Here is a 57,671-nt window from a genome sequence, read left to right as displayed (position 1 = left end):
TGCCCGGAATGGTCTCCAGCCGCGCGCCGCGCTTGGCGCCGTGCACCGTAGAGGCCAGGAGGCCGCGTGGATAGGGATGCACCGCACTGCGCACGATCTGGCTCAGCGTGCCCTGCTCCACGATCTGCCCGGCATACATCACGGCGACGCGGTCGCAGATCTCGATGGCGACGCCGATGTCGTGCGTCACGAAGATGATCGACATGCCGAATTCGCGCTGCAACTCGCGCAGCAGCAGCAGGATCTGGATCTGCACGGTGGCGTCCAGCGCGGTGGTCGGCTCGTCGGCAAGCAGGATCTTCGGCTTGCAGGCCAGCGCCAGCGCGATCATCGCGCGCTGCCGCATGCCGCCCGACATTTCGTGCGGATAGGCATCCAGCCTTCGCTTCGCCGAAGGGATGCGGACCACTTCCAGCATTTCCAGCGCGCGTTTGGTGGCCTCCGCATGGCTCTTGCCCTCGTGGCGCATCACGCTTTCGGCGATCTGCTGGCCGATCGTATAGACCGGGTCCAGCGCCAGCGCCGGCTCCTGAAAAATCATCGACACCGTCTGGCCGCGAAACGCCGACAATTCCTCGTCGTCGAGCGCCAGCACGTCCTTGCCCATCACGTTGACGGTGCCGGTGATCTGCGTTCGCTTCTTCGGCAAGAGGCGCATCAGAGCGCGCAGCGTCACGCTCTTGCCGGAGCCGGATTCGCCGAGCAGGCCAAGCACCTCGCCCTCGCCGAGCGAGAAGCTGAGATCATTCACCGCGTAGACGGTCCGCTCGCCGGAGAATTTGACGTTGAGATTGCGGACCTCGACCAAGTTGCTCATGTCAGCTCCGGGCATTTCGTGTGGAAATCAGTCGCGCGCTGGAAAGCGGCACCGATCGTCAGCAGGATGGATTCATCGAAGGGGCGGCCGATCAACTGCATGCCGATCGGCAATTTCGCGGCGCTGAAGCCGGCGGGTATCGAGAGCGACGGCAGGCCGAGATAGTTGATTGGCCGCGTGAAGCGCGTGATGCGCTGGATCATCGCTTCGGCGCCCGGTGCGGCACCAACATCGGATTCCAGAATGGTCGGCGCCGCCGACGGCGACACCGGCGCCAGCACCGCGTCGATGCCGGTGACGGCGGCGAGATAGGCCGCCAGCGCCGGACCGCGCCAGCGCAACGTTTCCAGATAGGACACGCCGGACACCGCAAAGCCATTCTGGAAACGCGCCAGAATCTGCGGGCCGTAGTCCTGCGGCCGTTCGATCATCCAACGCTTGTGAATCGCGGCAGCCTCGGCGGCGATCATCAACTGGCACGCCGCGGAGAGCTGGCGCTGGTCCGGCAGATCGACCTCGACGATATTGATGCCCTCGCGCTTCAGCGTCGCGATGGTGTCCTGCAGGATTTTCGCGGTGCCTTCGTCAAGATCGTCGACGTAGAACGATTTCGGGATGCCGACGGTCATGCCCTTCGCAGGGGCCTTGGTCGCGGCCATGTAGTCCGGCACCGCACGGGTGCTCGTGGTGGCATCGAGCGGATCTCCGCCGGCCATCAGGCCGGTGAGCAGTGCGCAATCTTCGACGGTGCGCGCCAAGGGACCGACGGTGTCGAGCGATTGCGACAGCGGCATCGCGCCGGCGCGGCTGATCAGGCCGACCGTGGTCTTCAAACCCGAGACGCCGCAGAAATGCGCCGGCAGCCGGATCGAACCGCCGGTGTCGGATCCGAGCGCAGCAAAGGTCAGGCGCGCGGCGACGGCAGAGCCCGAACCCGACGACGATCCGCCGGTAACGTGATCGACATGCCAGGGATTATGCACCGCGCCGTAATGCGCGTTGTGGCCGGTCGGGCCATAGGCGAATTCGACCATCTGCAACGAGCCGAGCCGCACCGTGCCGGCATCTTTCAGCCGCTGCAGCGCCGTGGAGGTGGTGGTCGCCACCCAGTCCTTGCGGATCAGCGAGCCGCAGGTGACGACGTGGCCTTCGTCGTAATACATGTCCTTGTGCGCCAGCGGAACGCCATGCAGCACGCCGTGGCTGTCGCCCTTCGACAGCGCCGCGTCGGCTGCGTCCGCCGCAGCGAGCGCCGCATCGGCCTCGATCGACATGAACGCATTGAGTGCCGGCTGCCACTTCGCGGTACGGTCGAGGCAGGACTGCGTGGCTTCGCGCGAAGAGACTTTTTTGCTTGCGATGGCGTCGGCGATTTCTGTCAGCGATAGCAATGCGGGTTCGGTGACGCTCATTTCGCGACCTTCGTATTCTGCACGACGAGGAAGGTCGCGGGCTCGATATCCATCGGCAACGTGCCGGCAACGGAAGCAAACCCTTCGTAGGCAGGTCCGATGGCGTTGGCGATGCGCGTGGCGACGTCGTCGGAGACGGACAGGCCGCCAACGTCGGTGATCGCCTTGATCTGCTTGGGGGTGGGCGCGGTCATGACAGGGACGTTTCTGCAGGCGGTGCCTTGCTGTGCGCGGCGCCGGGGATGAACATATAGCAGGCGACCTGATGGCCGGCGGCATCGATCTGGGTAAGCTTCGGGCTTTCGCCGGAGCACACGGCCTCCGCAAACGGGCAGCGCGTATGGAAGCGGCAGCCGGACGGCGGGTCGATCGGGTTCGGCGGATCGCCGGTGATCGGCGGCGTCTGGGTGCGGTTGTCGGGGTCGGACGACGGCATCGCGGCCAGCAGCGCGCGGGTGTAGGGATGCGCCGGCTTGTCCCACACGTCATCGACCGGGCCGAGTTCGACGACCTCGCCGAGATACATCACCAGCACGCGATCGGAGATGTAGCGGACGACGTTGAGGTCATGGCTGATGAACAGATAGGTCAGACCGAATTCGCGCTTCAAATCGACCAGGAGGTTGAGCACCTGCGCCTCGACCGACTTGTCGAGCGCCGACACCGCCTCGTCGAGAATGACGAGACGCGGCGACAGCGCCAGCGCCCGCGCGATGTTGACCCGCTGGCGCTGGCCGCCGGAGATCTCGTGCGGATAGCGGTTGGCAAAGTTTTCGGGCCGCAACCCGACCTTGCCGAGTAGTTCGCGGGCCAGCGCGCGCGAGGCGTTCTCCGCCATGCCGTGCACCTTGGGACCGAACGCGATCGACTCCTCGATGGTCAGGCGCGGATTAAGCGAGGCGTAGCTGTCCTGGAACACCATCTGCATGCCGCGGCGCAGTACGCGCAGCGACAATTCGCGGCCGACGGTGCGGCCGTCATAGATGATGTCGCCGGAATCGCGTTCCATCAGATGCATCAGCAGACGCGCGGTGGTCGACTTGCCGCAGCCGGATTCGCCGACGATGCCGACGGTCTCGCCCTTGGCGATATCGAACGACACGTTATCCACGGCACGCACGGTCTTGCTCTTGGCAAACAGCCCGCCGCGCACCGGGAAATGCTTGGTCAGCCCGTCGACACGCAGCAGCGGCTGCGCGGCGCCGCCGATATCCGGCAAAGGTTCGAGCATGTCGAGGGTTTCGATGATTTCTGTCATGACATCAGTTCCGGATGTCCATGGCGCTGCGCATGCCATCGCTGAGAAGGTTGAAGCAGATCGACACCGCGAAGATCATCGCGCCGGGCAATGCCGCCACCCAGGGATTGACGTAGATCGCGGTGCGCAGCGTGTTGAGCATCAGACCCCATTCCGGCTCCGGCGGCTTGGTGCCGAGGCCGAGGAACGACAGGCCGGCGGCGAGGATCATCGACACCGAGATCAGACCAGTGGCGTAGACGAAGATGGTGCCGAGCACGTTGCCCAGCATGTGCACGCGCATGATGGTGAAGGCATCGGCGCCGGAGGCCCGCGCCGCCTCGACGAAGTCAGCGTTGCGCACGCCGGTCGTCACGCTCTCGGCGACGCGGGTAATCTGCGGCACGAACACGATGGTCAGCGACACGATCGAATTGACGATGCCCGCACCCAGGGCGCCGGAAATCGCGATCGCCAGCAGCACCGAGGGGAAGGCATAGAACACGTCGACGGTTCGCATGATCGCGGTGTTGACCTTGCCGCCGACATAGCCGGCGACGAGGCCGAGCGAGGTACCGATCACGAACGCCAGGATCACCGGCAGGATGCCGATCAAGAGCGACAGCCGGCCGCCATAGATCAGGCGCGCAAGCATGTCACGACCGAGCTCGTCGGTGCCTAGCGGATAGTTCGGCGTGCCGATGTGGCGCAGGCGGCGGATCATCGAGCCCTGATAGGGATCGGCGAGGCCGAGCCACGGCGCGAACAGCGCGCCGAACAGGATCAGCAGCAGAATGGCCGCGCAGATCATGCTGACCTTGTCGCGGATGATGCGTCGGCCCACCGTGGCCCAGTAGCCGCGCGCGGCGTTCGCGGGTGCGGCTTGCAGAGCCGTGTCGGTCATTGCGGTCATGAAATGAAGTCCTGCACGGTCAGCTCCGCTTGATGCGCGGATCGATCGCGGCCTGCGCGATATCGACCAGAAGATTGAGGAAGACGAAGAACAGCGCCAGCACCAGGATGGTACCCTGCAGCAGCGGCAGGTCGCGCTGGAAAATCGCCGAGTTCAACAGCAGGCCGGAGCCCGGCCAGGAAAACACCGTCTCGATCAGGATCGAGCCGCCGAGCATGTAGCCGAGCTGCAGGCCCATCACCGCCAAAGCGGTCGGCGCGGCGTTCTTGATGACATGGCGGAACACGTTGGTCTCGCGCAGGCCCTTGGCACGCAGCGCCTCGACGAAATCCTGCGAGAGGATGTCGCCGGTCAGCGCACGCACGGTGCGGGTGATGATGCCCATCGGGATCACCGCGGTGGTAATCGCCGGCAGCACCAGATATTTCATGTGCTCCCAGTCCCAGCCCCAGGCGCCGGACCCGCCGGGACCGGCACCGACCGCGGGCAGCCAGTTGAGCTGCACCGAGAAGATGATGACCAGTACCATGCCGAGCCAGTAATGCGGCACCGAGACGCCGGCGATGGCGATCGAGGTGGCAACCTTGTCGACCCAGGTGTCGCGGAAATAACCGGCGATCAGCCCGAAGAACAGTCCGAGCGTGAAGCCGATCGCGGCGGCGGCGATCGCCAGCGTGACCGTATTGCTGACGGCGCGCAGCACTTCGGCGAGCACTGGGCGGCCGGTGGCGATCGAACTGCCGAGATCACCGTGCAGCGCGCGCCACAGCCACAGCCCGAACTGCACCGGCAGCGGCCGGTCGAAGCCGTAGGCGATGCGGAGCTGCGCCGCGAGTTCCTGCGAGGCGTCGGCCGGCAGGATCGCGACCAGGGGATCACCGGGCGTGATATGAACCAGCAGGAAGCACACCAGCGCCACGCTGAGCACGACCGGGATCACGTAAACGATACGTCGTGCGATATAGACGAACAAAGGTCACCTTCGATTTCTTGCTTCCCCTCCCCCCTTGCGAGGGAGGGTGGATCGAACGCGCAGAGCGCGTTCGAGACGGGAGAGGGGGCTTCGGAGTTTGCGGCCTTCCCTCTCCCGCCTTCGCTGCGCTCAGGCACCCTCTCCCACTGGACGCCGCTGCGCGGCGCTGGGGGAGAGGGGAAGTAAGTGCGCTTCGCTTTTACGGCGTCATCGACACCGGCGAGAAGTCGACGAACCAGCTCTTCGGCTGCACGAAGCCCTTGATCTTCGGGCTCAGTGCGCGCGGACCGACGTCGTGAGCGACGTACAGGAACGCCGCGTCGTCGACGGACGCCGCATGCAATTCCGCCAGCGCCTCGTCACGCGCCGCGGGATCGAAGGTGGTGCGGGCCTTGATCACCAGTTCGTCGAACTTCGGGTTGTTGATGAACCCCCAATTGTTGGACACCGGCGGCGCCATCGACGACTGCAGGAAGCGCACCAGAGCGAAGAACGGGTCCATCGCCGCATAGGTCACATTGGTCGCATTGGCGCCGTTGGCGGACGCATCCTTGGTGCCGCGGCGCCAGTTGGTGAACAGCGTGTTCCACTCGATGACGTCGAGCTTGACGTCGAAGTAGCACTCGGCAAGCGCCTGCTGCAGATACTCGTTCATCGGCAGCGGCAGCATCTGGCCGGAGCCCGACGCGGACGTCTGCGTCTTCACCGAGAGCTTCTTGCTGGGGCCGAAGCCGGCTTCCTTCATCAGCGCCTGCGCGGCCTTCAAATCATACTTGATCTGGAAGGTCGGCTTGCCACGCCAGGGATGGCCCGGCTCGAACGTGCCGGACGCAGGCACCATCAGTCCGGCAAGCAGGCCATCGCGCAGGCCTTCGCGGTCGATGCAGAGATTCGCGGCCTTGCGGACGCGGATGTCATTCCACGGCGAGCCTTCGACGCGGCTGAACTGCCACGGCCAGACATGCGGCTGTTCGTTCTTCTCGATCTTGAAGCCGCGCGCGGTGATTTCCTTGACGGCATCGGGTGCCGGCGCCTCGATCCAGTCGACCTGGCCGGACAACAGCGCCGCGGTGCGGGCGTTGGCTTCCGGCATCGGCAGCAACAGCAGCTTGTCGACCTTGGGGACGCGGTCCTTGTTCCAGTAGGAATCGTTCTTCGCCAGTTCGAGCCGCTCGCGCGGCGTGAACTTCGACATCTTCCACGGTCCGGTGCCGGCCGGCTCGCGCGCGAACACGGCCCAGGCGGCCTGCGACTTCGCCTTGGCATCGGCGCCTTCGGCCTTGTCGAAGAAGCCCTGCCACTTCGACGGACTGACCATGAAGAGGTTGGTGAGGTTGATCGGCAGGAACGAGTCCGGCTCTTTGGTGGTGAGCTCGACGGTCATGTCGTCGATCTTCTTCGCGGACACCAACGTCGGCATGCGCGAGGCGGTGACGCCGACCTGGCTGGCGTCGAACTGCGGCGCGTCCTGCTTCAGCACCTTCTCGACGTTCCACACCACGGCATCGGCGTTGAACGGCGCGCCGTCATGGAAGACGACGCCGGGGCGCAGCTTGAAGGTCCACTTTGTCTTGTCGGCATCGTTCACCTTCCATTCGGTGGACAGGCCGGGGATCACCACGCTCGCCTTGGTTGCGGACGACAGGTCCCACATCGTGAGCCCGTCATACATCGTGTTGCCGGTGAAGCGATTGCCTTCAAAACCCTGGTCGGGCTGGCCCAGCGTGCGCGGAATATCAGCAGCGGTCATGCCGATGCGCAGCACGGTTTCGGCGCGCGCGGCCTGCGGCAAGGTCAACGCGGTCGCAACGCTCAGTATGGCAATCGCCACGGCGAGGCGGCTCTTGGTCGGCTTTTCGATAGGCATCAATGTCATTCCCCCTGAATTGAAAGGCTCAGCATTGCCTAGCCTATCACTGGCTAATTCTTATGCAACGGCCGTGCCAGCGGCGCCGTGTCGCTGCTTTGGGTGACTCGCTGTGCGGCACAGCGCCTCATTGGCACACAGAGCATCACGCTCTGCCTAATGTGGCATCAAGTTTGCAAGAATTCCTCGACTCTCTCTCATCCCATGGAGCTTGGTTAGATGCGCGTTCGGAATTCAATACTGGTTGCGGCCGTTGCCGCCGTGCTGGGTGCCATCGCACCGGCCACCGCCCAGTCGGTGGTGCGCTACGGCATCTCGATGGCCGATATTCCGCTGACCACCGGTCAGCCCGACCGCGGTGCGGGTGCCTATCAATTCACCGGCTACACCATCTACGATCCGCTCGTCGCATGGGAGATGGACGTCTCCGATCGCCCGGGCAAGCTGATCCCCGGCCTCGCCACCGAGTGGAAGGTCGATCCCGCCGACAAGACCAAGTGGCGCTTCACCTTGCGTCAGGGCGTCAAGTTCCACGACGGCAGCGATTTCAATGCCGATGCCGTGGTGTGGAATCTCGACAAGGTGCTCAATGAAAAGGCACCGCAGTTCGACAAGCGGCAGAGCGCACAGGTGAAGACCCGCCTGCCCTCGGTCGCCAGCTACGCCAAGATCGACGACAGCACCGTCGAGATCACCACCAAGGCGGTCGACTCCTTCTTCCCCTATCAGATGCTCTGGTTCCTGGTTTCCAGCCCGGCGCAGTATGAGAAGGTCGGCAAGGACTGGGACAAGTTCGCCGCCACACCGTCGGGCACCGGCCCGTTCAAGCTGACCAAGCTGGTGCCGCGCGAACTCGCCGAACTCACGAAGAACCCGGATTACTGGGACAAGAAGCGCCTCGCCAAGGTCGACAAGCTCGTTCTGGTGCCGATGCCGGAAGCGCTCACCCGCACCAACGCGCTGCTCGCGGGCCAGGTCGATCTGATCGAGACGCCGGCGCCGGACGCCGTGCCGCAGTTGAAATCGGCCGGCATGAAGCTCGTCGACAACGTCACGCCGCACGTCTGGAATTATCATCTCAGCGTGCTGCCGGGCTCGCCCTGGACCGACGTCCGTCTGCGCAAGGCCCTCAACCTCGCCATCGACCGCGACGCCGTCGTCGGCCTGATGAACGGCCTCGCCAAGCCGGCGATCGGCCAGGTCGATCCGTCGTCCCCATGGTTCGGCAAACCGAGCTTCAAGATCAAGTATGATCTGGCCGAAGCCAAGAAACTGGTGAAGGAAGCCGGATACGGTCCCGACAAGCCGCTGAAGGCGACGTTCATCATCGCCAATGGCGGCACCGGCCAGATGCTGTCGCTGCCGATGAACGAGTTCCTGCAGCAGAGCTTCAAGGAAATCGGTGTCGACGTCGAATTCAAGGTCGTCGAGCTCGAAGTGCTGTACACCGCGTGGCGCAAGGGCGCAGCTGACGACAGCATGAAGGGCATCACCGCGAACAACATCGCCTACGTGACCTCGGACCCGCTCTACGCCATCGTGCGCTTCTTCGACTCGCGCCAGATCGCGCCGGTCGGCGTCAATTGGGGTGGCTACAAGAACCCGAGGGTCGATGCGCTGATCGACGAAGCCAAGAACAACTTCGATTCCGCGAAGCAGGACGAGTTGCTGGCGCAGGCCCATTCGCTGATCGTCGACGACGCGGTGCTGGTCTGGGTCGTCCACGACACCAACCCGCACGCGCTGTCGCCGAAGGTGAAGAAGTTCGTGCAGGCGCAGCACTGGTTCCAGGACCTGACCACCATCGGTATAGATTGAGTTACCTGCTGCTATCGAAGTGGATGCCATGAGGCGTCGCCGAGCAATCGGCGGCGCCTTTCTCTTTCCCCTCTCCCACAAGCAAAGCGAAGCTTTGCGCAGGCGGGAGAGGGTGGATCGAACCGCGGAGCGGTTCGAGACGGGAGAGGGTTCTTGAAGCAGGCTCCTGCGCTTGCGGCCAAGCGCCCTCTGCCGCCTTCGCTGCGCCAAAGCCGATGCTTTGCATCGGCCTCAATTTTTAGAACGGCGGCCGAAGGCCGCCTAGGCACCCTCTCCCACGGAGCGCAGCTACGCTACGCTGCGCTGGGGGAGAGGGGAACAAGGATCGGAACCCCGCCCCGCCTTGAGACTTGATCCGCACCGTCCTCGCAGCCCGGTGCCCCGCATGATCGACGATCTCTGGTACAAGAACGCCGTCTTCTATTGCCTTTCCGTGGGCAGCTTCATGGATGCCGATGGCGACGGCATCGGAGACTTCAAGGGCCTAACGCGGCGGCTGGATTATCTTGACGGGCTCGGCGTCACCGCGATCTGGCTGATGCCGTTCCAGGCTTCTCCCGGAAAAGACGACGGCTACGACATCTCCGACTATTACAGCGTCGATCCGAAATACGGCACGCTCGGCGACTTCGTCGAATTTGCCCATGGCTGCCATCAGCGCGGCATCCGCGTCATCATCGACCTCGTGGTCAATCACACCTCCGACCAGAACGCCTGGTTCAAGGATGCCAGGAGCGATCCGGACTCGAAATACCGCGACTGGTACGTTTGGTCCGACAAGAAGCCCACCAATGCCCATAAGGGCATGGTGTTTCCAGGCGTGCAAAAATCCACCTGGACGCACGACAAGGACGCGAAGGCCTGGTTCTTCCACCGCTTCTATGATTTCCAGCCAGACCTCAACACGTCCAATCCGCACGTGCAGGCGGAGATCCTCAAGATCATGGGATTCTGGCTGCAGCTCGGCGTGTCCGGCTTCCGCATGGACGCCGTGCCGTTCGTGATCGCCACCAAGGGGCCGAAGGTCAACAAGCCCGTCGAACAATATGACATGCTGCGCGCCTTCCGTGAATTCCTGCAATGGCGGAAGGGCGACGCCATCATCCTGGCCGAAGCCAATGTCGAGCCGGAGACCGACATGGAATATTTCGGCGACGACGGCGACCGCATGCAGATGATGTTCAACTTCCACGCCAACCAGAACCTGTTCTATGCGCTGGCCTCCGGCGATGCGCGACCGCTGGCGGCGGCGTTGAAAGTGACGAAGCAGCGGCCCGCCACGGCGCAATGGGGCCTGTTCCTGCGCAATCACGACGAACTCGATCTCGGCCGCCTGACCGAAGAACAGCGCCAGATCGTGTTTGAGAAATTCGGCCCGGACAAGAAAATGCAGCTATACGACCGCGGTATCCGCCGCCGTCTCGCGCCGATGCTCGGCGGCGACCGCCGAAGGCTCGAGCTCGCTTACAGCCTGATGTACACGCTGCCCGGCACCCCGGTGCTGCGCTATGGCGACGAGATCGCGATGGGCGACGATCTCTCGCTGCCGGAGCGCAACTGCGCGCGGACGCCTATGCAGTGGTCGACCGAACCGAACGCTGGCTTCACCAAGCATGCAAGACCGAAGAACCCCGTGATCGACAAGGGGCCGTTCGGCTATCAGCATGTCAACGTCGCGATGCAGCGCCGCGATTCCAACTCGATGCTGAACTGGACCGAACGCATGATCCGGATGCGCAAGGAAGTGCCGGAGATCGGCTGGGGTGATTTTACGATCATCGCGGCGCGTAACCCAGCGGTGCTGGTGATGCGCTATGACTGGCGCAACAACTCGGTGCTGTTCGTGCATAACCTTGACGAAACGCCGTGCGAGGTGTCCTTCGCGGTCGGGCTCAAGACCGCGCAGGACCAGCACCTGATCAACCTCTTGACCGAAGACCACAGCCATGCCGACGACAAGGGCAAGCACCATTTGATGCTGGAGGCCTACGCGCACCGCTGGTACCGCGTCGGCGGGCTGGATTATCTGTTGCGACGAAGCGATATCGATGACGACGCCGAGGCGCATCCGGAATAGCCGTAGCCCGGATAACAATCCGGGCCCGGCGCATCCACCTACGCGCTAAACCCGGATTGCATCGGCACGCCGCCATGCGGCGTGTCGATTTCATCCGGGCTACGAACGCAACCTCACGATGACGCCCTCATCTGCACGCAGCTCCAGCGGGCCTGAAACATTCTCGCCTTTGCGGTCGAGATGCGTCGATAGCAGGATCTCGCCGCCTTCGACATGCATCGACGCCGGTGCGGCGCCGAGGTTGAGCGCGACCAGCAGCGTCTGGCCGTCGTAGCTGCGCCGGTAGGCCAGCAGATCGCCCGCCGTCGGCTCCGGCGCATAGTCACCAAACACGAGTTCCGGCTGGTGCTTGCGCAGATCGATCAGCTTGACATAGAGGCTGAGGATCGAGTGCGGATCGCTGGCCAGCACGGCGGCATTGTTGCTGGCGAAATCCTCTGCCAGCGGCAGCCAGGGCTCACCCGTCGTGAAGCCGGCGTTCTCGGTTATTCCCCACTGCATCGGCGTGCGGCAACCATCGCGGCCGACGCCGATCCCCGGCACGTTCTTCTCGAACGGGTCCTGAACCTTGTCGGGCGGGATCGGCAACTGCTTCATGCCGACCTCGTCGCCATAATATAATGTCGGCGTGCCCCTGAGCGTCAGCAGCAGCATCGCAGCGACGCGCGCTTGCGCGGCGCCGACCCGGCTGGCGATGCGCGGACGGTCGTGGTTGCCCAGCACCCAGTTCGGCCACGCCCCGAACGGCAGCGCCGCTTCATAACGCGCGATCAGATCGCCGATCTCATGCGCGTTCCAGGGCGCCGACAGCAGCGCGAAATTGAACGGCAGATGCGCGCCGCCGAGGTCGCGGCCGTAATAGGCGACCAGCCGCTCGACCGGCAGATAGACTTCGCCGATCAGCACGCGGTCGTCGAACTCGTCCACCACGCGGCGCATCTCGGAGACGACATCGAGCGTCTCCGGCCGGTCGGTGGAATACAGCGGCAGTACGGATTCATGCGGTGGCCGGCCGGCGCTGTAATTCGGATTGAGAGGATTGTCGCGAAATTCGTCGTCCTTGATCAGGTGCCAGATCACGTCGACGCGAAACCCGTCGATGCCGCGACGCAGCCAGAACCGCATCACTTCGTAGATCGCTTGGCGAACCTCGGGATTGCGCCAGTTGAGGTCCGGCTGCCTGTCGAGGAAGGCGTGATAGTAATATTGCTGCGTCGCCTCGTCCCAGGCCCAGGCGCTGCCGCCGAATTCCGACATCCAGTTGGTGGGCGCCGAACCGTCCGGCTTCGCATCGCGCCAGATGTACCAGTCGCGTTTCGGATTATCGCGCGAGCTGCGGCTTTCGAGAAACCAGGCATGCTGGTCCGAGGTGTGGTTCGGCACCAGATCGAGAATGATTTTCAGGCCCGCGCCATGCGCGGCCGCCACCAGCGCGTCAAAGTCTTCCGACGTACCGAAGATCGGGTGAATCCCGATATAGTCCGAAATGTCATAGCCGAAATCGGCCATCGGCGACGGGAAGATCGGCGACAGCCAGATCGCATCGATGCCGAGCTGCCGCAGATAGGGCAGCCGGCCGATGATGCCGGCGAGATCGCCGATCCCGTCGCCGTTGGAATCCTGAAACGAGCGCGGATAGATCTGATAGATGGTGCCGGATTGCCACCAGACGTTTGCTGCAGATGTCATAAGATACTTTAAACCGGCAATTGAGAACACAAAAGGGCACGAAAAAGCGGCCCTCCCGCAGGAAGGCCGCTTTGTCTCGTTACAGTCTTAGTCGCGTTCGATATAGACGCGGCGTTCTCCCCGGTCGTAATCACGATCGCGATCCCGGTTGCGCTTGATGATGACCGTTTCGTCGCGGTCGCGCCGATCGCGGTAATAGTCACGGTCCCGATCGCGATACCGGTCGCCGCGAACCGCGCCGACGGTAACCCCGTCCGGCCCGACACCCACGCCAAAATTCTGCGCGCTGGCCGGAATGGTAGTGCCAATTGCCGCTGCAGCAACGGCCATGATCGCAAGACGCTTCATCATTTTCGTGCTCCCTGAAACATGAACGATGCATGGCAACCCCGGGTGGCGATCAAGGTTCCATCAGCCTGGCGGGACGATCGCGTTGCTCGGCATCGGCCGGTCGATGATCTGCTGGCCGAACAGGCTGCCGACCAGTTCGACCATGACGCGGGCGGTACGGCCGCGGTCATCGAGGAAAGGGTTGAGCTCGACCACGTCGAGCGACACCACAAGCCCTGAATCGTGCAGCAACTCCATGATTAGATGCGCCTCGCGATAGGTCGCCCCGCCCGGCACCATTGTGCCGACACCGGGCGCAGTGGCGGGATCAAGGAAGTCGACGTCGAATGAGACGTGCAGCACGCCGTGGCGCGCCTTGACACGTTCGATCACGCGGCGGATCGGCACGCCGACACCGAATTCGTCTATCTCGCGCATGTCCGCGACAGCGATCCGGCGGCGAGCGACCAGCTCCTTTTCAAGTTTGTCGATCGAGCGGATGCCAAATAGATCGAGATTTCCAGGCTTGATCGACGCGCGCGGCTCGTGGCCGAGCAGGCCGTCGAGGCCCGGCTCGCCGCACAGGAAGGCCGCCGACATGCCGTGCATGTTGCCGGTGATCGTCGTGGCCGGCGTATTGTAATCGGCGTGGGCATCCAGCCACAGCACGAACAGCTCGCGGCCCTGCGCGTGCCAATGCCGTGCGACGCCGTTGACCGACCCCATCGACAGGCTGTGGTCGCCGCCCATGAAGATCGGCAGTGCGCCGGATTGCGCCAGCGTGCAGGCGCGCGCGCTCAGCGCTTGGATCCATTGCTGGATGTCGCGATAATGCCTGGCATTGTCGGGCGGGTCGCCGGACGGATCCCCGTGCCGCGGCGCCACATCGCCATGGTCCTCGACCGCAAAGCCAAGGCCGGCGAGCAATGTGCCAAGGCCGGCGGTACGCAGCGCAGCGGGCCCCATCAGCGTGCCGGGCTGTGAGGCCCCGACCTCAACCGGCGCGCCGAGCAGTGCAATCCGCCGGTGGTGCGCGATATGCGTCATGGGCCTGTCCCTTAGCGTATCTGTTGCCGAACTGCGTGACACGGCAACGTACAGGCAGCCCCAATCCGGCTGTCACGCCGATAATATAAGATAAAGCCCGAAAGCGCGGATTGCGGTGCAACGTAATGGCCGCCACGCCGTTGTATTGCGCATTTCAATTGCGACTTTTAAAACATGCGGGGCTCACGTGACGGACAGAACGGTCGAAGAAGGTCTACCCTATCCCTTAGGCGCGCACTGGGACGGAAAGGGGACCAACTTCGCATTGTTCTCCGCCAACGCCACCAAGGTCGAAGTCTGCCTGTTCGACGGTGATGTCGAGACCCGTATCGAACTGCCGGAATATACCGACGAAGTGTTTCACGGCTACATCCCCGACGTCGCGCCTGGCACCTATTACGGCTACCGCGTCCACGGCCCCTACGAGCCTGAAAACGGTCACCGTTTCAACCCCAACAAATTGCTGCTCGATCCCTATGCGCGCGCGCATGCCGGAACGCTGGAATGGAATCCGGCGGTGTTCGGCTACAAGATGGAAACCGGCGACGACACCACCTTCGACGAACGCGACTCGGCGCCGTTCATGCCGCGCTGCGTGGTGATCGACAAGGATTTCGACTGGACCGGCGAAGCCGGCCGTCAGAACGTGCCGTGGGACCAGACCATCATCTATGAGACCCATGTCAAAGGCTTCACCAAACAGCATCCCGACGTGTCCGAAGATATCCGCGGCACCTATGCCGGCTTCGGCACCAAACCGGTCATCGATTATCTGAACGGGCTTGGCGTCACCTCGGTCGAACTGCTGCCGATCCACACCTTCATCAATGATGATTATCTGATGGAGAAGAACCTCACCAACTATTGGGGCTATAATTCAATCGGCTTCTTCGCGCCAGATCCGCGCTACGCCGCGGACGTCCCGAACTCGCTGCGCGAATTCAAGGAGATGGTCGCCAGGCTTCATGCCGGCGGGCTCGAGGTAATTCTCGATGTCGTCTACAACCACACCGCTGAAGGCAATGAATGCGGCCCGACGCTGTCGTTCAAGGGTATTGATAACGCCAGCTACTACCGGCTGATGCCGGAGAAGAAGCGTTATTACATCAACGACACCGGTACCGGCAACACGGTGAACCTGTCGCATGCGCGCGTCATCCAGATGGTGGCGGACAGCCTGCGCTACTGGGTCAGCGAGATGCATATCGACGGCTTCCGCTTCGATCTCGGCACCATTCTGGCCCGCGAAGTCTACGGATTCGACGAGCAGAGCGGCTTCCTCAAGGCGGTCGACCAGGATCCGCTGCTGACCACGGTCAAGCTCATCGCCGAGCCCTGGGACATCGGTCCCGGCGGCTACCAAGTCGGCGGATTTCCGCCCGGCTGGGCGGAATGGAACGACAAGTTCCGCGATGTCACCCGCGACTTCTGGCGCGGCGAGGCGCCGGTCGCGGCCCTCGCGCCGCGGCTGTCGGCCTCGGGCGACATGTTCAACCATCACGGCCGCCGCTCCTGGGCCAGCGTCAACTTCGTCACCGCGCATGACGGCTTCACGCTGAACGACTGGGCGAGCTACAACGAGAAGCACAACGAGGCCAATGGCGAGGATGGCCGGGACGGCTCTTCCAATAACGCCTCTTGGAATTGTGGCGTCGAGGGTCCGACCGACGACAAGGAGATCCTCGCGCTGCGCAACCGGCAGAAGCGCAACATGCTGGCGACGCTGTTGTTCTCGCAGGGCACGCCGATGCTGCTCGGCGGCGACGAATTCGGCCGTACCCAGCACGGCAACAACAACGCCTATTGCCAGGATAGCGAGATCTCGTGGTTCAACTGGGAACTCGACGCCGACGGCCAGGACCTGCTCGACTTCACCAAGCGTGCCATCAAGCTGGTCAAGGACAATTCGGTGCTTCGCCGCACCCGCTTCCTGACCGGCGAATATGATGAGCCGCTGGATGTGCGCGATCTCACCTGGATCAATGCCAATGGCGGGCCGATGGAGGACGATCACTGGTCCGACAATAATATGAAGTGCTTCGGCATGCTGCTGGATGGCCGCGCGCAGAAAACCGGCATCCGCAAGCAGGCGGTCGACGAGACCATTCTGCTGGTGCTGAACGGCTTCGAAGGCGTGGTCGATTTCACCATGCCGGAGGCCACCGGTGGCTCGGGTTGGAACCTGCTGGTAGATACCAATCTGACGAAGACGCCCGAGGGTAGCGAATTTCCGTTCGGGCACGTCTACCAGGTGACCGGGCGATCCTTCTTGATGCTGAAGATGAACCGCGCCGATGCCGCCACCATCGCGCCGGCCAAGGCCGCTGCGGACAAGAAGCGCGGTGATCGGCCCTCCAAGAAGGCCTGATACGGCAAGCGCTCGTTGCTACACGCCGCCCCGGAGACCTCCGGGGCGGCGTTGTCGTGTCTGCCCACAATTTCCGCAGTTTTAAAAGTCGGAATCCCGGAACGAAGCACCACCGGCGCCACTTGTTTCGCAACGATTCCTTCGATTGCTTACTCAAGGAGATGGTCGGTGCAGATATTTGCGGGTTACGATATTGCGTTTCAATGCTATCAGGAAACCCCGATGATACTGATGCTAAGCATTCATCCATCGCGGGAATCGGATTTGCTCACTCCGCACCGCGTCACGTTCTCGCAGGATGTTCAGGCCCGCGATTATCTCGACATGTTCGGCAATACCTGCACCCGCATCATCGCCCCGCCCGGCCTGACCGAAATCAGAAACGATTTTCTGATCTCCGACAGCGGCCTGCCGGACGAAGTGAATCTTGACGCCCGGCAGACGCCGATTGCAGAACTGCCCGACGACGTGCTCGTCTATCTGCTCGGCAGCCGCTATTGCGATACGCAGAAGCTGTCCGATCTCGCCTGGTCGATGTTCGGTCACGTTCCCGGTGGCTGGTCGCGCGTGCAGGCGATCGTCGATTATGCCCACGAGCGCATCGACTTCAGCTATCACCATGCCCGCAACGACCGCACCGCGTCGGAAGGCCATGACGAGCGCGTCGGCGTCTGCCGCGACTACGCGCATCTCGCGGTTACCTTGTGCCGCTGCATGAACATTCCGGCGCGATACTGCACCGGCTATCTCGGCGACATCGGCGTACCGATTGATCCCGCGCCGATGGATTTCAGTGCCTGGTTCGAGGTCTTCCTCGATGGGCGATGGTACACGTTCGACGCCCGCCACAATCACCCGCGTATCGGCCGCGTCGTGATCGCCCGGGGCCGCGACGCCGCGGACGTGGCCATCTCGACGGCTTTTGGGGCAGCGCCGCTAGCACGCTTCACCGTTATCACCGACGAGGTGAAAACCGAGACGCCTGCCGTGGGGCCGACCTCGATGGTGGCGTGATCTGTAGGGTGGGCAAAGGCGCTCTTGCGCCGTGCCCACCGCTTCCTTGAGGATGGTGGGCACGCTTCGCTTTGCCCACCCTACCCCGACAGCAAAAAGCCCGCCGATTGCTCGGCGGGCTTTTCACGTTCTATTACTTAACGCAGCAGCAGGAACAGGATGATCAAAGGAATCGGAATGCCGACGAGCCAGAGAAGAATGGGCATGTGAGTGTCCTTATGATGTGAGTTAAACGACGAACTTCTTTTGTTGTGAGGGTAACGACGAACTTCGGATTTAGTTCAGACGACGCTTCTTGCCCCACGTGCCGTCGCGCAGTCCGCCGCCTTCCGTCGCAGCGAGGCTGGCGCAGAATGCACCGAGCAGCAGCGAAGCGGTCAGCCAGAACGCCAGCGAGGCGGTCGCCTTGCGCGCCGCATCCAGATTGGTCTTGGCTGCGGTCACGACCTGGTTGACGCGGGCTTCGGCGTCAGCCTGGCTGAGACCGGTGCGGGCCGACACGACCTTGGCAATGTAGGTCCGGTCGGCGGGCTGGAGATCGCTGCCGGCCTTGAAGCTGGCGGTGAACAGACGGTTGAGTTCGCTACGGGCGTCGGCCGCATTGGCGTTGGCGGCCGGGGTGTCGGAACGCAGCAACGTATCGAGATAGCCGTCCATCGGGCCGGCATTGGCCGCAACACCCTGCGCAGCGCCGGTCGCGGCGCTACCCATGATGCTCGACGCCGGCGTTGCCAGCAGCAAGGCACCGAGCACCGAGGCAACCGCCCAGGTCACGAAGCCATGCGCGGTGTCGCGGAAATAGACCTCATCGCTGTGAACGCCGACCCAGCGGGTGCGCAGGCGGCCGGCGATATAGCCGCCGACGGACGAGGAGATCATGGCGATCACGATCAGGTAGATGCCGGTCGCGATCTTGAAGGTGGTCGCCGACACGCCCGAACCTGACCACGGCGAAACCGAAGTTGCGCCGAGCGCCACGCCGAGCGTCAGCAACACGAGCGTCAACGCGCAGGACACGACAGCCCCGGCAAAGATCGCCGGCCAGGAAACGCCTGCGCCAACATTTTCGTCGGACGCTGCGGGTTGAACTACTACGGTATCGATCATGATGGCTCCAGCCTTTGCGGCATTGCTGTGTTTCAAGTGCGCGATCAATGTGCAGTCGGAACATTGGTTCCTGCATGCGGGAATTTTCATTTGTATGCATGCGATGCCCCATCGCCGGGGGCTCGCTTTCATCGCAGCGCAGCGCATATTCGCGAAAGAATCTCCAACACAACTCAGAATAACTTTGTACGGTAGCGAGCGCAGCGGTTAGGATACAGCCAGCGTTGGCGGATACTGCAAGGTCGAGCGATGTTGGACAAGATGCCCAAGGACCAGTTCGATCCGAAGAGCTTTCTCGCCCATGTCGGTCACGGCAAGACGATCACCGAGTACAGGAAAAACCAGATGATCTTCTGCCAGGGCGAAAAGGCGGAAGCGGTATTCTTTATCCAGAAGGGCCGGATCAAACTCACCGTGCTCTCCGAGCAAGGCAAGGAGGCGGTCGTCGGCATTCTGGAGGCTGGCCAGTTCTTCGGCGAGGGTTGCCTGACCGGCCATCCGCTCCGCATCGCCACGACGACCGCGCTGGAAGACTGCGTCATCACCTCGATCACCAAGACCGCGATGATCGCTACGCTGCACGACGAGCCGGCCTTTTCCGAAATGTTCATTACCTATCTGCTGACGCGCAACAGCCGGATCGAAGAAGACCTGGTCGATCAGTTATTCAATTCGAGCGAAAAACGGCTGGCGCGACTGTTGCTGATCCTCGCGCATTTCGGCAAGGAAGGTCGCCCGCAGCCGATTGCAGTGGAGCTGAGCCAGGAGACGCTGGCGGAGATGATCGGCACCACGCGCTCGCGCGTCAGCTTCTTCATGAACAAGTTTCGCAAACTCGGCTTCATCAGCTACAATGGCAAGATCGAAGTGCACAACTCGCTGCTCAACGCCGTGCTGAATGACAAGCCGCACATCGAGCGAGACAATTAGCAGGCGCGCCACGGGCGCTCGCTCCCGGCGAACACCTGTGCAGTTTCGAGCAGCGAATCACCTGAATCTTGATGAATTTCTCCCAACTATACCAGTGCGCACGCATGTTCATGCCTGATCGAGGGTGCGCCGATGCCACATCCGACACCGTATTCGCGACAGTTTGACGCTATCCGGGCGGGCGTTTGCCCGGCTGTTCGAATCGCCTGGCACCGGGTCCCGGCCGCGTACCTGCGCCGGCAACGAACCGCCGACGGACAACCGGAGCGGCGGCGACGATTCCGCCAACACGCAGTCTGGTACCACGTCGGCTGCGACGGGCACCTAGCCTCGCTTCCAAACCCTACTAAATTACCTAAGTCATTGTACTAAAAAGCAACCTCCCTTCAATTAAAAGCTCCTTCACGGGATTTCCGTAGTTTATCGACCGGAACAACCGCCGCGCAGCAACTGCTACCCGCGGAAGAAGGGGCATCTGATGCACGCACTACAGTCCATTTCGGCTCGTATGATCGTGGCTATTTCCCTGGTAGCAGCCGGATCGTGTGGCGTACTGGCGGCTTTCAGCATGTGGCAGCAGCAGAGCATCGTCGATACCGCCCTGCAGCGTGAATTGAGCAACGATTACGCGAACATCACCGCAGCCATGAACGCCGAGACGCGCACCAATCTGGCCGTGGCCGACGTGCTGGCATCGATGCAGCAGATCAAGGACATCCTGCGCGCCAAGGATCGCGCCGCGGCGATCGCCTTTCTCAGCAACCCCTACCAGAAGATCAAGGCGCGTGGCCTCGAATTGATCACGCTCGCCACGCCGCCCGGCACCGCCTTTGCCCGCAGCCACAATCCCGGCACGTTCGACGACGACATGACCGGGCGGCGCAAGATGCTGGCGCAGGCGATCGCGACGAAGAAGGCGCTTGGCGGCGTCGAGGTCGGCCGCGATGTGCTGAACGTGTTCGGATCGTCGCCGGTGATGGACGGCGACATTGTGCTCGGCGCCGTCGATGTCGGCGCGCCGTTCGGCAAAACCTTCGTCGAAACGATGAAAGCGCGCTTCAACGTCGATATCGCGATCCACCAGCTCAGCGGCGACGCAGCCAAGACGCTGGCGTCCACGATGTCGGCCGGGCCTGCGGATGCGGCGATCCTTCGCCGCGCGCTGGCCGGCGAGACCGTGATGCAGTTCGGCGAGCTGAACGGCAAGGCCTCCGCCACCGCCTTCGGCCAGATCAAGACCTTCTCCGGCGAGCCGGTCGCGGTGTTCGAAATCGAGCGCGACGCATCGGCCTACCGCACCCTGACCATCACCGCGCTGACCTGGCTTGCGATCATCTCGGGATCCGTTCTGCTGGTCGCCGGCCTGATCGCGGTGTTCATTGGCCGCAGCATGGCGCGTCCGATCAAGGCGCTGGACGCCGCGATGCGCAGCATCGCTGCCGGCCAATATACGGTGGCGATCCCGGGTGCCGGCCGCAACGACGAGATCGGCTCGATGGCCGGCGCCGTCGAGATCTTCAAGAACGGCCTGATCGAGACCGACCGGATGCGTACTGCGCAGGAGCAGACCCGCGAGCGCAGCCAGCAGGAACGCCGCGAGACGATGGACGCGCTTGCCAGCCGCTTTGAAAGCGGCGTCGGCAGTGTCGTCGGCGCGGTAGGTTCCGCCGCCGGCGAATTACGCAGCACCGCACAGTCGATGGCTGCGACCGCCGAGGAATCGACGCGGCAGACCGCCGCCGTGGCCGCCGCTTCCGAAGAAGCCACCCAGAGCGCCCAGGCCGTTGCCGCAGCGATCGAGGAACTCAACGCCTCGATCAGCGAGATCTCCCAGCAGGTCAACGAATCTGCCCGCGTCGCCGGCGAGGCCGTCCATCAGGCCAACACCACCAATTCCGAAGTGCAAAGCCTCGCCGAAGCCGCGCAAAAAATCGGCGACGTCGTCAGGCTGATCAGCGAGATCGCGGCCCAGACCAATCTGCTCGCGCTCAACGCCACCATCGAGGCGGCGCGCGCCGGCGAGGCCGGCCGCGGTTTCGCCGTGGTCGCCTCCGAAGTGAAGGCCCTGGCGACGCAGACCTCGAAGGCCACCGAAGAGATCTCGGCGCAGGTCGGCGCGATCCAGAATGCCACCAAGGCCTCGGTCGGCTCGATCCAGGGCATCAGCACGACGATCGGCCGCGTCAGCGAGATCGCGAGCGCGATCGCCGCGGCGGTGGAGGAACAGGGCGCCGCCACGCTGGAGATCGCCCGCAACGTGGCAGACGCCGCGCGCGGCACCGGCGAGGTCTCGCAGAATATTGCGGGGGTCAACGACGCCGCCCGCGAAACCGGCCTCGCCGCCAGCCGCGTGGTGGAATCCGCCGCCGACCTGTCGCGCAATGGCGAAGACCTCAAGACCCAGGTCGATGCCTTCCTTCGCGAAGTGCGGGCGACGTAAGGCGCGAGCCACAAACTCAATGTCGTCCGCGCGAAAGCGGGGAGCCTAGACTCCGCCGGAGTAATTGAAACGGCAGAGAAATGGCTACGGTGCTCGAACTGCTTTTCCAGCGTGTATGGGCCCAGGCTTTCGCGGGGACGACAGCTGAGAGGCCGGCACACCAATACCCACCATTGCGAACAAAGCGGGAATCAGCGAGCGTGATTCGTCACCTCGGATGATCCCTTGCCTGCACCCGCCACCTATCTCGACACCCTGAATCCGGAACAGCGCCGCGCTGTGGAACATGGCGTGCTGTCGCGCCATGCTGCGCCGGCCGGCCCGCTGCTGGTGATCGCCGGGGCTGGCTCCGGCAAGACCAATACGTTGGCGCACCGCGTCGCGCATCTCATCGTCAACGGCGCCGATCCGCGCCGCATCCTGCTGATGACGTTTTCGCGCCGCGCGGCGTCCGAGATGAGCCGCCGCGTCGAACGCATCGCGCGAAAGGTGATGGGGACAAACGCCGGCGTGATGACCGATGCGCTGCACTGGGCCGGCACCTTCCATGGCATCGGCGCGCGCCTCTTGCGCGACTATGCCAAACAGATCGGGCTCGATCCCGCTTTCACAATCCACGACCGCGAGGACGCCGCCGACCAGATGAATCTGGTGCGCCACGAACTCGGTTTCTCGAAGACCGAGGCCCGGTTTCCGACCAAGGGCACATGCCTCGCGATCTATTCGCGCTGCGTCAACGCCGAGGCCGGCCTCGAAGAGGTGCTGGGCGCGAACTATCCATGGTGCGCCGGCTGGGCCGCCGAGCTGCGCGAACTGTTCGCGGCTTACGTCGCCGCCAAGCAGAAACAGAACGTGCTCGATTACGACGACCTGCTTTTGTACTGGGCGCAGACGATGACCGAGCCGTTGCTTGCCGCCGATATCGGCGACCGCTTCGACCATGTCATGGTCGACGAATATCAGGACACCAACCGCCTGCAATCCTCGATCCTGCTGGCGCTGAAGCCCGGCGGACGCGGCCTCACCGTGGTCGGCGACGACGCGCAGTCGATCTATTCGTTTCGCGCCGCCACCGTGCGCAACATCCTGGATTTTCCCGGGCAGTTCTCGCCGGCAGCCGACATCATCACGCTGGACCGCAACTATCGCTCAACGCAGCCGATCCTCGCCGCCGCCAACGGCGTGATCGATCTGGCGCGCGAACGCTTCACCAAGAACCTGTGGACCGACCGCGCCTCCGGCATAAAGCCGCAGCTGGTTGCCATCCGGGACGAAACCGATCAGGCGCGCTGCCTGGTCGAGCGCGTTCTGGATCTCCGGGAAAGCGGCACGCGGCTCAAGGAGCAAGCCGTTCTGTTTCGCACCTCGTCGCACTCCGGGCCGCTGGAAGTGGAATTGACCCGGCGCAACATTCCGTTCGTGAAATTCGGCGGACTGAAATTTCTCGATGCCGCGCACATCAAGGATGTGCTGGCGCTGCTGCGCTTCGTCGAAAACCCGCGCGACCGCGTCGCCGGCTTCCGGCTGATGCAGCTGATGCCCGGCGTGGGACCTGCCTCGGCGCAGCGCGCGCTCGATCACATGGCGGCGGCGGCCGATCCGATCGGCGCGTTGCTGGATGCGCCCGCGCCGAAACGCGCCGGCGACGACTGGCGCGGATTCGTCGAGGTGGTGACCGAACTGCGCGCCGGACGCGCCGGCTGGCCGGCGGAGCTGGAGCTAGCGCGGACATGGTACGAGCCGCATCTCGACCGCATCCATGAAGACGGCATGACGCGCCGCGCCGACCTGATCCAGCTCGAACAGATCGCCTCGGGCTATCCGTCGCGCGAGCGCTTTCTCACCGAGCTGACGCTGGACCCGCCGGACGCTACCAGCGACCAGGCCGGCGTTCCGCTGCTCGACGAGGACTATCTGATCCTGTCGACCATCCATTCCGCCAAGGGTCAGGAGTGGAAGTCGGTCTATGTGCTGAATGTCGTCGATGGCTGCATGCCGTCCGATCTGGGCACCGGCACCTCCGCCGAACTGGAAGAGGAACGCCGCCTTCTCTATGTCGCGATGACGCGCGCCAAGGACGAGCTGCATCTGATGGTGCCGCAGCGCTTCTTCACCCACGGCCAGAATGCCCAGGGCGACCGCCACGTCTACGCGTCGCGCACGCGCTTCATCCCGGACCGGCTGCTGCACCTGTTCGAGCGTACGAGCTGGCCGATGGCGAGTGCCGAGACGGCCTCGCGCGCCGCGACGCAAGGCGTGCGCTTCGACGTCGGCGCACGGATGCGCGGTATGTGGCGGTGATTCTTTCTTCCTTCTCCCCTTGTGGAAGAAGGTGGCGCGGACGAAGTCCGCGACGGATGAGGGGTGTCTAGGCTCGGAGCGCGCGGCTACACCTCACCCGTCTCGACCGCTCCGCGGTCGATCTACCCTCTCCCACAAGGGGAGAGGGAAGAACAACCGGAACTACAAATTCGCCGCGCCAAAAATCTCGTGGTACCAGTCCGCGACCAGCGCCGGATTGATGCGACCATCGACGATGAACACGCCCTGCGCACCGTCAGCGACCCAGCGCTGCAGCGGCGCGAGATCCTGCAGCGTGCGTACCACCACGCCGTCGGCGCCGTAGCCACGCGCAATCGCCGCGAAGTCGGTGACCGGGAATTGCGCCATCGCGCCGGAATAGCCTTCCGGCACGAAGTGATGCACCTCGGCGCTGTAGGCGCTGTCGTTGTAAATGAAGATGCACAGCCGCCGCTTCAGCCGCACCGCGGTTTCCAGCTCGGCGATCGCCATCAGGAAACCACCATCGCCGACGGCGAGCACCGTCAGCCGGTCGGGCTGCACCACGGCCGCGCCGATCGCGCCGGCTAGGCCAAGCCCGATCGACTGGAACGCGATCGGGATGCACCAGCCGCGCATGTCCGGCACCGAGAGATAGCGCGCCACCCAGCCGACGAAATGCCCGCCATCGACCACGACCGTGCGATCCTTCGGCAGGATGTCATCGACCGCCTTGGAGAGCGTGCGCGGATCGATATGGCCGGCATCGCTGGTGTCTTCATAGGCAAAATTGCGGTTACTCCTGGCGATCATGATCGCGGCGACCTCGGGCGTGCGCCAGCCCGGCAGGTCGTCGCCCAGCGCCGCCAGCACGGCAGTTGCAACGGCGGCAGCATCGCCTTCGAGTTCGAGATCGACCGGGCGATGCACGCCGATGCGGCCGCGCTCGACGTCGATCTGCACCAATTGGGCGGCGTCGGAAATCAGCCTGCCCTTCTTGGTGGTCCACATATTCAGCGACATGCCGAACGCCATGAGCATGTCGCTCTGCGCCATCAGCTCGGCCGTGGCCGGCGAGGAAAAGCCGCCGGCGACGCCGAGATTCCAAGGGTGGCCGCTGAACATGCCATGCGCCTGCACCGAGGTCGCCAGCAACGCGCCGGTGCGGTCGGCCAGTTCGGTCAGCAGCGCTTCGGCGTCCGCCACGACGGCGCCGTGGCCGGCGAGGATCAGCGGCTTCTTGGCCGCGCGCAACGTGGCAACGAGTTCATCGAGCCGCTCGGAATTGACCGGCGGCGTCTTTGTGATCGGCGCGTGCTTGCTGCCGAGTTTCGCTGCGACCTTGATCTCCTGCACATCAACCGGCAGGCTGAGCACCACGGGCTTGCGCTCGCGCAGCGCCAGCAACCCCGCCTGCCAGGCATCCTCATAGGCCGTCATCGGATCGGCGATCTGCCGCCAGATGCCGCCGACGGCGTGGACCAGCTCGGCCTGATGGAAGGCGAAAGCCGAGCGCGTATCACCGCGCACGACGTCACCGGCCAGCACCAAGAGCGGTGTGTCGGATTTGGCGGCCTCGCCGATTCCGGTGATGGCATTGGTGAGGCCTGGCCCCGCGGTGACGCTGGCGACCGTGAGGTCGCGCGTCAGGCGCGCCGCGACGTCGGCCATCGACACCGCGCCGCCTTCGTGGCGCGCGGCGATGAACTCGACACCGAGATCGGTGAGGCCGAGCGTGACCTTGAAATTGGCGCCACCGACCAGACCGAAGCAGCGTCTGGCGCCTAGATCGGCGATGGCCCGCGCCACTTCACGCCAGACCGGCGTCAGGGTGGCATCGTCAGCGGGAGATGTCGGGGTCATGGGATCTCTTTGCGCCGGTTGCGATGCCCACGACCATTCAAGGATCGGGCCAACTGCTTTAAGGTTAAAGCATTGGCAGCCAATGGGGCAAGCGCGACTCAGGCGCGGCCGGCGATCACCATCGATTCCAGCCCGTCGGGGCGCTTCGGTGCGGCAGCCTCCTCCAGCGATGCGAGCAGCATCTCGATATCGACATCGGGCAGCGGGCACCAGCCACATGGGCATTGCCCGTCGAGATGCGCCGAGGCGACCTCGCGGTAGGTGCGCCCCAGCGCGGCGGCCATCATATGCATCACCAGCGTCGGCGGCAGCCGCGACGTGTCGAGCACCCGACAGAAATTGGTCATTACCGTCTGGTCGAGATAGGTCTGCGCCGAACGCTCGTCGGTGATGTCGGCGACCTTGGCGGGCTGTGCGCTCATTCGTGTGTCCTTTGCGACCCCACGAATTCCTACGGCCTGCGCCCGCCTCGCTCAATCTCTTTCGGGCTTGTTGTTTTAGAAGCCCTCAATCTCCGTGATTTTGAACCGCTCCAAACACCCGGCTGGCCAGCACGTCGGAGGGCTCGATCGACATGATATCATCCGTGGTGAGCTCGCGGTCGAGATCGGCGACCAGCCGGTTGGCCTGCCGCAGCCGGATACGGTCCAGCGCATTGCGGATCGAGCGCGCATTGGAAAACAGCGGCTGCGTCTTGCGCAAACCTATATAGCGCACGAAGGCGTCAGCGGATTCCAACGTGAACTTGTAGTTCATCTCGCGCAGCATCAGTTCGGCAATCGCAAACAACTCCGTGTCGGAATAGTCCGGAAAGTCGATATGGTGTGCGATGCGCGAGCGGAAGCCGGGATTGCTGGCGAAGAACTTGGCCATGCGGTCGCCGTAGCCGGCCAGGATCACCACCAGGTCCTCGCGCTGGCTTTCCATCACCTGCAGCAGGATCTCGATCGCCTCCTGGCCGTAGTCGCGCTCGTTGTCGGGGCGGTGCAGATAATAGGCCTCGTCGATGAACAGCACGCCGCCCATCGCCTTCTTCAGGATCTCCTTGGTCTTCGGCGCGGTGTGGCCGATATATTGCCCGACCAGTTCGTCGCGCGTCACCGACACCACATGGCCGCGGCGGACGAAACCGAGCTTGTGCAGGATGGCGGCGATGCGTAGCGCCACCGTGGTCTTGCCGGTGCCGGGGTTGCCGGTGAACGACATGTGCAGCGTCGGCACTTCCGCACTCAGATTCATCCGCTTGCGAATCCGCTCGATCAGCAACAGCGAGGCAATCTCGCGGATTCGCGTCTTCACCGGCTTCAGCCCGATCAACTCCCGATCGAGCTGCTCCAGCACGTCGCCGATGCCGACCTCGTTGAACTCGCGGCGCAGGTCGATGCGCTCGACCGACAGCTCAGCGGGTTCAGCAGGCGCCAGCGCGGTCATGACCCACCATAACGCTGGCCCTCGGGAGAATCGACGGCGTAGGACGTGGTCGTGTAGCGGATGTTGCGGCCATCGACCTCGTGACGCTCCAGCCGGAAGCCGGGCTCGTTCTTCGGCCGGTTGACGATGAAGGACAGGCGCACCGACTCCCAGCCGTGGCTGGCGTCGAACGCCGACAGCCGGATGTAGCGGTCGCCATAGACCTTGCGGCATTCGGCGAGCTCCATCATCACGCCGGCGGCATCGCGCAGGTCGAACATCGGCAGCCCCCACATTTCCCAGAAATTGTTCCGCGGGTGCGGGTCGTCGGTGAATTCGAGATTCACCGCCCAACCGTTCTGCAGGCAATACTGCACCTGGCTGGTGATCTGCTCGTCGGTGAGATCGGGCAGGAATGAAAAGCATCCTTGGGTCAGACGCATCATTATTCTCCTTACATGGCCACGCTGGCGGTGGGGACATAGTCGGGCGTATCGGTGGATTCATAGTTGAAGGTGACGTTCTTCCAGACCTCCAGCGCCGATTTCAGCGGCGTACAGGTCAGCGCCGCCTTGGCCAGGATTTCCGGGCCCTCGTGCAGATAGTCGCGGCCCTCATTGCGGGCGAAGATCATCGCCTCCAGCGCGACGCGGTTGGCGGTGGCGCCCGCCTGGATGCCCATCGGATGGCCGATGGTGCCGCCGCCGAACTGCAGCACCACGTCCTCGCCGAGATGGTCGAGCAACTGGTGCATCTGGCCGGCATGGATGCCGCCGGAAGCGACCGGCATCAGCTTGTTCAGGCTAGCCCAGTCCTGCTCGAAGAATACGCCGTGCTCGAGTCGCATCGGGTTGTGGTCCTCGCGGCAAATGTCGTAATAGCCGCGCGTCGTCGCCGGATCACCCTCCAGCTTGCCGACCACGGTGCCGGCATGGATGTGATCGACGCCGGCCAGCCGCATCCATTTGGCGATGACGCGGAACGAGACGCCGTGGCTGCGCTGCCGCGTATAGGTCGAATGCCCGGCGCGGTGCAGATGCAGGATCATGTCGTTCCTGCGCGCCCATTTGGCCATCGACTGGATCGCGGTGTAGCCGATCACCAGATCGATCATGATGATGACGGAGCCGAGCTGTTTTGCGAATTCGGCGCGCTCATACATGTCCTCCATGGTGCCGGCGGTGACGTTGAGATAGGTCCCCTTGATCTCGCCGGAGGCGGCCTGCGCCTTGTTGACGGCCTCCATGCAATACAGGAACCGCTCGCGCCAATGCATGAAGGGCTGCGAGTTGATGTTCTCGTCGTCCTTGGTGAAATCCAGCCCGCCCTTCAGCGCCTCATAGACAACGCGGCCGTAGTTGCGGCCGGACAGACCCAGCTTCGGCTTGACGGTGGCGCCGAGCAGCGGCCGGCCGAACTTGTCCATCCGCTCGCGCTCGACGACGATGCCGGTCGCCGGCCCCTGGAACGTCTTCACATAGGCGACCGGCAGCCGCATGTCCTCGAGCCGCAGCGCCTTTAGCGGCTTGAAGCCGAACACATTGCCGATGATCGACGCCGACAGATTAGCGATCGAGCCGTTCTCGAACAGGTCCAGATCGTAGGCGATATAGGCGAAATACTGACCAGGCGAATTCGGGACGGGATCGACGCGGTAGCATTTGGCGCGATATTTCTCGGCCGCCGTGAGACGATCGGTCCACACCACGGTCCAGGTCGCGGTGGAAGATTCGCCGGCCACCGCGGCGCAGGCCTCGATCGGGTCGACGCCATCCTGCGGCGTGACGCGGAACAGCGAGATGATATCGGTGTCCTTCGGCACGTAATCGGGCTCCCAATAACCCATCTTCTTGTATTCCATGACGCCGGATACGTAGCGATCCTTGCCGCGGACCGTAATCGATGCATGCTCGTTCATGACAGTCTCCAGTGGGTTATGTGCGGTCGGATCGTGAGCGAAATCATTCGGCGGCTTCGGCCATGCCAATCTGCGGATCGAGCGCGCCCGAGCGATAGCGCCGGGCCATTTCGGCCAGCGGGATCACCTTGATCTTGGAGGCGTGGCCGGCGGTACCGAACTGCTCGAAGCGTTCGCGGCACAACTCGCGCATCGCGTCCATGGCCGGCTTGAGGAATTTGCGCGGATCGAACTCGCTCTTGTTCGAGGTTGCGACCTTACGGAACATGGCGGTCATGGCGAGGCGGCAGTCGGTATCGATATTGACCTTGCGCACGCCATGCCGGATGCCGCGCACGATCTCGTCGACCGGCACGCCCCAGGTCGGCTTCATCTCGCCGCCATATTCGTTGAACATGTCCTGCAGCGGCTGCGGCACCGAGGACGAGCCGTGCATTACCAGATGGATGTTCGGCAGCCGGCGGTGGATCTCCTCGACGACATTCATCGCGAGAATCTCGCCATCCGGCTTGCGCGAGAACTTATAGGCGCCGTGCGACGTGCCCATCGCGATCGCCAGCGCATCGACCTTGGTCGCGCGGACGAAGTCGACGGCCTGGTCGGGATCGGTCAGCAGCTGATCATGGCTGACCTTGCCCTCGACGCCGTGACCGTCCTCCTGCTCGCCGCCGCCGTGCTCCAGCGAGCCCAGCACGCCGAGTTCACCCTCGACGGAAGCGCCGATCCAGTGCGCCAGTTCGACGACGCGACGGGTGATATCGACGTTGTAATCGTAATCGGCGGCGGTCTTGGCGTCGGCCTTCAATGACCCATCCATCATCACCGAGGTGAAGCCGTACTTGATCGCGGTGGCGCAGGTAGCTTCCTCATTGCCGTGGTCCTGGTGCATGCACAGCGGAATCTGCGGATACATCTCCTCCAGCGCGTCAATCATCCGCGCCAGCATGATGTCGCCGGCGTAAGATCGCGCGCCGCGCGAGGCCTGGATGATGACCGGCGCGTCCACCGCGGCCGCCGCGTCCATGATGGCGAGGCCCTGCTCCATATTGTTGATGTTGAACGCCGGCACGCCGTAGCCCTGTTCCGCGGCGTGGTCGAGCAATTGTCTCAGCGTGATACGTGCCATGGTCTCCGCTCCCTCATTGACGTTGAGTTCTGCTATTTCGCCCCGCGCTTGCGCTCGATGAGCTGAAGGATCAGCGGCGTCAGGATCAATTGCATCGCCAGGTCGAGCTTGGAGCCATGAATGACGATGGAATTGGCGCGCGACATGAAGCTGTGCGGGATCATCGACAGCAGATAGGGAAAGTCGATGCCGCGCGGCGTCTTGAAGCGGATCACCACCATCGATTCATCCGGCGTGGGAATCCAGCGCGCGATGAACGGGTTCGACGTGTCGACCAGCGGCACGCGCTGGAAGTTGATGTCGGTGTCGGTAAATTGCGGGCAGATGTAATGGATGTAGTCGGGCATCCGGCGCAGGATGGTATCGGTCACGGCCTCGGTGGAATAGCCGCGGTCGCTTCGGTCGCGGTGCAGCTTCTGGATCCATTCGAGATTGATGACGGGGACGACACCGATCTTGAGATCGGCATATTGCGCGACATTGACCTTGTCGGTGACGACGGCGCCGTGCAGGCCCTCATAGAACAGCAGGTCAGATTTTTCCGGCAATTGCTGCCATTCGGTGAAGGTGCCAGGCACGCCGCCATGCCGCGCAGCTTCGATATCATCATGGATGTAATAGCGGGTCCGGCCAGTGCCGGTGGCGCTGTAGTCGCGGAAGGTGGTTTCCAGCTCCTCGAACAGATTGGTTTCGGGACTGAAATGGCTGAAGTGCTTGTTGCCGCGCTCGGATTCTTCCGCCATCCGGGCGCGCATGTCGAGACGGTTATAACGATGGAAGGCATCGCCCTCGATATAGGCCGCCTCGACCTTCTCGCGGCGAAAGATCTGCTCGAAGGTGCGCTTCACCGAGGTGGTGCCCGCGCCTGACGAGCCGGTGATCGAGATGATCGGATGCTTTCGCGACATGAACGCCCCTAGACACGGAAAAGACCTCGTCGCGCGAACAAAGGATTGGCCTTGGTCGCGGCGGCAGGATCCACATGCAGATTTTCGATCCGCCGCACCTTGTTGATCGAACCCATGATCAACGGCACACGCTGGTGGATGGCGTTGGGAGATAGATCGAGGATGCGCTCGCGGCCGGTGGTGGCGGCGCCGCCGGCCTGTTCGACGATCATGGCCATCGGATGCGCCTCGTAGAGCAGCCGCAGCCGGCCCTCGCCATAGCCCTTGCGGGCGTCGGCGGGATACAGGAACACGCCGCCGCGGATCAGGATGCGATAGGCCTCCGCCACCAGCGATGCGATCCAGCGCATATTGAAGTTCTTGCTGCGGGGACCGTCCTCACCGGCCATGCACTCATCGACGAAATCGCGCACCGGCTGTTCCCAATGGCGATAGTTCGACGCGTTGATGGCGTATTCCGCGGTATCCGCCGGGATCCGGACCTGGCGGCGGATGAGCTTGTAGCCGCGCTCGGCGCGGTCGAGCGTGAAGATGTCGACGCCCTCGCCGAGCGTCAGCACCATTGAGGTCTGCGGGCCATAGACGATGAAGCCGGCCGCGATCTGCGCCGTGCCGGGGCCGGTGAACGGCGTCTCGCCGGCTTGGTGCGGCATGATCGAGAAGATCGTGCCCACCGTCATGTTGGTCTCGATATTGGACGAGCCATCGAGCGGATCGTAGGCGATCGAGATCGGCGCCGAGGCGTCGCCATCCTCATGCGTCTCGGCTTCCTCGGAGGCCAGCGCCGCAAAGGGCACCGATTGCAAGGCGTGCCGGATGATCTGGTCGGCGCGAACGTCGAGGTCCTTCTGCACATCGCCGTCGGCATTCTCGCCGCCGTGCGCCGCGCCGGTGATGCCGGCCAGCGCGCCGCGGCCGATCAGGTCGGAGATCTCGATCGAGGCCGTCGCAAACGCGTCCACCGCCGCGGCTACCGCCAGCCGCACGGGATCCTGCCCCGCGAAAGATTTGGTATGCTGAAACAGCGTCAGATGGTCGGTCATGGTCGTCTCCCAGGAAATGCTCCGCCCCTTCTGGCACGAGGCGTTGTGGCATTGACCCGCCCGAAGGCGACCACTCCTGTTGCCCACAGATATTGACGCACGGTGGTAAATAAGGGAAATTTCATTATCTACGACATGATGAAAGTTTTTGTTATATGCCCAAACGCTTTCGCGACGTCTCGATCCGGCAGCTACGGGCGCTCGCGGCGCTGGCCGCGAACGGCAGCATCACCGCCGCCGCGAGCAAGCTGAACCTCACCCAGCCGGCGGTGACGCTGCAGCTGCGCAATCTGCAGGCTCTGGCCGAGCTGCCGCTGATCCAGCGCAGCGGCGACGGCATGCTGCTGACCGACGCCGGGCGCGAAGTGCTGGCGCTGACCGAACGCATCGAGGCGGCGATGGCGGCCTGCGCCACGGCGCTGGAAATGATGGCGGGCAAGACCGCCGGACGGATCTCGATCGGCGCGGTGTCGACCGCGAAATACTTCGTGCCGTTCGCCATCTCGGGGTTTTCCAAACTGTATCCCGACATCGAGGTGCGCCTGACGATCGGCAACCGGAAGGACATCGGCGCGGCGCTGCTCGGCTACGATCTCGACTTCGCCATCATGGGACGGCCGCCGGTCGATATCGAGATGGACGTCCGCCTGATCGGCGACCACCCGCATGTCATCATCGCGCCAACCGGGCATCGCCTGGCGCGAAAGCCGCATCTGGCGCTGAGCGATCTCGCCGGCGAGACGTTTCTCACCCGCGAGCCCGGCTCCGGCACGCGCGGGTTGATGGAGCAATTGTTCGGCGCCGCCGGCATACGGCCGCTGATCGGCATGACGATGAGCAGCAACGAGACCATCAAGCAGGCGGTGATCGCCGGGCTCGGCATCGCCTTCATCTCGGCGCATACGGTGGCGACCGAGCTCGACGAGCGGCGGCTTACGATGCTCGACGTGGTCGGGCTGCCGATCATCAGGCAATGGTTCGTGGTCTCGCGCCAGGACAAGGTGCTGCTGCCGCCGGCGCAGGCGATGCGACAGTTTCTCGGCGAGCGCGGCGCGGAGTTCCTGCCGCATACGCGACGGCGGCGATTGACGCGACCGTCAAAGCAGGATTGATCAATTGATCGTCTGACGTCAGGCTATGGCCTGTCGGATATCAAGGATGCGCCATGACCGACCAGCCCAGCGAAGCCGCCCCCGAAAGCGTGGTCAACGCGCTTTACTTCGGCACCAAGACCCTGCACGTCGAAGCCGAACGATCCGGCGTCATCAGCGACCTGCTGCGCGGCGAGGCGAGCCGCGACGGCTACATCCTGCTGCATCGCATTCTGCTGACGGCCTATCAGGCACTGGAGCGCGGACTCGAACACCACCGCGCGACGCCGAGCCTGAAGGCACTCGCGCAGTACCGGCTGGAGCGCTCGGCTGCCTTGGAGGCCGACCTGGTGGCGCTGTGCGGCGGCAGCTTTGCCGGCATTCCAATATTGCCGGAAGGCGAACGCTACGCGCAGCGCATCGACGCCTGCGCCGACGGCGACGGCGCGCGGCTGATCGCGCACGCCTATACGCGCTACCTTGGCGACCTCAATGGCGGCCAGATCCTGAAGCGCCTGCTGATGAAAAAGCCGGGACTGCGAGCGGCGGAGTTATCGTTCTACGATTTCCCGGACGCGCCCGATCTGACGGCGCTGAAGACCGAGTATCGCAACGCCCTCGACCAGGCCGGCACGCTGGTCGCCGATCCGCAGGCAGTGATCGACGAAGGCAGGCTCGCGTTCCAGCTCAATATCGAACTGTCCTGGGCGGTGCAGAACGCTTTGCTGCCGGAAGCGGCGAAATAGCAAAGCCCGCCGAAGATTTTTGATACTTCGACCAGAATTCGAAGGTCGCAGCTCGATCGTCCCCTCTCCCACAAGCAGCGCAGCTGCGTCCGGGGGGAGAGGGGAAAAGAACGGCGCCTCAGCCGAATGGCGGGTTGAGGCGGACGATCGTGAAATTCAGGAACGCGGCGAACGAGACCCATAAGAGATAGGGCAGCAGGCACAGGCTCGCCGTCTTCGACAGCCGCCAGAACACCACCATCGGCAGCGCGATCGCCAGCCACAGGAAGCCGACTTCGGCCAGCGCCCAGTCCGGCCGCTTCAGCGCGAAGAACAGCGCACTCCACAGCAGGTTAAAGCCGGCATTGACAGCAAACAGGCCGATGATCCAGGCGTGCTGCGCTCTGTCCGTCGTGGCGCGCCAGACCGATACTGCGGAGACGACGGCGAGCGCAAAAATCGTCGTCCACGCCGGGCCGAACACCCAGTTCGGCGGCTGCCAGGACGGTTTAGTCAGGCCGCGATACCATGGGCCGATGTCCGTGAGCAAGCCGCCGATCGTGATGACGGCAAACGCGGCCAGGGTGGCGACCAGCAGCGGCTTCCACACGGGCCCGCGGGCAGCGGCGCGCAACTCCGTCATGCCCAACTCACCAGCGGCGGCATCGAACTCAGGATGGTCTCGATATTGCCGCCAGTCTGCAGGCCGAACACGGTGCCCTTGTCGTATAAGAGGTTGAACTCGACATACAGTCCGCGCAGCGCCAGTTGCTGCGCGCGCTCAGCGTCGGTCCACGGCTCCATCATGCGGGCGCGCACGAGCTTCGGATAGATATCGAGAAACGCCGAACCGACATCGCGGGTAAAGGCAAAGTCGTTGTCGAAATTTCCGCTGTTGAGGTGGTCGTAGAAAATGCCGCCGACGCCGCGGGCCGTGCCGCGATGCGGCAGGAAGAAGTAGGTGTCGGCCCAGGCCTTGAACTTCTCATAATAGGCGGGATCGTGGGCGTCGCAGGCTTTACGCATGGCCGCATGAAAGGCGATGGTGTCCGGCGCCTCGGCGGTGCGCTGCTCAGGCAGCATCGGCGTCAGGTCGGCGCCGCCGCCGAACCAGCCCTGCGAGGTCGACAGAAACCGCGTGTTCATGTGCACGGTAGGCACGCGCGGGCTGCGCGGATGCATGATCAGGCTGATACTGGTCGAGACATACTCGAGCTCGACGCCGTCGCCGGGCATCACCTTGGCCATTTCAGGGGTCAGCCGGCCATTGGCGGATGACGTATGGATGCCGATCTTCTCGAACAGCCGGCCGCCGCTCAGGAAGCCGCCGGTGCCGCCGCCGCTCCCGGTCGCCCGCGTCCAGGGCTTGTAGGTGAAGGTGGCGGGTTGGCCGGGGAACACCTCGCCGGGCGCCTCCCGCTCCAGCGCCTCGACCTCGGCGCAGATCTGGTCGCGCAGCGACTCGAACCAGACTTTGGCTTGAGCGCGCTGTGGCTCGGCGGGATGGCTGGGATCGGGAGTCATCTGGTCCATGCGGTGTTGTTACGTCAATGAACGCGACTTTTCCAGCGTCGGCGCGTTGGGTTATCGTAACGACCCTTGCCGCGTTGCAGTATGTACTTGCCGCGCCAACAGCCGTATCAGAAAATCATCCTTCGCGCCGTCGCCAACCCGGAAACCGCCGCCTTGACCCAGTCCCCGACCGCCAAACCGTTCCTCGACGTGCTCCATGGCCACCGCCAGACCGTGCCCCCGCTATGGATGATGCGGCAGGCCGGGCGCTATCTGCCGGAATATCGCGAAGTCCGCGCCCAGGCCGGCGGCTTTCTCGACCTCTGCTTCAATCCCGATTTTGCCGCCGAAGTGACGCTACAGCCGATCCGGCGGTTCGGCTTCGACGCCGCGATCATTTTCTCTGACATCCTGGTGATCCCCTACGCGCTCGGCCGCTCGGTGCGCTTCGAAGTCGGCGAGGGCCCCAGGCTCGATCCTCTGGACACGCCGGAACTGGTGGCAACGCTGAACCCGCAGGCCGACTTCGGAAAGCTCGAGCCGGTCTACGAGGCGCTGCGCCGGGTTCGCGCCGCGCTCGACCCGAAAATCACGCTGATCGGCTTCTGCGGCGCGCCGTGGACGGTGGCGACCTACATGGTGGCGGGCAAGGGCACGCCGGACCAGGGCCCGGCGCGGATGATGGCGTACCGTCATCCCGACGCCTTCGCGAAAATTATCGACGCGATCGTCGAGAACTCGATCACCTATCTGCTCAGCCAGCTCGCCGCCGGCGCCGACGTGCTGCAGATCTTCGACACCTGGGCGGGCATCCTGCCGGCGCGCGAATTCCAGCGCTGGTCGGTGGAGCCGACCAGGCGCATCGTCGAGGGCGTGCGCGCCAAAGTGCCGGGCGCGAAGATCATCGGCTTTCCACGCGGCGCCGGCGCGATGCTGCCGGGCTATGTCGAGGCGACCGGCGTCGATGCCGTCAGCATCGACTGGGCGGCGGAGCCCGCGTTCATCCGCGAGCATGTGCAGAGCAAGGTGGCGGTGCAGGGCAATCTCGATCCGCTGGTGCTGATCGCCGGCGGCGACGCGCTCGATCGCGCGATCGACGACGTGCTGGCGAATTACGCCGGCGGGCGGTTCATCTTCAACCTCGGCCACGGCATCCAGCCCGAAACGCCGGTGGCGCATGTCGAACAGATGGTGAAACGGGTGCGGGCTTTTCGAGGGTAGTTGTTTTGCACCGGCCATGCGCCCCCTCGCCCCCTAGCGAAGCTTCGCTTCGCTAGGGGGCGAGGTAAGAGCGCATCTACTTTGCCGCCTGCTTGCCATCGATGAAGCTGACCTCGACGCCCTTCTTCACGGACGCGGCCAGCCGCGCCACGTCCCAGTTGGTCAGTCGCACGCAGCCATGCGAGTCGCTCTTGCTGACGCGCGAGGGATCCGACGTTCCATGGATGCCGTAGCTCTTCTCCGACAGTCCGATCCAGGTGCTTCCGACCGGATTGTTCGGGCCGCCCTGGATACGGAAAGGCTTGGTCGATTTCACGCCCTTGAACTTGTATTTCGGATCGTAGCGATAGGTCGGATTGGCATCGATCGAGACTATCTTGAGCACGCCGGACGGCGTCGGCTTTTCCTCGCTGCCGACGGACGCCGGATAGAACGCGACCAGTGCATTGTCCTTGTCGAAGGCCTTCACGGTCTGGCGCGTCTTGTCTACCTCGATGCGCGAGACCATGAACGGTGCACTCGCGCCGGGATTGACGATGACGATGCTGTCGCCGGCCCGATCGAATTTCTGCTTCGGATTGAGTTCGGTCAGCAGGTCCTGGCTCATGTGAAACCGCTCGCCCAGCGCCTCCCTGGCGCTGGTGTAACCCAGCGACTTCAAGCCCTTCATGTCTTCCATCTTGACCGGCAGCTTATCGAGGAACGGCCCCTTCACGTCCTGCTCGGTGAGGACATAGTCCGTCGTGACGGGATCGCTCGCCTGCGCCTGCAGCTTTGTCCAGATTTCCGGCGTCAGCGCCTTGCCCGACGGCAGGCTGTTGGCTTCGGCGAAGGCCTGTAGAGATTTTTCGACATTGTCGCCGAAATGACCGTCGATCTCGCCCGGCGAGAAATGCGCGCGGTCGAGCAGTACCTGCACCTTGACGGCGAGCGCGGTAGGCCTGTCCCCGGCGGGAATCTTGCCGGTAAAAGCCGCAGCGTTGATCGTATCCGGGCTAAGTCCTGCAGCGAACAGCGGGCCGCTCGCCAGTAGCGTCAATCCGAAAGCCGCAATCAATCGTCGCATCTGTTTGCCCTGGGTATATCGACGCGCGGTTGGGGCGCGTGGGACAAGACCGCGAAGCGATGGGAGTTCCATCGCCGCTTCAATCGGCCGTCGTGACAGCCCATTCGATAGCTGTTAGTAGCCTTTGTTCTTCCCCCGTCCTCGTGACCATCGGACTTTCCGCTGCCCCGCACCCGTTCGCCAGACCGCCTGCTGCGCGCGCTGCTCACCTTCGAGCCGCCCGTAGCGGCACGCTACGCGCTGGCAACACTGGCCGTCGCCGTCGCCACCCTGATCCGCGCAGCCCTGCCGGTCACGGGGGTGCCTTACCTGCCGTTTTTTCCGCTGCTGATGGCGACCGGCTTCGTGCTCGGCTTCGGCCCGGGGCTGTACGCGACATTGCTATCGGCGGCGATGGCGACCTGGCTGTTCGCCGGGGCGGGCAACGACATCGGCGACGGCGACATCTGGTTTGGCGGCGTGCTGTACGCGCTGGTCGGCGCCTTCATGGTGGCGGTCTGCGCGGCCCTGCGCACCGCGCTGCGCAACCGCGACGCCGACATCGCGGCGTTGGTCGAAACCGAAGACCGGCTGGCGCAGAGCGAGGAGCGCCTGACGGCGGCGCTCGGCGCGGCCGGGATGATCGGCGTGTGGGACTGGGACCTGAAGGGCGATGTGGTGCACTCCGATGCCAATTTCGCCCGCATCTACCATGTCGATCCGCAGCTGGCCGAGGCCGGCGCGCCCATCTCCACCTTCGTCGGCAGCTTTCATCCCGACGACGTGCCAGTGTTCCAGGCCACGCTGAAACGGGCCATGGACGGCGCCGATGATTTCGCCTGCGAATACCGCATCCGGCAGCCGGACGGATCGATCCGCTGGATCCTGGCCCGCGGCCGGGTGATCCGCGATCGTGCCGGCCAGCCCGCACGGTTGCCGGGGGCTGCGATCGACATCACGGATCGCAAGGCTGCCGACATCCGCCAGCAGGCCCGGGTCGCGCTCGACGACCGGCTGCGCGATCTCGACGACATCGCCGAGATGTCGTTCGCCGCCGCCGAAATCCTTGGCACCACACTGCAGGTCAGTCGCGCCGGCTACGGCACCATCGATCCCCGCAACGAGACCATCCACATCGAACGCGACTGGAACGCGCCGGGCATCAAGAGCCTCGCCGGCGTGCTGCATTTCCGCGACTACGGCTCTTACATCGACAATTTGAGGCGCGGCGAAACCGTAGCGATCGGAAACGTGTATGACGACCCGCGCACCGCGGCGGGCGGCGACGCCCTGAAGGCGATCAGCGCGCAGTCCTTCGTCAACATGCCGGTGACCGAACAAGGCGGCTTCGTGGCGTTGTTCTATCTCAATCACGCCGAACCGCGCCCCTGGAGCGCCGACGAACTCGAACTGATGCGCGACTTCGCCGAGCGCACCCGTACCGCAATCGAGCGTCGCCGCGCCGAACAGGATTTGCGCACGCTGGCGTCGTCGCTGGAACTGCAGGTCGAGGCACGCACGGCCGAACTGCGCGAGAGCGAGGCCAGCCTGCGGCAATCGCAGAAGATGGAAGCGGTCGGCCAGCTCACCGGCGGCGTCGCGCATGATTTCAACAATTTGCTGCAGGTGATTTCCGGCAATCTGCAACTGCTCGGCCGCGACATCGCGGACAATGCCAAGGCGCAGCGCCGCGTCGACAACGCCAGCGCCGCGGTCGCGCGCGGCGCCAAGCTGGCCAGCCAATTGCTGGCGTTCGGCCGCCGGCAGGCGCTGGAGCCGAAAGTGATCAATATCGGCCGGCTCGTCACCGGCATGGACGAGCTGCTGCGGCGCTCGCTTGGCGAGGCCGTGGAGATCGAGCCGGTGGTTTCCGGCGGGCTGTGGAATACGCTGATCGATCCGACCCAGGTCGAAAACGCGCTGCTCAACCTGGCGATCAACGCGCGCGACGCCATGCGCGACACCGGCAAGCTGACTATCGAGGTCGGCAACGCACATCTCGACGACACCTATGCGCGCACCCACGACGACGTGGCCCCCGGGCAATATGTGGTGCTGGCGGTGACCGACACCGGCACCGGCATGCCGCCGGAAGTGCTGGCGCGGGTGTTCGAGCCGTTCTTCTCCACCAAGCCGGAAGGCCATGGCACCGGGCTGGGGCTCTCGATGGTCTACGGCTTCGTCAAGCAGTCGAAGGGCCACGTCAAGATCTACAGCGAGGTCGGCCAGGGCACCACGATCAAGCTGTACCTGCCGCGCGCCGACCGCAGCGAGGACGTCATCGCGCCGGCCGAAAACACGCCGATCGTGGGCGGCACCGAGACCATCCGCCGAGGACGATGCCGGCGTACGCGCGGTCGCGGTCGATCTGCTCACCGAGCTCGGCTACCGCGTGCTGACCGCGCATGATGCGGCGAGCGCGCTGGCTATCGTCGAGAGCGGCGTGGCGATCGACCTGTTGTTCACCGACGTGGTGATGCCCGGTCCGCTCAAGAGCCCGGAGCTGGCGCGCCGCGCGCGCGAGCTATTGCCGAAGCTCGTGGTGCTGTTCACCTCTGGCTACACCGAGAATGCCATCGTCCACGGCGGTCGCCTCGACGCCGGCGTGGAGCTGCTGCCGAAGCCCTATACGCGGGAATCGCTGGCACACAAGATCCGGCGGGTGCTGGAGAAGGTGTAGGCCTGCGCGGACAAGCGTCTCGCTCTTTCTTCCTTCTCCCCTTGTGGGAGAAGGTGGCGCGGACGAAGTCCGCGACGGATGAGGGGTAGCCATGAAGCTCGGTGTCTTTGGCTACCCCTCACCCGTCTCGAATGCGCTGCGGGCATTCGATCCACCCTCTCCCACAAGGGGAGAGGGAAGGAAGCAAGAGCGCCCGCGTCTTTTCAATAAATCACCGGCTCTTTCACCTTGCCGCCGAACGCCGTTTCGAGAAAATCGAAGTCGCAACCGTCATTGGCCTGCTGGATGTGTTTGGTGAACATCCAGCCATAGCCGCGCTCATAGTGCCGCTGCGGAGCAGTCCAGGCCGCGCGGCGCCTGGCCATTTCTTCATCCGAAACTTCCAAATGGATAATGCGGGCATCGACATCCAGCGAGATGATGTCACCATTCTCGACCAGCGCAAGCGGGCCGCCGATCCAGGATTCCGGCGCGACGTGCAGGATGCAGGCGCCGTAGCTCGTACCGCTCATCCGCGCATCCGACAGTCGCACCATGTCACGGACACCCTGCTTCACCAGTCTGGTCGGGATCGGCAGCATGCCCCATTCCGGCATGCCCGGCCCGCCTTGCGGCCCGGCATTGCGCAGGATCAGCACGTGGTCGGCCGTGACGTCGAGATTCTCGTCATCGACGGCTTTTTTCAACGAGGGATAATCATCGAACACCAGGGCCGGGCCGGAGTGCTTGAGGAAGCGCGGCTCGCAGGCCGAGGGTTTGATGACGCAGCCGTCCGGCGCCAGATTGCCCTTCAGTACCGCCAATGCGCCCTCGGCGTAGATCGGATTCTCGATCGTGCGGATGATGTCGTCATTGTGGACCTGGGCGTCGGCGATGTTCTCGCCGATCGTCTTGCCGGTTACCGTCAGCGCGTCGAGATGCAGATGATCCCTGATGCGGCTCATCAGTGCCGGCAGCCCGCCGGCGTAATAGAAATCCTCCATAAGGTACGTATCACCGCTCGGCCTGACATTGGCGATGACAGGCACCTTGCGGCTCGCGGTCTCGAAATCATCGAGCCCGATGTCGTGGCCTGCACGGCGCGCCTGCGCGATCAGATGGATGATCGCATTGGTCGAGCAGCCCATCGCCATCGCCACCACGATGGCGTTCTCGAAGGCGTGGCGGGTCTGGATTTTCGCAGGGGTCAGGTCCTCCCACACCATTTCGACGATGCGGCGGCCGCATTCACTGGCCATGCGGATGTGGCCGGAATCGGCGGCGGGAATCGACGACGCGCCGGGCAGCGACATGCCGATCGATTCCGCGATCGCGGTCATAGTGCTCGCGGTGCCCATGGTCATGCAGGTGCCATAGCTGCGCGCGATGCCGCCTTCGACCTCGACCCATTCCTTGTCGGAGATCTTGCCGGCGCGGCGTTCGTCCCAGTATTTCCAGGCGTCCGAGCCGGAGCCGAGCGTCTTGCCCTTCCAGTTGCCGCGCAGCATGGGACCGGCCGGCAGATAGATCGCGGGATAGCCGGCGCTGGTCGCGCCAAGCAGCAGGCCCGGCGTAGTCTTGTCGCAGCCGCCCATCAGCACGACGCCATCGACGGGGTGGCCGCGCAGCAATTCCTCGGCGTCCATCGCCAGCATGTTGCGATAGAGCATGGTGGTCGGCTTCAGGAAGGATTCCGACAGCGACAGCGCCGGCAGCTCCATCGGAAAGCCGCCAGCCATCAGGATGCCGCGCTTGACGTCCTCGACGCGGGTCTTGAAGTGCATGTGGCAGGGCTGCGCATCCGACCAGGTGTTGAGGATGGCGATGACCGGCCGGCCCTTCCACTCCTCCGGCGCATAGCCCTGCTGCATCGCCCGCGAGCGGTGCCCGAAGGCGCGCAGATCATCGGGCGCAAACCAGCGCGCGCTGCGCAACTGATCCGGGTTCTTCTTCGTCCTGGTCATTCCTGGTCCCTGATTTTTCGATTCGTTGGGCGAAGTTTGATCGCATCGCGGCCACGGTGTCGCGATCTTTTCGGCCGAGGCGGCGGACGTGTTGCCACATCGCGACGCTGTGGAATACGCTGCCATCGATCGCAGGTGGCATGGCTGGATCGACGGATGGTCAATGGGCGAGGCATAACGGCTCGGGACGGATGCGGGGGGGACCAACAGGCAGCGCTCCTCGCCATCGCCATGATGCTCTTCGCGTCGATGGCGCTGAGCGCGCCTGCCTTCGGCAAGGCCAGTGACGACGACGATGACGACCCGTCGAATTCGGAGACCGTTCCCAATCTGTATCTCGACCTGATGACAACCTACGGCACCCTGCCGGCCGGGGCGATCGGCATCGGCTTCCAGAATTTCAGCGCCCTGCCGACGCTGTCTTCACCCGCCAGCCAGTCGGTCACCGTCAACGCCCCGATCACCCTCGACCTCACCGACCGCATTTCGGTCTATGGCGGCGTCAGCTCCACGACGTCGCGCACCGATGCGACGTCATGGAGTTCGCTCATTGCCACCGCCTGGAATGTCGGCCTGCAGGCCGACGTGATCCAGCAGAACGGCGGTACGTTGCCGACCATCACCGTGCAGGCCACGCTGTCGCGCTCGATCCAGGCCAGCGTATTGGCGACCACGACCCTCACCACCATTCTCGAGGCCGACTATGCGCTCGACCCCGACGCCACCACCGGGCTGCTGGCCGGCAGGCGCTATGTGAACGTCGCCGTCGATACCGATCTCGCCAGCGTGAAACCCTCGATCATCGGCTATCTCGGCGGCTACTATCAGTGGCCGAGCAACTGGAAGCTGTCCGGCCGGTTCGGCGTGCAATCCTTCGGCGGCGCGCAGCTCGTGAACCGGAGCCCGGTCGCGCCGTTCACCCAGCCCATCATCCGCCTCGATCTCGAGCGCATGGACGACGACGACAACCGGCTGTTCGGACTTACCTTCGAAGTCGCCTGGGTGCCGAAGCCGGCCTATCAACTGACGATGCGCACCCCGCTCTATGCCATCAAGAACTGACCGATAGCTGCCAACGGCCGTCAACGAGCAGTGAGATCCGGCGAACATCTGCCCAGCCCTCGTTCGCTCAGCCAGTCAGACGCGGGAACAACTTCAGCGCATTGCCGCGCTCGATCGCCGCGATCTGTTCGTCGGAAAACACGCCCGCCTGCCGCAGACCTTCGACGTGATCGAGGCTCTTGCGGTATGGAAAGTCTGTCCCGAACAGGATCTGCGATGCCGGGATGATCGCCGCCAGGGCCGACAGCGATCCCTTATTGGAGACCTGCGCGGTGTCGTAATAGAAGCGCTTCAGCTCGGCCAGTGTCCCGTCGGGCACGGTGTCCTTTGCCTTCGGGTCCAGCATCGGGTTGCGCACGAAGCGTTCGATCAGGAACGGCATGGTACCGCCCGCATGAGAAAAGATCCATTTGATATCGGGGAAGCGCCGCGCGTTGCCGCTGAACAGAATGTCCGCGATGGTCCGCGTGGTGTCGGTGCCGAACTCGATCATCACCGGCTGTTGCGTCGGCACCAGGTTCACACAGCAGTTCGCCGCCGTGGGATGGGTGTAGACGACGGCCTTGCGGCGATTGAACTCTTCCATCACCGGGATGAACGAGGGATCGCCGAGCCACTTGTCACCGTAGCTCGTCATCAGGCCGATGCCGTCGGCCTTCAGGACATCCAGCGCATAGGCGATCTCCCGCAGCGCACCCTCGGTGTCCAGAAGTGGCACCATGGCGAAGCTGCCGAACCGGCCGGGATGATCCGCCATCAGCTTGGCCGCGTATTCGTTGGATTCGCGCGCAAGCGTGCGGGCTTGCGCCTGCGGGATCGGATTGAGCGCCGGCGTCGTCACGGAGAGCATGGAGACGGCAACGCCGGCCTTGTCCATGTCCTCGATGGACTTCGCCGGCGTCCAGTTCTTCATCAGCGGATCGCCGAACTTCGCCGCATTCGACGCGGTGATGTAGGTCGGCGGTGAGAGATGGTGATGAACGTCGATGCGAAACGACGCGCCATCGGCCGCTGCCTGAGCGCGCCTGGCGACCCCGGTCGTCGCCAGTGCCGCCGCGCCAGCCAGCCCGAGCATGAAGCCACGCCGGCTCGGCGTGGTGCATGAGAATACCTTGAAGCCGCTATGACACGCGCACGCGCCAAGCCCTTTTGCGCCAGCCTTCATCGTCATCTCCCTTGGTAGTCTTTTCATTCTGGTCGTAGTTCAGTCGATGATGGCTACGGCCCTCGTCCATCCTGCCGACGCCTTCTCGATCTTCACCGGGAAGCACGACACCGTAAAGCCGGTGGAAGGCAACTCTTCCAGATTGTGCAGCTTCTCGATGTGGCAGTAGCCGATGTGGCGGCCGGCCTTGTGGCCTTCCCAGATCAGACTGGCGTCGTGGGTCTCGGCATATTTCTTCGCTGTGTAGACGAACGGCGCGTCCCAGCTCCAGCCATCGATGCCGGTGAGGCGCACGCCGCGCTCCAGCAGATACATCGTCGCCTCGTAGCCCATGCCGCAGCCGGAGGTGACGTAGTCCTGCTGGCCGTATTTCACGCCGGCCGAGGTGTTCACCACCACGATCTCCAGCGGGCTCAGCGTATGGCCGATGCGCTTCAGCTCGGCCTCGACGTCGGCCGCGGTGGCGACATAGCCGTCGGGGAAATGCCGGAAGTCGAGCTTGACGCCGGGCTGCAGGCACCATTCCAGCGGCACCTCGTCGATTGTCCAGGAGCGTTCGCCACGGTTCATGGTCGGATGGAAATGATACGGCGCGTCGAGATGCGTGCCGTTATGCGTGGACAGGCTGATCTGCTCGACCGCCCAGCCCTCGCCGTCCGGCAGGTCTTCCTTCTTCAGCCCGTCGAAGAACTGCAGCATGCGCGGCAGGCCCTGCTGGTGATCGATGTACTGGATGGTCGGATGGTTGCCCGGCGGATCGGCGGGCACGTCGTTCTGCAAGGGCACGGAAATATCGATGAGGCGGCGGGCCATGGGGGTTTCCTCAAATGTTTCTATGATTCAGGTTGTCGTTCCGGGGCGGAGCTGGTGCCGAAGGCGACGGGACCGAACCCGGAACCTCGACGTGTGCCTCACTTCGGGATTCCCCGCCACTCCAATTGGAGTGGCTGAGGTTCGCAGTCGGCTGGCGCCGCCCGCGCCCCGGAATGACAGTTTGTGGCGATTAGACCAGACGAGTCTGTGTTAGACGTCCTGCCGAACCACCTTGTTCTTGAGCACGCCGATCTTCTCGACTTCGAGTTCGATCTCGTCATTGTGCTCGAGATACCAGCCAAGCTCGAGGCCGCAGCCATTTCCGACGGTACCGGAGCCGATGAATTCGCCGGGCATCAGGGTCTCGTCCTGCGAGATGTGCGCGATCAGTTCCTCGAACGGAAACAGCATGCCTTCGGTGACGCCGGAGGAGCGCACCTTGCCGTTGACGCGGCATTCCATTTTGAGCTTGTAGGGATCGCCGATCTCGTCGGGCGTGACGATCCACGGGCCCATCACGTTGCCGCCATCGAAGCTCTTGCCCTTGGCGGGGCCGAGCCTTCCTTCCATTTCCAGCCGCTGCGCGTCGCGCGCCGAAAAATCGTTGAAGATGGTGTAGCCGAAGATGTGATCCTTCGCCTTGGCGGCCGTGATGTTGGCGCCCTTGTTCTTGGTGATGATGCCGAATTCGAGCTCGTAATCCATCACCTGGCTGTAACGCGGCCACTTGACGGTGGTGTTGGTGCCGCGCACCGAAAAGCGGTTGGTGATGTAGTAGATCGGCTGGCGGCGATACACTTCCGGCAATTCGCCGAGCGGTTCGGCCTCGATTCGCGCCAGCTCTTCCATGTCGTTCTTGGCGCGGGCCGCCAGTTTCTGCTGGCCGCGCGGCGCCTGCAAGATATGCAGCGGAAACGACATGCCGTCGCGGCACTGTCGTGGCTCAGGCACCGGTGCGAGGATATCGGCGCCGGCCACCGCGACCGACAGCGATTCGTCGTTGCCGTGCTTCTCGAACAGGACGCGCGCCGTATCCAGCGCGCCTTCGCCCGCGTCGATCAGCGACAGCATCGAGGCGAAGGCGGGGTTGCCGCCATTGCGGCCGGCGGCTGTGGCGACGTCGAACAGTTTGCTGTCGTTGGAATGGACCAGCCCGACCTTCTGCTGGCCGCCTGCGCTATATGTCGCGAGTTTCAACGTGATCTCCCTCTTGCTTTTGTTATTTGATAAAATATAGGATCAAAAAAAATATCGATAAACAAGAGGCGATTGCAAAAATCGCATTCAGGGAGGTAAAAATGAAAAAGCTCGCAGGTCTGGCGTTGGCGGCATCGTTGTTCGCAGGTGCAGCACAAGCCCAGAACAAGCTCCAGATCGGCTGCACCGCGACGACCGACTGCGCGTCGGCAATGGTCGCAGTCGATGAGGGCATCTTCAAGAAGCACGGCCTCGACGTCGAAATGACGTTGATCGGCATCAACTCCAACATCCCGGCCGCGATCCTGTCCGGCTCGATCCAGATCGGCGGGCCGACCTCGACCGTATTCCTGCAGGCCGTCGATGGCGGGCTGGATCTCGTCGCGGTGGCCGGCGCCACCGTGATGAACCCGAATTCCAACGCCAATATCACCGCCTTCGTGCGCAACGGCATCACCATCAAGGAGCCGAAGGACTTCGTCGGCAAGAAGGTCGGCGCGCCCGGCCTCGGCGCCTTCCTCCACGTGCTGTTCGTCAAGTGGCTGGTGGAAAAGGGCGTCGATCCGAAGAGCGTGAACTTCGTCGAGGTCACCTTCCCGACCATGGCCGACATCATCAAGTCCGGCGGCGTCGACGTGGTGCTGGCGGCCGAGCCGTTCATCACCCGCATGACCAATGCCGGGCTGGGCACGATCGGCGCGCGCTACGCCGCCGAACTGAATCGCACCGAGCCGATCATCTTCTATGCCGCGTCGCGCGACTGGGCCGAGAAAAACCCGGAAGTCATCCGAAAATTCCGTGCGGCGATCGCGGAAGCGGCGCCGATCGTCAACAACGACCGGGAGAAATCGGCAGCTTCGATCGCCAAGTTCACCAAACAGACGATTGAACTGGTGAAGGCGTCGGCGCCCAACAAGTCCGAGCCGGTGCTGAAAGCCGATCAACTGGCCTGGTGGATCGACATCATGGCCTCGCAGAAGATGCTGCAGAGCAAGGTCGACCTCAACAAAGTCATGCTGAAGTAGGACCGGGATGGCGGACGCAACTCGCAGCGACGTGGACGCGTCCGGCTCGGACACGCTGAGCGAACGCGCCGCCACGCTGCTGCAGCACGACATCATTGCCGGGCGTCTTGCGCCCGGCGCGCGTCTCGGCATCGTCGATCTGGTGCAACGCTATGATATCGGCGCCACGCCGCTGCGCGAGGGCCTGTCTCGGCTGATGTCGCGCGGGCTGATCGTCGGCATCGGCCAGCGCGGTTTTCGCGTCGCCGACATCAGCCGCGAGGATCTCGCCGATATCACGCGGATGCGTACCGTGGTCGAGATGGAGGCGCTGCGGCTGGCGATCCAGAACGGCAACGATGCCTGGGAGGCGGGCATCTTGGGCGCGCTGCACCAGATGCGCCGCCATATCGAGCGGATTGGCGACGCCTTTCGCGAAGGCGCGCCGGATTTCGACCGGCTGCACAAGGGATTCCACACCGCGCTGCTGTCGGCCTGCGGCTCGAGGCGGCTGTTGTCGGCGCATTCCGACCTGTACGACCAGGCCTATCGCTACCGCCGCGTGATGATGCGCGGCTTCGACTCCGGCGCGCAATTCGTCGAGGCGCATCAATTGCTCGCCGATCGCATTCTCGCGCGCGACATCGGCGCATCTCAGGCCGCGCTCGAATCGCATCTGCATTCGACGCTGGCCTATGTCTATCCGCCCGGTCAGGGAGACTAACATAATGAAATCCGCCACAGCGCGCCCGCTCGCCAAGACCGCTGCCGTCGCGCCCGCGAAAGCGCAGATCGCGTTCTCGCATGTCACGCTCGATCTCGGTGGCAAGACCATCATCGAGGACGTCAGCCTCGACGTGAAGCAGGGCGAGTTCCTCTGCATCATCGGGGCGTCGGGCTGCGGCAAGACCACGGCGCTGCGGCTCGCCGCCGGCCTGTATCAGCCGACCTCCGGCGACGTGGTGTTCGACGGCGTCGCCATGCGCGCGCCGCGGCGCGACGTCGCAATCGTGTTCCAGGACTATGGCAAGGCGCTGCTGCCGTGGCGCACCGCCGCCGGCAACGTCTCGCTGGCGCTGGAGACGATCGGCATGCCGGCCGCGCAGCGCCCGGCGCGGATCGACGAACTGCTGAAGAAGGTCGGGCTGCCGAACCACGCCGACAAATATCCGGCAGAGATGTCCGGCGGCATGCAGCAGCGATTGCAGATCGCGCGCTGTCTGGCGCAGGAGCCGAAGGCGCTGTTGATGGACGAGCCGTTCGGCGCGCTCGATGCGATGACCCGGCAGGGGTTGCAGGACGAGGTGCTCGAACTGGTCGCCGCCAGCGGCGCCACCGTGATCTTCGTCACGCATGACCTCGAAGAAGCGATCTACCTCGGCGACCGCGTCATCGGCCTGTTGCCGCATCCCGGCCGCATCGGAATCGAACTCAATATCGACCTGCCCCGCCCGCGCGACCAGCTCACCACGCGCGAGCAGCCGGAATTCCTGCGGCTGCGCCGCGAATTGTTCGACTTCATCAAGGCGTCGGAAGCATGAACAGGGAACGCTGGAAGGCCGCGGCGCTGCCCGTCGCGCTGCTCGTCGGGCTGGAGGTCTGGGCACGCGCGAGCCACATCCAGAGCGACGCGCTGGCGCCGCCCTCAGCGGTGGCCGCGGCTTTGGTAGAGGCCTTTGCCGACGGCTCGATCCTGGGTGCCACGCGCGACACGCTGGCCTCGGCCTTTGCGGGCCTCCTGATCGGCGGTGCCGTGGGCCTGGCGCTTGGCATCGCGCTCGGCATCTTCAAGCCGTTCGACCGCCTGATGGAAGTGACGATCGAATCGCTGCGGCCGATCCCCTCGATTGCGTTGCTGCCGATCGCGCTAATCGCGCTTGGCTTCGGCTACCGCATGGAGATCGTGATCGTCGCCTTTGCCTGCGTATGGCCGATCCTGATCCTGTCGCGCGCCGCGGTGCGCAGCATCGAGCCGCGGCTGATCGAGGTGTCGCGCGCGCTGAAGCTGTCGCCGGGCGACCGGGTGCGCAAGATCATCATCCCGGCGGCACTGCCGCGGATCTTCCTCGCGTTTCGTCTCGCCGCCGGCATCGCGCTGATCGTCGCCGTCACGGTGGAGATCGCGATCAATCCGATCGGGCTCGGCGCCGGCATCATGACCGCGCAGCAGGCGTTGCGGCCGGACCTGATGCTGGCCTATTTGCTGTGGATCGGGCTGATCGGCTACGCGCTGAACACCGGCCTGATGCTCGCGCAGAAACATCTATTCGGGCCGGCGGCCCTCGCCGGAGAACTGCGATGAACGCCACCGTGCTGATGTGGCGCGCCGCCAGCTTTCTGGTCGCCGCGGGCTTCGTGGCGCTGTGGCAACTGGTGGCCGATCTCAAGCTCGTGTCGCCAGTGTTTCTGCCAAGCCCCGATCGCGCCTGGGCCTCGCTGGTGCGCGGCTTCACCTCCGGCGACCTGCTGGCGAAGACGATCGGCACGCTGGAGCACATGGCCTATGGCTGGCTACTGGCGTCCATCGTCGGCATCGCGCTCGGCGCGATGATCGGCTCCTCGAAAGCGATGCGCAGCTATGTCGCGCCGTCGCTGGAATTCCTGCGGCCGCTGCCGGTGTCGGCGATCATTCCGGTGGCGATCGCTCTGTTCGGCCTGACCCAGGGCATGGCGCTGTTCGTGATCGCATTCGGCGCGATCTGGCCGATGCTGCTGGCCACCGTGCACGGCTTCGCCGCGGTCGAGCCCAGACTCTACGAAGTAGCGCGCTCGCTGCACATGTCGCGCCTTGCCGTGATCTTCAAGATCGCGCTGCCTTCGGCCAGCCCCGACATCATCTCGGGGATGCGGCTCAGCCTCACGGTGGCGCTGATCCTGTCGGTGGTCTGCGAGATTCTCGCCGGCCTCGACGGGCTCGGCCATTGGGTGCTGCTGTCGGCGCGCTCGTTCCGGTCGGCGGACCTGTTCGCCGGCGTGATCCTGCTCGGCGTGATCGGCTACGTCACGGCGCTGGCGATGTCGATGGTCGAGCAGCGGCTGCTGAGGTGGCGGACGAGCGGACACTAGGTTGAGCGCCGGCGTCTGTGGTCCCCTCCCCCTTGCGGGGAGGGTCGACCGAACGGACGACGATGCGAGAGCATCGTCGGGAGTGAAGGTCGGGGTGGGGGTGCCACGGGCGACGAAGCCTGTTGCTACCCCACCCGAACGCGCTTCGCGCAGCAACCCTCCCCGCAAGGGGGAGGGAAAGAACCGCGTTCTATTTGCTCAGACCTGCGTCTTACTTGCCGGCAGCAAACACTTTCGCGATCGACCCCTGCGCGTCGTCCTGGATCTGGCGCAGGTGATCCTGGCTGACGAAACTTTCCGCGTAGATCTTGTAGACATCCTCCGTGCCGGACGGCCTTGCCGCGAACCAGCCGTTGTCGGTGGACACCTTGATGCCACCGAACGCCACGCCGTTGCCGGGTGCTTCGGTCAGCGTCGAGGTCACCGCATCTCCGGCCAGTTCCGTCATGGCGATCTGCGCCGGCGACAGCTTCTTCAGCAGGCTCTTCTGTTCTACCGAGGCCGGCGCGTCGATGCGCTCGTAATACGGCACGCCGAACTCCTGCGTGAGTTTCTCGAAACGCTGGCTTGGATCCTCCCTGGTCACTGCGGTGATTTCCGCCGCGAGCAGGCCGAGGATCAGGCCGTCCTTGTCGGTGGTCCATACCGTGCCGTCGCGGCGCAGGAACGATGCGCCCGCGCTCTCCTCGCCGCCGAAGCCGAACGAGCCGTCGCCCAGGCCATCGACGAACCATTTGAAGCCGACCGGCGTCTCCACCAGTCGACGGCCCATCTTCTTCACGACGCGGTCGATGATCGCGCTGGAAACGATGGTCTTGCCGACCGCTGCGTCCGGGCTCCAGTTCGGGCGGTGTTCGAACAGATAGGAGATCGCGGCGGCCAGATAGTGGTTCGGATTCATCAGCCCGCCGGAGCGGGTGACGATGCCGTGGCGGTCGGCGTCGGTGTCGTTGGCGAAGGCGACGTCGAACTCGTCGCGCATCCCGATCAGCCGCGCCATCGCATAGGGCGAGGAGCAGTCCATGCGGATCTTGCCGTCCCAGTCCAGCGTCATGAAGCGGAAGGTGGGATCGACGACGTCGCTGACGATGGTGGCATCGAGTCTGTAGCGATCAATGATCGGCTGCCAGTATTCCACGCCGGCGCCGCCCAGCGGATCGATGCCGATCTTCACGCCGGCGTTGCGGATCGCTTCCATGTCGACGACGTTGCCGAGGTCGGCGACGTAAGGCGTGATGAAGTCGTAAGGCTTGACGAATTCCGACTTGCGGGCGCGTGCATAGGGCATCCGCTTGATGCCGGCGAGATCGTTCTCGAGGAAACCGTTGGCGGCCTTCTCCATAGCGCCGGTGATGTCAGTATCGGCCGGACCGCCGTTCGGCGGATTGTATTTGAAGCCGCCATCCTCCGGCGGATTGTGCGACGGCGTCACCACCACGCCGTCCGCGAGACCCGAGGTCCGGCCCTTGTTCCAGGTGAGGATCGCGTGGCTGATCACCGGCGTCGGCGTGTAGCCGTCGTGCTGGTCGATCATCACATGGACGCCATTGGCGGCGAACACTTCCAGCGCGCTGACCAGCGCCGGCTCGGCCAGCGCATGAGTGTCGATGCCGATGAACAGCGGGCCGTCGATGCCGGCGCTGCGACGATAGTCGCAAATCGCCTGGCTGATGGCGAGGATATGGTTCTCGTTGAATGAGGTGGCGAGGGCCGAGCCGCGGTGCCCCGAGGTGCCGAAGGCGACGCGCTGCGCCGGAATCGCCGGATCGGGCTTGCCGGCGAAATAGGCCGTGACGAGGCGCGGCACATTGACCAGCCAAGCGGGATCAATCGTCTTGCCGGCCAACGGGTCGATATGAGCAGCCACATTATTCTCCTTCGCGAACCACCATCCGCCGGCGTCGAACGGCCGCCAGCCCGGACTTCTTGGCATGTTTCGGGAGAATAATCAGCCAGCCGCCGTAAGGTTCAGCGACGGTCGTCGAGCTTCTCAGTCTGCCGCACGGCCCAGGCGACCGGCACGGCAAAGCCTACGAACAGCAGGACGACGCCGGCGGCAACAAGCATGCTGTCGAGGGGCATTGGCTTCTCCATCGTTGATGGAGAATTTTAGGGCCAGGGTGGGCGAGACCACCTTGAGCTGCATCAAATTCGTCGCTCGCCGGGCGCTACGCCCGCGCGAGCTTGTCCAGCCGCTCGGGGGCGAGCAGGCGGATGCCGTCCGGCACCACGACGATAGCCTTGGCGCGGGCCAGCTTGGTCAGCGTGCGGCTCACGGTCTCGATGGTCAGCCCGAGGTAATCGGCGATATCCTGCCGGCTCATCGGCAGGGGCACGTTGACCGAAACAGGGGCGAGCCGGCTGTACCGGGTCTGCAGATTGAGCAGGAAGGCCGCCACTTTCTCTTCCGCGGTGCGGCGGCCGAGCAGCAGCATCTGGTCATGCGCAAGGCTCAGTTCATGGCTGACGAGTTCGTGCAGCCGGCGCAGCAGATGCGGCTTGGTGTCGAGATAATCGACAAAGGCGCCGCGGGCGAAGCGGCAGACCTTGACGTTAGTGACGGCTTCCGCCGTGACGCCATATCGCTCGACCAGCGCGAGACCGAGGAAATCGCCCGGCAGTGCAAAGCCAACGATCTGACGGCGACCGTCGGGCAGGGATTTGTACAGCCGCACACAGCCTTCGGCCACGTTGTAGACGCTGCAAGCCACCGCGCTCTGGTCGAACAGCATGGATTTGGCGGGAAAGATCTTGGATTGGCTCAGGCATTCGAGCGTCGCAAGTTCGTGTGCCTCCAATACGCCACAAACGCTGAAGGCCCGCATCGTGCATTCTTCACACGCGTTCCTGGCGCGGCCGAGCCTTATATCGTGCGATGAGGCGCCCGGTTCGACACAAGTCATCGGATATCCAGTTCGGTTCAACCTTGTCAGCTCGACACTTGATGTGGATCAAGGATGGCGGTGTTGATCCACATCAACGTCGCGACAATTGTCCACGAACAATCGCTTACCGAGTGAGGCTCAGGCGCCCTCGTCCAGCGCCACCAGTTCGCGCTTCCTGCGGAACGACGGGAGCAACGGGCCGACCAGCAGCACCAGGGCGATCGCCAGGCAGACTGCCGAGATCGGGCGCTCGACGAAGGTCATCAGGTCGCCCTGCGACAGGATCAGCGACTTGCGCAGATTGTTCTCCAGCAAGGGTCCAAGCACGAAGGCCAGCACCAAAGGCGCCGGTTCATAGCCGAACTTGCGCAGGAAGTAGCCGATCACGCCGAAGCCGATCATGACGTAGACGTCGAACACGTTGTTGCTGCTGCAATAGACGCCGATGATGGTGAACAGGATGATCATCGGGAACAGCACGTTGTAGGGCAGCTTCAAGAGCTGCACCCACATGCCGATCAGCGGCAGATTGAGCACCAGCAGCATGGCGTTACCGATATACATGCTGGCGACGATGCCCCAGAACAGACCGGGGTTCTGCGAGATCAGGAGCGGCCCGGGCTGAAGGCCGTGGATCACGAAGGCGCCGAGCAGCAGCGCCATCACCACGTTCGGCGGAATGCCCAGCGTCATCAGCGGAATGAAGGCGCCGCCGGCGGCGGCGTTGTTGGCGGCTTCCGGGCCTGCCACGCCCTCGATGGCTCCGCGACCGAACCGTTCGGGGGTCTTCGACAGCTTCTTCTCCAGCGCATAGGAGGCGAACGACGCCACCACCGCGCCGCCGCCCGGCAGGATGCCGAGGAAGAACCCCAGCAGCGTGCCGCGCCCGATCGGCCCGGCGCTGGCCTTCCAGTCCTCCTTGCTGGGAAGAAGGTGGTTGATCTTCGCATTGATGATGTCGCGCTTGAGCGCCTGCTCGGTGTTGATGAGAACTTCGGCGAGGCCGAACAGGCCCATCACCACCGGCACGAGGCCGATGCCATCGATCAGTTCTAGGCGGCCAAAGGTCAGCCGCGGCTGCGCGGTGATGCCGTCGAGGCCGACCAGACCGAGCACGATGCCGATGCAGGCCATCAACAGCGCCTTGGCCATCGAGCCCTGCGTGAGAAAGGTAAGCACGACCAGGCCCAGCACCATCAGGCTGGCATATTCGGCGGGGCCGAACGCGATCGCCACGGAGGCCAGTTTCGGCGCGACCAGCATCAGGGCGACCAGCGAGAAGGTGCCGGCGATGAACGAGCCCAGCGCCGAGATACCGAGCGCGGGGCCGGCCCTGCCCTGCCGAGCCATCTGATGGCCGTCGAGGCAGGTGACGACCGACGCCGCCTCGCCGGGAATATTGACCAGGATCGAGGTGGTGGAGCCGCCATACATCGAGCCGTAATAGATGCCGGCCATCATGATGATGCCGGATTCCGGCGTGCCCGACAGCGTGATCGGCAGCAATAGCGACATCGCCGAGATCGGCCCGATGCCGGGCAGCACGCCGACCAGCGTGCCGATGAAGACACCGAGGAAGCAGTACAGGATGTTGATCGGCAGCAGGGCAACGCCGAAGCCCTGCATGACATTGGAGATGACTTCCATATTGAATTCCGGTCAGCCGATTTCAAAGATGCCCGAGGGCAACTGGATCAGAAGCGCATGCTTCAGCACCCACCACACGCCGACCGGCGCCAGCACCGCGAGCGGCACCGCCAGCGTCCATCGCACCGGATCAATCGCGCGCAGCAATACGAGCATCAGCGGAATGGTCGAGATCAGGAAGCCTAGCTGGTCGAGCGCGATGGCATAGGCGACCAGGCTGGCGATGATCACGACCGGCCGCGACCAGCGCGTGCCCTCCCAGCGCGAACCGAAGGTCGGCCCGCCCTCGGTGACCGCCGCGATGGTGATCGAGATCGAAAACAGGCACATCAGGATGCCGGTGTAGAACAGCACATAGCCGGAGCCGGGATCGTTGATACTGCCGAGCTTCAGCTTCAGCCCGGAGCGGATCACGAAGAGGCCGAGTGCGAGGCCGATCAGCCCGGTCCAGAATTCGGAATTGTTGAGGCGGAACGGCGGGCGGGTTTTATCAGTCATATCGACGTATTCCATCAGGCTACTGTTTGGCTCTTGCGCGCCACCCCCTCCGCGTAGTCCCCGCGAAAGCGGGGACCCATACACTCCGTCGTATCAGCTCAAGCAAGGTAGCAAGCGCCTGCGTTCGACTTGATAGGACGGAGGCTATGGGTCCCCGCTTTCGCGGGGACGACAGCGGAAAGGCCGCTGTAGATCAATTCGCCTTCTTGCCGAGCCCGATCGTCTCGATCACCTTGCGCTCGGAGGCCGTTACTTCCGCGACGAACTTCTTGTAGTCCTCGGTGTTCTTGTAGTTCGGCACCATGTCGTATTTCGCCAGCGTGGCGATCACCGCGGGGTCCTCGATCGCTTTCTTGAAGGCATCGTGCAGCTTCGCCACAATCTTCGGATCCATGCCCTTGGGTCCGGCGATGCCGAACGGCGAGTCATAGACCATCGGATAGCCGATTTCCTTCAACGTCGGCACGTCCGGGAAATTCGGCGAGCGCTTCTCGGTCCACACCATCAACAGACGCAGCTTGCCGGCATCGACCAGCGGCCGCCAGCCGGTGGAGTCAGCCTGCAGCATGGTATGCTGGCCGAGCACCGCGGCATTGGTCTCCGCGCCGCCCTTGAAGGGCACCTGGGTCAGCTTGATGCCGGCCAGACCGGCGATCTGTTCCATGCCGACATGCAGCGAGGTGCCGGCGCCGGGCGTCGCATAGGTCACCTTGCCGGGATTGGCCTTGGCGAAATCGACGACGTCCTTCCAGGTCTTGAACTGCGAATCCGCATGGGTGGTGACGCCGAAAGTGTAGCCGGTGAGATGAATGATGTAGCTGAAATCCTTGTCGGGATTCCACGACACCTCCTGCATCAGCGGCAGGCGGAACACGGTGATCGGGATCTGCGAGATGGTGTAGCCGTCGGGCTTCGACGCCGCCGCCATCGTTGCAGGGCCGACCGTACCGCCGCCGCCGCCCTTGTTGTCCACGGCGATCGGCTGGCCGAGATGCTTGGAGGCCGCATCGGCAATCGCGCGCATCGAGATGTCGGTGGAGCCGCCCGCCGGCCATGGCACGATCAGGGTGATCGGCTTGGTCGGATAGTCCTGCGCGCCTGCGGCGGCGCCGAACAGCGCGGTGGCGGCGAACACAGCAACGGCGAAGCGATTTCGCAGCAACATCAAAAATCCTCCCTGTGCGGCCATCGGGATCGGATCATTCGATCTCGTCCCGCGGATCAAGTCCGGGCCTGCGTTTAGTCTGCGATCCTGAAGCCGCGAGATCAACGACTATTTTGCGCAGTTGCACAATGCATCGGACGTCTCATGCGACATTAGGTCCGCGAGCGCATCACCTCGTCGACAAACATTCAGCGTGTAAAAATATTCCAGCGCCGGTGTCGGATCACGGCACCTCCGGCCGTCCTAGGAGGGACACTCCAAGAGGAGACGCCAATGCCCCAGATGGTCTTCATCAACCTGCCGGTCACCGACCTGCGCCGCGCCACGGCTTTCTACCAATCGATCGGTGCGACGAAGAACGACAT

48 protein-coding genes and 2 pseudogenes (2 of these 50 running past the window's edge) are annotated in these 57,671 nt (G+C 63.9%); 19 read left to right on the top strand and 31 right to left on the bottom strand.

The window, feature by feature from the left end; translation table 11 throughout:
• The 7 genes from FIU28_RS06725 to FIU28_RS06695 form a co-directional block, all read right to left on the bottom strand.
• Window positions 1–817: the 5' portion of an ABC transporter ATP-binding protein gene (locus FIU28_RS06725; RefSeq protein WP_143572225.1), read on the bottom strand. Its footprint begins 167 nt before the window's first position; only the first 817 of its 984 coding nucleotides appear in the window; it begins with the start codon at window positions 815–817; the stop codon falls past the left edge of the window.
• Complete coding sequence (locus FIU28_RS06720; protein ID WP_143572224.1) at window positions 814–2,229, bottom strand: amidase; 1,416 nt, start codon at window positions 2,227–2,229, stop codon at window positions 814–816. The genes FIU28_RS06725 and FIU28_RS06720 overlap by 4 nt, the downstream gene beginning before the upstream one ends.
• A complete protein-coding gene (locus tag FIU28_RS06715; RefSeq protein ID WP_143572223.1) occupies window positions 2,226–2,423 on the bottom strand; it encodes a hypothetical protein in 198 nt (65 codons plus the stop codon). Before FIU28_RS06715 ends, FIU28_RS06720 begins: the two co-directional genes overlap by 4 nt.
• Window positions 2,420–3,487, bottom strand: a complete 1,068-nt coding sequence (locus FIU28_RS06710) for an ABC transporter ATP-binding protein (protein WP_168202871.1) — start codon at window positions 3,485–3,487, stop codon at window positions 2,420–2,422. Before FIU28_RS06710 ends, FIU28_RS06715 begins: the two co-directional genes overlap by 4 nt.
• A gap of 4 nt (window positions 3,488–3,491) precedes the next feature.
• Window positions 3,492–4,370 (bottom strand): ABC transporter permease, encoded by an 879-nt coding sequence (locus FIU28_RS06705; protein WP_441351293.1) that lies wholly within the window; start codon window positions 4,368–4,370, stop codon window positions 3,492–3,494.
• Between the two features lie 28 nt (window positions 4,371–4,398).
• A complete protein-coding gene (locus tag FIU28_RS06700) occupies window positions 4,399–5,352 on the bottom strand; it encodes an ABC transporter permease (RefSeq protein ID WP_143572221.1) in 954 nt (317 codons plus the stop codon).
• A gap of 199 nt (window positions 5,353–5,551) precedes the next feature.
• Window positions 5,552–7,219: an ABC transporter substrate-binding protein gene (locus FIU28_RS06695; protein ID WP_168209936.1), complete on the bottom strand. Its 1,668-nt coding sequence runs from the start codon at window positions 7,217–7,219 to the stop codon at window positions 5,552–5,554.
• A 219-nt stretch (window positions 7,220–7,438) separates the two neighbouring features.
• Here FIU28_RS06695 and FIU28_RS06690 point away from each other — a divergent pair, with 219 nt between their 5' ends.
• Together FIU28_RS06690 and FIU28_RS06685 are read left to right on the top strand one after the other, a co-directional pair.
• Window positions 7,439–9,037 (top strand): ABC transporter substrate-binding protein, encoded by a 1,599-nt coding sequence (locus tag FIU28_RS06690; RefSeq protein WP_143572219.1) that lies wholly within the window; start codon window positions 7,439–7,441, stop codon window positions 9,035–9,037.
• 385 nt (window positions 9,038–9,422) lie between these two features.
• Entirely contained in the window at window positions 9,423–11,114 is a 1,692-nt protein-coding gene (locus FIU28_RS06685) for an alpha-amylase family protein (RefSeq protein WP_143572218.1), read from the top strand.
• Window positions 11,115–11,213: 99 nt separating this feature from the next.
• On the opposite strand, the gene FIU28_RS06680 is transcribed toward FIU28_RS06685, so the two are convergent.
• The 3 genes from FIU28_RS06680 to rocF all read right to left on the bottom strand — a co-directional run bounded on the left by FIU28_RS06680 (window position 11,214) and on the right by rocF (window position 14,180).
• Window positions 11,214–12,803 carry an alpha-amylase family glycosyl hydrolase gene (locus tag FIU28_RS06680; RefSeq protein ID WP_143572217.1) on the bottom strand — a complete coding sequence of 530 codons (1,590 nt, stop codon included), beginning with the start codon at window positions 12,801–12,803 and terminating at the stop codon, window positions 11,214–11,216.
• An 87-nt stretch (window positions 12,804–12,890) separates the two neighbouring features.
• Complete coding sequence (locus FIU28_RS06675) at window positions 12,891–13,154, bottom strand: hypothetical protein (RefSeq protein ID WP_143572216.1); 264 nt, start codon at window positions 13,152–13,154, stop codon at window positions 12,891–12,893.
• A 60-nt stretch (window positions 13,155–13,214) separates the two neighbouring features.
• Complete coding sequence (rocF, locus tag FIU28_RS06670; protein WP_143572215.1) at window positions 13,215–14,180, bottom strand: arginase; 966 nt, start codon at window positions 14,178–14,180, stop codon at window positions 13,215–13,217.
• A gap of 187 nt (window positions 14,181–14,367) precedes the next feature.
• Here rocF and glgX point away from each other — a divergent pair, with 187 nt between their 5' ends.
• Both glgX and FIU28_RS06660 read left to right on the top strand, forming a co-directional pair.
• Complete coding sequence (gene glgX / locus FIU28_RS06665) at window positions 14,368–16,548, top strand: glycogen debranching protein GlgX (protein ID WP_143572214.1); 2,181 nt, start codon at window positions 14,368–14,370, stop codon at window positions 16,546–16,548.
• Window positions 16,549–16,716: 168 nt separating this feature from the next.
• Window positions 16,717–17,562 carry a transglutaminase-like domain-containing protein gene (locus FIU28_RS06660; RefSeq protein WP_143572213.1) on the top strand — a complete coding sequence of 282 codons (846 nt, stop codon included), beginning with the start codon at window positions 16,717–16,719 and terminating at the stop codon, window positions 17,560–17,562.
• Between the two features lie 276 nt (window positions 17,563–17,838).
• On the opposite strand, the gene FIU28_RS06655 is transcribed toward FIU28_RS06660, so the two are convergent.
• On the bottom strand, window positions 17,839–18,669 hold the full coding sequence (locus FIU28_RS06655) for a hypothetical protein (protein WP_143572212.1): 831 nt from the start codon (window positions 18,667–18,669) through the stop codon (window positions 17,839–17,841).
• A gap of 252 nt (window positions 18,670–18,921) precedes the next feature.
• On the opposite strand from FIU28_RS06655, the gene FIU28_RS06650 reads away from it, so the two are divergent.
• The 3 genes from FIU28_RS06650 to FIU28_RS06640 all read left to right on the top strand — a co-directional run bounded on the left by FIU28_RS06650 (window position 18,922) and on the right by FIU28_RS06640 (window position 24,340).
• On the top strand, window positions 18,922–19,599 hold the full coding sequence (locus tag FIU28_RS06650) for a Crp/Fnr family transcriptional regulator (RefSeq protein ID WP_168203064.1): 678 nt from the start codon (window positions 18,922–18,924) through the stop codon (window positions 19,597–19,599).
• 478 nt (window positions 19,600–20,077) lie between these two features.
• Window positions 20,078–22,039 (top strand): methyl-accepting chemotaxis protein, encoded by a 1,962-nt coding sequence (locus FIU28_RS06645; protein WP_143572210.1) that lies wholly within the window; start codon window positions 20,078–20,080, stop codon window positions 22,037–22,039.
• 225 nt (window positions 22,040–22,264) lie between these two features.
• Window positions 22,265–24,340 (top strand): ATP-dependent helicase, encoded by a 2,076-nt coding sequence (locus tag FIU28_RS06640; RefSeq protein WP_143572209.1) that lies wholly within the window; start codon window positions 22,265–22,267, stop codon window positions 24,338–24,340.
• Between the two features lie 162 nt (window positions 24,341–24,502).
• Here the strand turns inward: FIU28_RS06640 and FIU28_RS06635 are convergent, their stop codons facing one another.
• The 8 genes from FIU28_RS06635 to FIU28_RS06600 form a co-directional block, all read right to left on the bottom strand.
• Window positions 24,503–26,182 carry a thiamine pyrophosphate-binding protein gene (locus FIU28_RS06635; RefSeq protein WP_168202869.1) on the bottom strand — a complete coding sequence of 560 codons (1,680 nt, stop codon included), beginning with the start codon at window positions 26,180–26,182 and terminating at the stop codon, window positions 24,503–24,505.
• 98 nt (window positions 26,183–26,280) lie between these two features.
• Window positions 26,281–26,604, bottom strand: a complete 324-nt coding sequence (locus tag FIU28_RS06630) for a hypothetical protein (protein ID WP_143572207.1) — start codon at window positions 26,602–26,604, stop codon at window positions 26,281–26,283.
• An 85-nt stretch (window positions 26,605–26,689) separates the two neighbouring features.
• Window positions 26,690–27,613 (bottom strand): CbbX protein, encoded by a 924-nt coding sequence (gene cbbX / locus FIU28_RS06625; protein WP_143572206.1) that lies wholly within the window; start codon window positions 27,611–27,613, stop codon window positions 26,690–26,692.
• Window positions 27,610–28,035, bottom strand: a complete 426-nt coding sequence (locus FIU28_RS06620) for a ribulose bisphosphate carboxylase small subunit (RefSeq protein WP_143572205.1) — start codon at window positions 28,033–28,035, stop codon at window positions 27,610–27,612. Before FIU28_RS06620 ends, cbbX begins: the two co-directional genes overlap by 4 nt.
• Before the next feature lie 11 nt (window positions 28,036–28,046).
• Window positions 28,047–29,510, bottom strand: coding sequence for a form I ribulose bisphosphate carboxylase large subunit (locus FIU28_RS06615; protein WP_143572204.1), 1,464 nt, complete (start codon window positions 29,508–29,510; stop codon window positions 28,047–28,049).
• A 43-nt stretch (window positions 29,511–29,553) separates the two neighbouring features.
• Entirely contained in the window at window positions 29,554–30,636 is a 1,083-nt protein-coding gene (gene fba / locus FIU28_RS06610) for a class II fructose-bisphosphate aldolase (RefSeq protein ID WP_143572203.1), read from the bottom strand.
• A gap of 32 nt (window positions 30,637–30,668) precedes the next feature.
• Entirely contained in the window at window positions 30,669–31,544 is an 876-nt protein-coding gene (locus tag FIU28_RS06605; RefSeq protein ID WP_143572202.1) for a phosphoribulokinase, read from the bottom strand.
• An 8-nt stretch (window positions 31,545–31,552) separates the two neighbouring features.
• Window positions 31,553–32,587, bottom strand: coding sequence for a class 1 fructose-bisphosphatase (locus FIU28_RS06600; protein WP_143572201.1), 1,035 nt, complete (start codon window positions 32,585–32,587; stop codon window positions 31,553–31,555).
• A gap of 155 nt (window positions 32,588–32,742) precedes the next feature.
• Between FIU28_RS06600 and FIU28_RS06595 the strand changes: the two genes are divergently transcribed.
• Window positions 32,743–33,699: a LysR substrate-binding domain-containing protein gene (locus tag FIU28_RS06595; RefSeq protein WP_143572200.1), complete on the top strand. Its 957-nt coding sequence runs from the start codon at window positions 32,743–32,745 to the stop codon at window positions 33,697–33,699.
• A 53-nt stretch (window positions 33,700–33,752) separates the two neighbouring features.
• Window positions 33,753–34,424: a biliverdin-producing heme oxygenase gene (locus FIU28_RS06590; protein WP_143572199.1), complete on the top strand. Its 672-nt coding sequence runs from the start codon at window positions 33,753–33,755 to the stop codon at window positions 34,422–34,424.
• 118 nt (window positions 34,425–34,542) lie between these two features.
• Here the strand turns inward: FIU28_RS06590 and FIU28_RS06585 are convergent, their stop codons facing one another.
• Window positions 34,543–35,046 (bottom strand): TspO/MBR family protein, encoded by a 504-nt coding sequence (locus tag FIU28_RS06585; protein WP_143572198.1) that lies wholly within the window; start codon window positions 35,044–35,046, stop codon window positions 34,543–34,545.
• Complete coding sequence (hemF, locus tag FIU28_RS06580) at window positions 35,043–35,936, bottom strand: oxygen-dependent coproporphyrinogen oxidase (RefSeq protein WP_210245481.1); 894 nt, start codon at window positions 35,934–35,936, stop codon at window positions 35,043–35,045. The genes FIU28_RS06585 and hemF overlap by 4 nt, the downstream gene beginning before the upstream one ends.
• 153 nt (window positions 35,937–36,089) lie before the next feature.
• Between hemF and hemE the strand changes: the two genes are divergently transcribed.
• A complete protein-coding gene (gene hemE, locus FIU28_RS06575; RefSeq protein WP_143572197.1) occupies window positions 36,090–37,136 on the top strand; it encodes a uroporphyrinogen decarboxylase in 1,047 nt (348 codons plus the stop codon).
• Window positions 37,137–37,212: 76 nt separating this feature from the next.
• On the opposite strand, the gene FIU28_RS06570 is transcribed toward hemE, so the two are convergent.
• Window positions 37,213–38,202: a L,D-transpeptidase family protein gene (locus FIU28_RS06570; protein WP_143572196.1), complete on the bottom strand. Its 990-nt coding sequence runs from the start codon at window positions 38,200–38,202 to the stop codon at window positions 37,213–37,215.
• 330 nt (window positions 38,203–38,532) lie between these two features.
• Between FIU28_RS06570 and FIU28_RS27315 the strand changes: the two are divergent.
• Together FIU28_RS27315 and FIU28_RS06565 are read left to right on the top strand one after the other, a co-directional pair.
• Window positions 38,533–39,144: pseudogene (locus FIU28_RS27315) on the top strand (PAS domain-containing protein); the annotation flags it as partial.
• Window positions 39,145–39,222: 78 nt separating this feature from the next.
• Window positions 39,223–40,849, top strand: a pseudogene (locus FIU28_RS06565) (ATP-binding protein); the annotation flags it as partial.
• A gap of 215 nt (window positions 40,850–41,064) precedes the next feature.
• On the opposite strand, the gene araD reads toward FIU28_RS06565, so the two are convergent.
• A complete protein-coding gene (araD, locus tag FIU28_RS06560; protein WP_143572195.1) occupies window positions 41,065–42,804 on the bottom strand; it encodes an L-arabinonate dehydratase in 1,740 nt (579 codons plus the stop codon).
• Between the two features lie 231 nt (window positions 42,805–43,035).
• Between araD and FIU28_RS06555 the strand changes: the two genes are divergently transcribed.
• Window positions 43,036–43,866, top strand: coding sequence for a hypothetical protein (locus tag FIU28_RS06555; RefSeq protein ID WP_246660895.1), 831 nt, complete (start codon window positions 43,036–43,038; stop codon window positions 43,864–43,866).
• 67 nt (window positions 43,867–43,933) lie between these two features.
• Here the strand turns inward: FIU28_RS06555 and FIU28_RS06550 are convergent, their stop codons facing one another.
• The 3 genes from FIU28_RS06550 to FIU28_RS06540 all read right to left on the bottom strand — a co-directional run bounded on the left by FIU28_RS06550 (window position 43,934) and on the right by FIU28_RS06540 (window position 47,041).
• A complete protein-coding gene (locus tag FIU28_RS06550; protein ID WP_168202868.1) occupies window positions 43,934–45,031 on the bottom strand; it encodes an amidohydrolase family protein in 1,098 nt (365 codons plus the stop codon).
• 39 nt (window positions 45,032–45,070) lie between these two features.
• On the bottom strand, window positions 45,071–45,844 hold the full coding sequence (locus tag FIU28_RS06545) for a cyclase family protein (protein WP_143572192.1): 774 nt from the start codon (window positions 45,842–45,844) through the stop codon (window positions 45,071–45,073).
• 210 nt (window positions 45,845–46,054) lie between these two features.
• Window positions 46,055–47,041, bottom strand: coding sequence for a fumarylacetoacetate hydrolase family protein (locus tag FIU28_RS06540; RefSeq protein ID WP_143572191.1), 987 nt, complete (start codon window positions 47,039–47,041; stop codon window positions 46,055–46,057).
• A 101-nt stretch (window positions 47,042–47,142) separates the two neighbouring features.
• Between FIU28_RS06540 and FIU28_RS06535 the strand changes: the two genes are divergently transcribed.
• The 5 genes from FIU28_RS06535 to FIU28_RS06515 are packed head-to-tail and all read left to right on the top strand — an operon-like array spanning window position 47,143 to window position 51,111.
• Window positions 47,143–48,066 (top strand): ABC transporter substrate-binding protein, encoded by a 924-nt coding sequence (locus tag FIU28_RS06535; RefSeq protein ID WP_143572190.1) that lies wholly within the window; start codon window positions 47,143–47,145, stop codon window positions 48,064–48,066.
• 7 nt (window positions 48,067–48,073) lie between these two features.
• Window positions 48,074–48,769, top strand: a complete 696-nt coding sequence (locus FIU28_RS06530) for a GntR family transcriptional regulator (protein ID WP_143572189.1) — start codon at window positions 48,074–48,076, stop codon at window positions 48,767–48,769.
• A 4-nt stretch (window positions 48,770–48,773) separates the two neighbouring features.
• On the top strand, window positions 48,774–49,586 hold the full coding sequence (locus FIU28_RS06525) for an ABC transporter ATP-binding protein (protein WP_143572188.1): 813 nt from the start codon (window positions 48,774–48,776) through the stop codon (window positions 49,584–49,586).
• Window positions 49,583–50,347, top strand: coding sequence for an ABC transporter permease (locus FIU28_RS06520; protein ID WP_143572187.1), 765 nt, complete (start codon window positions 49,583–49,585; stop codon window positions 50,345–50,347). Before FIU28_RS06525 ends, FIU28_RS06520 begins: the two co-directional genes overlap by 4 nt.
• The gene (locus FIU28_RS06515) at window positions 50,344–51,111 is read left to right on the top strand and encodes an ABC transporter permease (protein WP_143572186.1); all 768 of its coding nucleotides are present in this window, start codon (window positions 50,344–50,346) and stop codon (window positions 51,109–51,111) included. The genes FIU28_RS06520 and FIU28_RS06515 overlap by 4 nt, the downstream gene beginning before the upstream one ends.
• Window positions 51,112–51,322: 211 nt before the next feature.
• Here the strand turns inward: FIU28_RS06515 and pgm are convergent, their stop codons facing one another.
• From pgm to FIU28_RS06490, 5 genes are all read right to left on the bottom strand, one after another.
• The gene (gene pgm / locus FIU28_RS06510) at window positions 51,323–52,978 is read right to left on the bottom strand and encodes a phosphoglucomutase (alpha-D-glucose-1,6-bisphosphate-dependent) (RefSeq protein WP_143572185.1); all 1,656 of its coding nucleotides are present in this window, start codon (window positions 52,976–52,978) and stop codon (window positions 51,323–51,325) included.
• A 301-nt stretch (window positions 52,979–53,279) separates the two neighbouring features.
• The gene (locus FIU28_RS06505; RefSeq protein ID WP_143572184.1) at window positions 53,280–54,014 is read right to left on the bottom strand and encodes a Crp/Fnr family transcriptional regulator; all 735 of its coding nucleotides are present in this window, start codon (window positions 54,012–54,014) and stop codon (window positions 53,280–53,282) included.
• Between the two features lie 120 nt (window positions 54,015–54,134).
• On the bottom strand, window positions 54,135–55,643 hold the full coding sequence (locus FIU28_RS06500) for a tripartite tricarboxylate transporter permease (RefSeq protein WP_143572183.1): 1,509 nt from the start codon (window positions 55,641–55,643) through the stop codon (window positions 54,135–54,137).
• 12 nt (window positions 55,644–55,655) lie between these two features.
• The gene (locus FIU28_RS06495) at window positions 55,656–56,141 is read right to left on the bottom strand and encodes a tripartite tricarboxylate transporter TctB family protein (RefSeq protein WP_143572182.1); all 486 of its coding nucleotides are present in this window, start codon (window positions 56,139–56,141) and stop codon (window positions 55,656–55,658) included.
• Window positions 56,142–56,334: 193 nt separating this feature from the next.
• Entirely contained in the window at window positions 56,335–57,306 is a 972-nt protein-coding gene (locus tag FIU28_RS06490; protein ID WP_143572181.1) for a tripartite tricarboxylate transporter substrate binding protein, read from the bottom strand.
• A gap of 273 nt (window positions 57,307–57,579) precedes the next feature.
• Between FIU28_RS06490 and FIU28_RS06485 the strand changes: the two genes are divergently transcribed.
• Window positions 57,580–57,671, top strand: partial view of a VOC family protein gene (locus FIU28_RS06485; RefSeq protein ID WP_143572180.1) — the beginning only. 340 nt of this gene lie beyond the right edge of the window; the window shows 92 of its 432 coding nt (coding positions 1–92); it begins with the start codon at window positions 57,580–57,582; the stop codon falls past the right edge of the window.

This window comes from Tardiphaga sp. vice154, from assembly GCF_007018645.1.
GTDB lineage: Bacteria > Pseudomonadota > Alphaproteobacteria > Rhizobiales > Xanthobacteraceae > Tardiphaga.
This window is presented reverse-complemented; position numbering and strand designations above follow the sequence as displayed.

What these genes read in the sequence shown, in the direction of transcription:
- FIU28_RS06720 (WP_143572224.1), bottom strand. Translation starts at nt 2,229, where the DNA reads ATGAGCGTCACCGAACCCGCATTGCTATCGCTGACAGAAATCGCCGAC.
- FIU28_RS06715 (WP_143572223.1), bottom strand. Translation starts at nt 2,423, where the DNA reads ATGACCGCGCCCACCCCCAAGCAGATCAAGGCGATCACCGACGTTGGC.
- FIU28_RS06710 (WP_168202871.1), bottom strand. Translation starts at nt 3,487, where the DNA reads ATGACAGAAATCATCGAAACCCTCGACATGCTCGAACCTTTGCCGGAT.
- FIU28_RS06705 (WP_441351293.1), bottom strand. Translation starts at nt 4,370, where the DNA reads ATGACCGACACGGCTCTGCAAGCCGCACCCGCGAACGCCGCGCGCGGC.
- FIU28_RS06695 (WP_168209936.1), bottom strand. Translation starts at nt 7,219, where the DNA reads ATGCCTATCGAAAAGCCGACCAAGAGCCGCCTCGCCGTGGCGATTGCC.
- FIU28_RS06690 (WP_143572219.1), top strand. Translation starts at nt 7,439, where the DNA reads ATGCGCGTTCGGAATTCAATACTGGTTGCGGCCGTTGCCGCCGTGCTG.
- FIU28_RS06685 (WP_143572218.1), top strand. Translation starts at nt 9,423, where the DNA reads ATGATCGACGATCTCTGGTACAAGAACGCCGTCTTCTATTGCCTTTCC.
- FIU28_RS06680 (WP_143572217.1), bottom strand. Translation starts at nt 12,803, where the DNA reads ATGACATCTGCAGCAAACGTCTGGTGGCAATCCGGCACCATCTATCAG.
- FIU28_RS06675 (WP_143572216.1), bottom strand. Translation starts at nt 13,154, where the DNA reads ATGATGAAGCGTCTTGCGATCATGGCCGTTGCTGCAGCGGCAATTGGC.
- rocF (WP_143572215.1), bottom strand. Translation starts at nt 14,180, where the DNA reads ATGACGCATATCGCGCACCACCGGCGGATTGCACTGCTCGGCGCGCCG.
- FIU28_RS06655 (WP_143572212.1), bottom strand. Translation starts at nt 18,669, where the DNA reads ATGATCGATACCGTAGTAGTTCAACCCGCAGCGTCCGACGAAAATGTT.
- FIU28_RS06645 (WP_143572210.1), top strand. Translation starts at nt 20,078, where the DNA reads ATGCACGCACTACAGTCCATTTCGGCTCGTATGATCGTGGCTATTTCC.
- FIU28_RS06635 (WP_168202869.1), bottom strand. Translation starts at nt 26,182, where the DNA reads ATGACCCCGACATCTCCCGCTGACGATGCCACCCTGACGCCGGTCTGG.
- FIU28_RS06630 (WP_143572207.1), bottom strand. Translation starts at nt 26,604, where the DNA reads ATGAGCGCACAGCCCGCCAAGGTCGCCGACATCACCGACGAGCGTTCG.
- cbbX (WP_143572206.1), bottom strand. Translation starts at nt 27,613, where the DNA reads ATGACCGCGCTGGCGCCTGCTGAACCCGCTGAGCTGTCGGTCGAGCGC.
- FIU28_RS06620 (WP_143572205.1), bottom strand. Translation starts at nt 28,035, where the DNA reads ATGCGTCTGACCCAAGGATGCTTTTCATTCCTGCCCGATCTCACCGAC.
- FIU28_RS06615 (WP_143572204.1), bottom strand. Translation starts at nt 29,510, where the DNA reads ATGAACGAGCATGCATCGATTACGGTCCGCGGCAAGGATCGCTACGTA.
- fba (WP_143572203.1), bottom strand. Translation starts at nt 30,636, where the DNA reads ATGGCACGTATCACGCTGAGACAATTGCTCGACCACGCCGCGGAACAG.
- FIU28_RS06605 (WP_143572202.1), bottom strand. Translation starts at nt 31,544, where the DNA reads ATGTCGCGAAAGCATCCGATCATCTCGATCACCGGCTCGTCAGGCGCG.
- FIU28_RS06600 (WP_143572201.1), bottom strand. Translation starts at nt 32,587, where the DNA reads ATGACCGACCATCTGACGCTGTTTCAGCATACCAAATCTTTCGCGGGG.
- FIU28_RS06595 (WP_143572200.1), top strand. Translation starts at nt 32,743, where the DNA reads ATGCCCAAACGCTTTCGCGACGTCTCGATCCGGCAGCTACGGGCGCTC.
- FIU28_RS06590 (WP_143572199.1), top strand. Translation starts at nt 33,753, where the DNA reads ATGACCGACCAGCCCAGCGAAGCCGCCCCCGAAAGCGTGGTCAACGCG.
- FIU28_RS06585 (WP_143572198.1), bottom strand. Translation starts at nt 35,046, where the DNA reads ATGACGGAGTTGCGCGCCGCTGCCCGCGGGCCCGTGTGGAAGCCGCTG.
- hemF (WP_210245481.1), bottom strand. Translation starts at nt 35,936, where the DNA reads ATGGACCAGATGACTCCCGATCCCAGCCATCCCGCCGAGCCACAGCGC.
- FIU28_RS06570 (WP_143572196.1), bottom strand. Translation starts at nt 38,202, where the DNA reads ATGCGACGATTGATTGCGGCTTTCGGATTGACGCTACTGGCGAGCGGC.
- araD (WP_143572195.1), bottom strand. Translation starts at nt 42,804, where the DNA reads ATGACCAGGACGAAGAAGAACCCGGATCAGTTGCGCAGCGCGCGCTGG.
- FIU28_RS06555 (WP_246660895.1), top strand. Translation starts at nt 43,036, where the DNA reads ATGATGCTCTTCGCGTCGATGGCGCTGAGCGCGCCTGCCTTCGGCAAG.
- FIU28_RS06550 (WP_168202868.1), bottom strand. Translation starts at nt 45,031, where the DNA reads ATGAAGGCTGGCGCAAAAGGGCTTGGCGCGTGCGCGTGTCATAGCGGC.
- FIU28_RS06545 (WP_143572192.1), bottom strand. Translation starts at nt 45,844, where the DNA reads ATGGCCCGCCGCCTCATCGATATTTCCGTGCCCTTGCAGAACGACGTG.
- FIU28_RS06535 (WP_143572190.1), top strand. Translation starts at nt 47,143, where the DNA reads ATGAAAAAGCTCGCAGGTCTGGCGTTGGCGGCATCGTTGTTCGCAGGT.
- FIU28_RS06530 (WP_143572189.1), top strand. Translation starts at nt 48,074, where the DNA reads ATGGCGGACGCAACTCGCAGCGACGTGGACGCGTCCGGCTCGGACACG.
- FIU28_RS06525 (WP_143572188.1), top strand. Translation starts at nt 48,774, where the DNA reads ATGAAATCCGCCACAGCGCGCCCGCTCGCCAAGACCGCTGCCGTCGCG.
- FIU28_RS06520 (WP_143572187.1), top strand. Translation starts at nt 49,583, where the DNA reads ATGAACAGGGAACGCTGGAAGGCCGCGGCGCTGCCCGTCGCGCTGCTC.
- FIU28_RS06515 (WP_143572186.1), top strand. Translation starts at nt 50,344, where the DNA reads ATGAACGCCACCGTGCTGATGTGGCGCGCCGCCAGCTTTCTGGTCGCC.
- FIU28_RS06505 (WP_143572184.1), bottom strand. Translation starts at nt 54,014, where the DNA reads ATGACTTGTGTCGAACCGGGCGCCTCATCGCACGATATAAGGCTCGGC.
- FIU28_RS06500 (WP_143572183.1), bottom strand. Translation starts at nt 55,643, where the DNA reads ATGGAAGTCATCTCCAATGTCATGCAGGGCTTCGGCGTTGCCCTGCTG.
- FIU28_RS06495 (WP_143572182.1), bottom strand. Translation starts at nt 56,141, where the DNA reads ATGACTGATAAAACCCGCCCGCCGTTCCGCCTCAACAATTCCGAATTC.
- FIU28_RS06490 (WP_143572181.1), bottom strand. Translation starts at nt 57,306, where the DNA reads ATGTTGCTGCGAAATCGCTTCGCCGTTGCTGTGTTCGCCGCCACCGCG.